The following is a 54,655-nucleotide window of genomic DNA, read 5'->3' as shown; positions in this document are numbered from 1 at the left end:
CGCCGACGACCATGTGGCATTCGAGAACCTCGGGCGCCTTGGTCACCGCCTCGGCGAAGCGTTCGAAAATATGCGGCGCCGTATGGTCGAGACGCACCTCGATGAAGACGAGCGTACCGCGCCCGATCTTTGCCGGATCGAGAACGGCCCTGACCGCGGTGATGTAGCCTTCGCGAAACAGCCGCTTCACCCGCAGGCTGGTGCCGGTCGGCGACAAGCCGACACGCGCCGCCAAATCGAGCGTGGTGCGTCGTCCATCCTCCTGCAGCAGCCGAAGAAGATTGCGGTCGATACTGTCGAGATCGTTCGCATTGGTATTCACGCTGAAACCACCTCTGATGTGTGAGTCTCCCTCCTATTTCAGGAAAAGAGCGTATTTCGCCGCAGGCCTTTCGGCAATAACCTGCGCTTGTCATCGCATCGGTGGAGGCGGTCTCCGGCGACGATGTCATGATGGCGGCAGAACATGGCAGACACACGAGACTCGGGAAACTCCAGGCTGGCGATCATCGCGGGCCTGACCATGATCGGCATCTACGCCGTGCAATTCGTCGCCGCGCGCTTCAGCCTCAGGGAGCATCTGACTGCGACGGATCTGGCCATATTGCGCTTTGGCGGCGCGGGAGCTGTGTTTCTGCCGATCGTCTGGCGCAGCCGCTTTGCAAGCATGACGGCGCTTGGCTGGCAACGGGCATTGGCCTTGGCGGCGCTGGCGGGATTGCCTTATCCCCTGATCATCAATTGGGGCCTGACCTATGCGCCCGCCGCCCATGCGGCGGCGCTCTGTCCAGCATCAATCGTCTTCTTTTCGTTCCTGCTGTCGCGCATCGTCTTCCATGACGGCGCTTCGCAGCAACGGACCATCGGCGTTCTCGCGATCATCGCCGGCCTGGTGCTGTTCATCGCGCCAACGGGTGGCGGAACAGGCGGCGTTCTCTTCGGCGATATGCTTTTCATCGGATCGGGTTTGATGTTCTCGACCTATGCGGTTCTTGTGAGACAGTGGCGGGCCGATCCGGTCACCGCGACAACCGCGGTGGTGCTTCTATCGTGCCTGCCGCTGCCGGTTCTCTATTTTGTCGCGCCAAGCCAAATCCATGCCGCGGCGGCCACGGAGATCGTCAGCCAGATTCTGATCCAGGGAATTTTGTCCGGCGCGGCGGCCATGTTCCTTTATACTTATATCGTCCGGCAATTGGGGCCGCAGACGGCATCGCTGTTTCTGCCGGGCATACCGATCGCCACCGTGGTTGTCGGCATGGCGGTGCTCGGCGAAACACCGATGACGATCCAGTTCGCCGCCATCGCGATCATGGCCGCCGGGATGGGCTTGTCAGCGATCGCAGAACGTATTGCCAGCAAACGTCTTGGTGCACCGGCGCCGGGAGGATCGTGAGCCTTCAGCGGCGCGACAAACACTTCAAGGGCCTGCAATTCGAGGCGTCGGCGCGAACAACTCGGCCAGCGTCTCGCGGCTGCCCTTCAGCACGTTGAGATCGACATCGCCTTTGATGCCGTCGACGCGGCCCATATTGTGGTACTGCCAATAGATCCAATCATTGTCGCTCGGCCTGACCGCCAATGAACGCAGCCAGCGCCGGCGCGCGATGATGCTGTCGGAATAGGCATCGGCCGCCTCATCGGTCAGATAGAAAATCGCCTGCTTGCCGAACGCCGTCTCGACCGGGCCGAGGAAAGCCGCCAATTCGGCGTTGAGTTGCTGCGGCGACGGGCGCTGCGGGCAGTTGCCGCCGAACTCGATATCGACCACCGGCGGCAAGAGTGCCTCGCCGCGCGGCACCGCGGCGATAAAATTCTTCGCCTGGTCGGCCCCCGGCCGGCAGAAGGTGAAGAAGTGATAGGCGCCGACCGCGAGGCCGGCCGCGCGGGCTTCGCGTAGATTCGTGGCGAACTCTGTATCGACATGGGTGCCGCCTTCAGTTGCCTTGATGATAGCGAAGGCGACATCATCGGCCGCGACGCGCTGCCAATCGATCTGTCCTTGATGATGGGAGACATCGATGCCCCGGATCGGGAATTCGGCGCGGTCCGGCGAAAAGCCACGGAACCAGTAGTACGCGCCCGCCGCCACGGCACAGGCGACAACCACGCCGGCAACGCCCCAGAAAACAATCCGCTTCCCCAAGACCGTCCCCCCGTCGGACATGCTTTTCGGCCCGAACCAAGAGAACGCGGCGGTGGCTTTTTTCAGGCGACCAAACGCATCCAGCCAGAGAAGCTCTTTGACACAATTCCGAACGGAAAACCCCTACGGACTTTTCCTGGAATTGCCTTAGCCGCGCTCCTTCAGCAGCCGGCCCTTCTCGCGCGACCAGTCGCGCTGCTTTTCGGTCTCGCGCTTGTCGTGCAGTTTCTTGCCGCGGGCAATCGCGAGCAGCAGCTTGGCGCGGCCGCGGTCGTTGAAATAGATTTTGAGCGGCACCAGCGTCATGCCCTCGCGCTCGACGCTTTGCGAGAGCTTGGCCATCTCGCGCTTCGAGACCAGCAATTTGCGGCGGCGGCGCGGCTCGTGGTTGAAGCGGTTGGCCTGCAGATATTCCGGCAGATAGGAATTGATCAGCCATATTTCGCCGCCCTCGGCGGAGGCGTAGCTCTCCTGGATGTTGGCTTGGCCCTGGCGCAGCGATTTGACCTCGGTGCCGGTCAGCACCAAGCCGGTCTCGATCGTGTCGAGCACCTCGTAGGAAAAGCGCGCCTTGCGGTTTTCGGCGACCGTCCTGTTGTTGGGGTCGGCTTTCTTGACTTGATTCATAATGCGGAGAGGTGGCGCCTCATCCCTAGTTTATCAAGCCGGCATGCTTCATCGCGGCGTCGATCTTCTCGGCGGTCGAGGCCTCGATCGTCACCAGCGGCGAGCGCACCACATTCTCGACCTTGCCGAGCTTCGACAGCGCGTATTTGGCGCCGCACAGGCCGGGCTCGATGAAGATCGCCTTGTGCAGCGGCAACAGCCGGTCCTGCAGGTCGAGCGCCTTGGCGCTGTCGCCGGAGAGCGTGGCTTCCTGGAATTCGGCGCAGAGGCGCGGCGCAACGTTAGACGTCACCGAAATGCAGCCGACGCCGCCATGGGCGTTGAAGCCGAGCGCGGAGGCATCCTCGCCGGAGAGCTGAATGAAATCCTTGCCGCAGGTCATGCGCTGCTCGGAGACACGTTCGACCTTGCCGGTCGCATCCTTGACGCCGACGATATTCTTGAAGTCATGCGCCAGGCGGCCCATCGTCTCCGGCATCATGTCGATCACCGAGCGCGGCGGGATGTTGTAGATGATGATCGGCAGCTTGGTTGCCCGGGCAACGGCGGCGAAATGCGCATAGAGGCCGCGCTGGGTCGGCTTGTTATAATAAGGCGTGACCACCAGCGCCGCGTCGGCGCCCGCATTCTCCGCATATTGCACCAGGCCGACCGCTTCCTCGGTGTTGTTGGAGCCGGCGCCGGCGACGACCGGCACGCGGCCCTTGGCCACCTCGATGCAGACCTTGACGACCTGGCGATGCTCGTCATGCGACAGCGTCGGCGACTCGCCTGTTGTGCCGACCGGGACAAGGCCGGTCGTGCCTTCGGCCAATTGCCATTCGATGAAAGCGCGAAAGGCTTTCTCGTCGAAACGCCCGCTCTTTTCGAACGGTGTGACGAGCGCGGTCAGCGAGCCTCTCAGCATATCTTCCAAACTCCTTGGAACTTCGTTGATCTGATACATGTCGTTGTCCCAAAACCGGTACCCATCTTTGGGCGACATGCATCGAAGTTTTATTTGCGCGCCTTCTAGCCGAAAGCGAAGCCGCGCACCATAGTCTCGACACGGTTCAGCGGCAAGCATCGCCATAGTGCGAGTGTCGTGGTTTTCGATGTTCGCCAGACGTCGATATCAGGCTCGGAGCGAACATCGAAAACCACGACACTGGATTCGACAGTTGGCTGGTGTCCTTGCGATTCTGAAATTCGCGCCGTGCCCGATATCAAGGTCATGCGAATTTCAGAATCGGGACACCAGCAAGCGCAATTCGAACGGCCTCGATAACCTTTTGTTTACGAGCCTTTCACGACCTAAGTTTAGGCTCCGCATCGGGTCTCGAGTACCCGCGCCTGCAGACGATGTGCTAGGATCGCAAAATGCCGACGAGGCGGCCTCAACTCTTCGCGCTTTTGGGCGCGATCGTCGCGCTGACGCCCACGATGGCGATCGGCGGCAGCGTCGACGCGCGCGTCACGGCTTCTATTCCCATGCCCGACGTGCCGCAGACGCCGGGCCAAACGTCGATCGCCCCGGACATCGCGCAACTGAAGAGCGGGCTCGACGCGCTTGCCGCCAACAACATCGCCGGCGCGCGCAATGCGCGCGACACGCTGCCCGCCACTTCGCTCGACCGGCACATCCTCGCCTGGGCGATCGCGCTCTATGGCGGCGACCAGGTGCCGAGCGGCGAGATTGCCGATGCGGCCAAGATGCTGCCCGGATGGCCGGGCACGATCGCGCTGCGCAAGAACAGCGAGCGCGCGCTCTATCGCGAGAATCCGCCGCCGCAAGTGGTGGTGCAGGCCTTCGGCCGCAGCCAGCCGCTGACGCCGGAGGGCGTGATCATCCTTGCCCGCTCGCAGGTGGCGCTGGGCAACCAGGCAGCGGCGCGGGCGGTTCTGGTGCCGTTCTGGCGCACGGAAAAGCTGGAATCCAAGGACGAGGCGACCATCATCGAGGAATTTGGCACGCTGATCCCGGCGGTCGACCACCGCTACCGCATGGAGCGGATGTTCTATGCCGACCGGCCGTCCTCGGCGCTGCGCGTCGCCGGTCTCGCCGGCGCGCAGCCGCTGGCGGACGCCTGGGCGGCGGCCGACAAGGGCGACAAGAACGCCGCCAAGCTCTTGAAGGCGGTGCCGGCGGCGCAGCGTTCGGCCGGCTATTTCTTCGCCGAGGCGGAATATCTGCGCAAGCAGCAGAAATTCGCCGACGCGGCTGCCGTCGTGATGAAAGCGCCGACGGATCGCGATTCGCTGGTCGACCCCGATGCCTGGTGGGTCGAGCGCCGCGTGCTGTCGCGCGAGCTGGTCGACCAGGGGGACATGAAGACCGCCTACAAGATCGTCTCCATGCATGCAGCCGAAAGTCCGCTGAACGCCGCCGAAGCTGAATTCCATGCCGGCTGGTATGCATTGCGCGGCCTCAACGACCCGGCGACCGCCGCCAGCCACTTCAAGCGCATCACCGAGTTCGCCCAGGGACCGGTGTCGCTGTCGCGCGCCTATTACTGGCTCGGCCGCGCGGCGGAAGTCGGCGGTCCAGGCAGCGCCAAGGACTATTTCACGCGCGCGGCCAGCTATGGGACGACCTTCTACGGCCAGCTCGCCGGCGAGCGCGTGGGGTTGAGGACACTCAACATCGTCTATCCGAAACCGAGCGCGGCCGATCGCCAGAGCTTTGACGGCCGTGAGGCGGTCAACGCGATCAAGCGGCTGCAGGAGGCGGGTTATGACCGCTATGCCGAAACGCTCTACCGCGACCTTGCCGGGCAATTGACCAGCCCCGGCGAGCTGGCGCTGCTTGCGGTGCTGGCCGAAAAGCAGGGCAATCATTTCATGGCGCTCAAGGTCGGCAAGATCGCCGCCCAGCGCGGCATCGATGTCGGCGCGCTGTCGCATCCGCTGGGTGTCATTCCCGATTCGGCCAATATTTCCGGATCCGGCAAGGCGCTCGCCTACGCCATTGCCCGCCAGGAAAGCGAGTTCAATGTCGGCGCCGTTTCCAGCGCCGGCGCGCGCGGCCTGCTGCAGTTGATGCCGGGTACGGCCAAGCAGTTGGCGAAGAAGGCCGGCATGAATTTCTCGCAGGCACGGCTGACGAGCGATGCCGGCTACAATGCGACGCTGGGTTCGGCCTTTCTCGGCGAGCAGCTCGACCGCTTCGGCGGCTCCTATGTGCTGACCTTCGCCGGCTACAATGCCGGCCCCAACCGCGCCGCCCAATGGGTGGCGAAATACGGCGACCCGCGCGGCAAGCAGGTCGACGAGGTGGTCGACTGGATCGAGCGGATTCCCTATACGGAAACAAGAAGTTACGTGCAGCGCGTGATGGAAAATTACGAGGTCTACAAGATGCGTATTTCGGGGAAATACGACATCGTGGGGGATCTCGTGAACGGGCGGAGCTGAGGGCGTTCTTCCCCTTCTCCCCTTGCGGGAGAAGGTGGATCGGCGCGCAGCGCCGAGCCGGTTGAGGGGTGTTCCAGCGAAGCGAGATGTTGGCGTTCCCTGGAACACCCCTCATCCGACCTCGCTTCGCGAGGCCACCTTCTCCCACAAGAGGAGAAGGGGAAGCACTCCTCATTTGACGATCCCTACCCTCGCCTGTAGCTGTCGACCGTCTCCAGTGAGGAAGAACTATACTCCTATGGCGAGCGAAGGTTTCTCCGACTTCTTCTATACCGCACCCGATGGCCTGAAACTCCATGCACGGGTTTACGGCGAGGCGAACACCGCCGGCTGGCCGGTGGTTTGCCTGCCCGGCCTGACCCGCAATGCCCGCGACTTCCATGAACTGGCGCTCTATCTTTCCGGCAAGGCGAAGAGCCCGCGCAAGGTGATTGCCTTCGACTACCGCGGGCGCGGGCTGTCCGATTACGATCCGGATATCAGCCACTATAACGTCGGGGCCGAAGCCGGCGACGTGCTTGCCGGGCTCTCAGCGCTCGGCATCGAGCAGGCCGCCTTCATCGGCACATCGCGCGGCGGGCTGATCATCCACGTGCTCGGCGTGTTGAAGCCGGCCGTGCTGAAGACCATCGTGCTCAACGACATCGGCCCGGTGATCGAGGCGGACGGGCTTGCCCATATCCGCTCCTATCTCGACCGCGCGCCGAAACCGAAGACACTCGCCGAGGCGGTCGACGCGCAGCGGCACGTGCACGGCGCCAGCTTCCCAGCGCTCGGCGACGCGGACTGGGCGCGCATGGTGGCGGCGATCTGCCGCGAGACCGAAGCGGGATTTGTGCCGGATTTCGATCCGGCGCTGGTCGACACGCTGGCCAGCGTCGATTTCAGTAAACCGCTGCCGGATCTGTGGCCGCAGTTCGATGCTTTAGCCGCCGTGCCGTTGCTTGTCATTCGCGGAGCCAACTCGAAACTGTTTTCCGGGGCGACGCTCGCGGAGATGCAGCGGCGGCATTCCGGGATGGAAACGATCGTCGTCGAAGGCCAGGGCCATGCGCCTTTTCTTGAGACCGACGAGCTGCCGGCAAGGATCGCAGCTTTCCTCGATCGGGTCGAAAATCAAGTCGAATATAAGTAAAGCCCGAGACTATATCAGCCCCGGGCTCTGCTACCGGAATATAGATTTGTGTCCGCCAGCGAGGCCGATCCGCTCGGCCTATTTGCCTTTTGAGCGCTTGTGAGCCGCCTTGGCCGGTTCCGGTCCTTGCTTTTTCCGGGACGACGGGACCGAGGTCGGCGTCGTGAGAGGTGACGCAAACGCGGAACTCTCGGCGGACCGTGACGAGGACTCGTCGCTGCGCGGCTTCTCGAGAACGGTGACACAGCCGTCGAGATCGTTGGTGGCCAGATGCGCGTAACGCATGGTCATCGACAGCGTCTGGTGGCCAAGCCACATCTGAACACGCCTGATATCGATACCTCCCTGAACGAGTCGGGAAGCGCAAGTGTGGCGCAGGATGTGCGGCACCACCTGCTCATCGGCGCCGAGACCGACCTCGGCCTTCGCCTCGTTCCAGATAGCGCGGTACTGCGCCTGGCTGAGCTTGGTGAACGGGCCTTTCGGCCGGCGGCCTTCGGTGGTCGGCGGCAGCTTGATCACCTCCTTGACCCGTTCGGTCATCGGAATGGTGCGGCTGCGGCCGGATTTAGTGATCCAGAAGGAGACGCGATGTTCCTGAATGTCGTTCCAGATCAGGCCGAGCGCCTCGCCGAGGCGGCAGCCGGTATCGACCAGGAAGACGGAAAGCCGGTAGGCATCTTCGCTGCGGCTCTTGATGGCGGCGAACAGCCTTGCCTCTTCGTCCCTCTCGAGGAAACGAATCCGCCCCGCCCGCTCCTTCTGGCGGCGGAACTCGGGCAGGCTGTGGATATCTCCCATCTTATGAGCCTTGCGCAGCAATTTGCTGAGGGCAGCCATCTTGCGATTGATGGTTGCGTTGCTGTTCCCGCGCTGGCGCAAGGTACCGATAAGATTGTCCAGGGTGTTCTGGTCAAAGGTGCTGAAACGTTCTCCCAGAAGGATCTCGTCTATTTCACCGATGAAAGAGCTGACATTGTATTTATGCCGCCCATCATCCCAGAGTATATCCCGGTATGCTGCAAAGAGTTCCCCGATCCTGTACGATTTTACTTCCCGGATCTTGTTGTAGGTGTACCTAAACTTCGAGTTCTGAGAAGAAAATACCGCAAAATGACCAGAGGACTCCCCCTCTTGAATCGCTTCGTTCGACATTTTTAGCCACACCCCCTGTGGTTAAGCTATCAGCCCTAACCGGTCGGAGATGTCCTTTCAAGAGTTTTCGAGTCTGGCACCCGACCACATCCGCCGGTGGCGGATCCCACAAAGTCGCTCCACAGACCCGATCAGCTTACCGTTTTCACCCCCATCCTTTCGTTTGCTTCGACCAATCGCGAAAACAAAACGGCCCGGGCGTGGAGACGCCCGGGCCGGATTCCAGTTGTAACAGTCCAGCCCTTAGAAGGAGCGCTGGAAGCGGAGCACGCCGCCGACGGCGTTCTTCTTGTCGCCACCGGTCCAAAGGTAGTTCCGGCGATCCGGATTCGCGTCGCCGAATCTGCCCGCATGCGAGTAGTCAACTTCGGCTGTGATCGTGAAGCCAGGAACGATGTCATAGGCAACGTTCGCAGCGACGCCGACATTCTTCCACTGATCGGCGGAAACCTGCGCGTTGAACGACATCTTCTCGTTGAACTTGTAGGTGCCGCCGCCCCACACTGCCCAGCTGCCGCCCCACGGCTTGTAGAAGCCGCGACCGCCTGCATAGCTGACGAAGCTCACATCCTCGAGGTGGCTCTTGGTGCCCCAGCCGCCCATGATGAACAGCGAGAACGCTTCGTTGATGTTCACATCCGCGCGGATCTTGCCGGAAACTTCCTGGTAGTTGCTGTCGTAAGCAACGACGCCGGTGATGGCGCCCCAGCCTTGCGTCCACTTCAAGCCGCCGACGACGTGCGGAACATAGGAGTCGATGGTACCAGCGCCGTAATAAGAGCCATTGTTGAGAACGGGGTTAAAGTGGGTGCCATCCTTGACGGTGCTGCCGCCCGAGCCTTCTTCAAGCGAGACTATGGCCGAGAAACCGTTGCCGGCATCGAAGGTGTACTGCACGACGTTGGTGTCGAAGCCGCCGTAGGGGACGAGCGTGTCCTGGATGACGCTGCCGGCGTAGCCGATGAACGTATCGAAGGCCGATTCGTCCTTACCGACGCGGAGACCACCGAGCTGGATCCAGGCGAAGTTCAGCGAAACACCACTATTGCCGGCGGCATTGACGTAAGGCGCAGTGTCGGCGTTGTGGTTCTGGAAGTTGAAGCGGGTCTCGGTGTAGGTCTTCAACGTGCCGAGCTCGGTTTCCTGGCCGGTCCAGGTCTTCAGCGAGAGACGGGCATGCTTTTGAAAGGTACCCTGGTCCTTGCCGGTCTTGACGTCACCGGAGCGGGCACCGTCGAACGAGCCGACGTCACCGACGCCGATGTCGTAACGGACATAGCCGCCGATGCGCAGGCAGGTCTCGGTGCCCGGGATGTAGAAGTAGCCAGCGCCGTACACGTCGCAGATCTTGACGTATTCAGCCGGTTCCGGCTCGGCGACGGTCACCGCGTCGGCGGCGCGAGCACCGGAAACTGCGATCAGGGCCGCAGCTGAGCCGAGAAGAAGGCTCTTGATGTTCATTTTCTGACCTCCAGTCAAAAGTTAAAAAACGGGTCTGGGTATTTTTTGCTGAAGGACAGCGTTCCCTGCCCCATCCCCACTACCGAAAAAGATGCGCACCGCGCCGCTCCTTCGAACATGACCTTTACCCAGGCGGCGGCGGCGTTCAACCATGATCGTATCGCCGAAAGCCCTATCCAGACGCTATCCCCGTACGTTGTTGCACAAATGACACGATTTGGCCTCACTCCGAAAGTTCTCATTAACCATTAAGGCCTTGCGGCCGGTCGAATCCGGCGATGGGCCGCCGAAATTGCGGCGCCAGCTGCCAGTCGTCGGGCAGGGAATCGCCATGGAATCGCCGCATGAGGTCATCCGTCTTGCCGCCCATGGCAAATTTTCCGCGATTCTGGCGCCGGCTTGTTGATTGTGCCGGCGCTTTTCTTTATCCAGCGGCGCGACGGAGAGGTGGCCGAGTGGTCGAAGGCGCTCCCCTGCTAAGGGAGTAGAGGTCAAAAGCTTCTCGTGGGTTCGAATCCCATCCTCTCCGCCACCCTACGCCCTGCGGGCTTCGGGTGGCAGGCCACCCGGAACCGCATTTGGGCGTGGGAGTGTCGCCCGAAGCTACGAAGTAGCGTAGGGGGACCATGTGGTACGTCTATTTTCTGCTGCTCCATAACGGCGATGTCTATGTCGGATCGACCAACGATCTACGACGCCGTTTCGAATCGCATCAATCAGGACAGGTGACCTCGACCAAGGCCTATTTGCCTGTCACCTTGAAGGCTTACGTCGGGGTCGAAACCGAGGCCAACGCGCGGCAACTCGAGCAGTATTTCAAGACCGGATCCGGCAAGGCCTTCGCCAGCAAGCGGTTTTGGCGGACAGAGCCTCGCTGACTGATCCAGGATTTATCCATCTGAAATGATAGGGAAAAACGGCCTACTCGACCGTGTCTCCTCGACTCTTCCGTTCGATTCTGACTGGAGGTCAGAAAATGAACATCAAGAGCCTTCTTCTCGGCTCAGCTGCGGCCCTGATCGCAGTTTCCGGCGCCCGCGCCGCCGACGCGGTAACCGTCGCCGAGCCGGAACCGGCTGAATACGTCAAGATCTGCGACGTGTACGGCTCGGGCTACTTCTACATCCCCGGCACCGAGACCTGCCTGCGCATCGGTGGCTATGTTCGTTACGACATCGGCGTCGGCGACGTCGGCTCGTTCGACGGCGCGAAGTCCTTCGACCACATGAAGAGCCCGTTGAAGGAGCAGGGCACCTTTTACAAGAACACCCGCTTCACGCTGAAGACATGGACCGGCCAGGAAACCGAGCTCGGCACCCTGAAGACCTACACCGAGACCCGCTTCAACTTCGGCAACCGCAACGGCTACGGTGCCTTCACCACCGGCGGCGACCCGATCGGCAATCCCGCCGGCAACAAGAATGTCTCGCTGAACTTCGCCTGGATCCAGCTTGGTGGCCTCCGCGTCGGCAAGGACGAATCGGCATTCGATACGTTCATCGGCTATGCCGGCAACGTCATCAACGACACGCTCGTTCCCTACGGCGATTTCGACACCAATGTCGTCCAGTACTACTTCGACGCCGGCAACGGCTTCTCGGCCGTGGTCTCTCTCGAAGAAGGCGAAGGCGCTGTCGGCACCATCGACAGCTACGTTCCGCATGTCGTCGGCGGCTTGAAGTGGACGCAGGGTTGGGGCGCGATCTCCGGTGTGGTTGCCTACGACAGCAACTACGAAGAAGTCGCCGGCAAGGTCCGCCTGGATGTGAACGTTTCCAACGAACTGTCGCTGTTCGGCATATTCGGCTATGGCAGCGACAATAACCTCAACGACCCGACCAACACTATCGACGCTCATGGCCGCGGCTTCTACAAAATCTGGGGTGGAAACTGGGCGTTCTGGGCTGGCGGCACCTACAAGTTCAACGAGAAGACCTCGTTCAACCTCCAGGTGTCGGGTGATCAGGACAAGAACTACGGCGTGGCGGCAAACGTCGCTTACGACATCGTTCCCGGCTTCACGGTCACCGCCGAAGTCGACTACGATCACTTTGGCAAGTTCGACGAGTGGAACGCGGATCACTCTTCGACCGTCAACTTCACCGGCGCCGACAAGAAGAACAGCGTCGGCGGTCTGCTCCGCTTCCAGCGCTCGTTCTAAGGCACTGCCTGATTGAATCGAAAACCCGGCGGGCAACCGCCGGGTTTTTCGTTGAACAGCTGTCGACGGAGATTTTGTTGCGCGCGCCCCCGAGAATCGCTTGGCAGCCCCGTCTGCTAGTTTTGAACTTGGCAGCCCCGTCTGCTAGTTTTGAAGTAGACCTCAAAAATCGCAGAGTTGCCGCACAGCGCTGGGTATCCATTCAGGCGCAGACAGCTGCGGCGCTCGATTGGAGCACGATTTTTTGTGAGATGGATATCAGTTAGGTTAGGCGCTGCCGATTGCCGCTTGCGAATCGGCTTCTTGGAATGGCAGCATTCTAAACGGCACGCCTTCAGGTCGTTGCTTCATGGATGCCCCATCTGCCTTGCGCTTGATGCAACTTCGCCCGAGATCAGATATCAGCCAGATCTCCCAAAGCTTCGATCAGGGGTTTGATCTCACCTTCAAAGTTCTTCCAACGCTTCACGGAGGATTTGTAGATCGGTTGACGAACCTGCCAACGGCTGGGTGTGGTGACCGCCCCTTCCTTGTCGAAGAAGCGCAGGCAGGCGTCATCCCACGGCAGCCCGAGATAGTCGATGAGCCGGCGCGACTGTGCCTCCTGGTCCTCCACAAGTGTCTCATAGCGATTTTCGAAAATACGGCCTGGAAAGACCTCGTTCCAGTGACGCATCAAGCGGTCGTACTCGCGATAGTAGAGGCCGAGCGCCTGCAGGTCCGTATTGTAGCTGTGTGCCGAGCTGAATGGCAGGACATAGCATGACACGCAATTGTCGATGGCATCGCGGCGACAATGAATGATGCGCGCATTTGGAAAAAGAAGCGTAAGCAGGCCGATCAATTCGAAATTATGCGGCATCTTGTCGATGATGCGCTGCGCGATCGGAGCACGCTCCCGCAGATAGGATAGATGCTCTTCGGCCAACGTCTTGGACAAGCTTTCGGTGATCGTCGTGATCGGCTTGTTGAAATCGTAGGCGGAAGGCTGCAGGCCGATTGCATTCGCCACCCGCCTCAGTTTGTTCAATTCTCCCGCCCCGTGAACCTCGGGATGACTAGCGCATATCTGCTCGGTAAGCGTTGTCCCAGAGCGCGGCATGCCCACCACGAACACAGGCGCTTCGGAAGGGTTGCCATAGCCAGACCTTGCGGCAAACAAGTCCGGCGTGAAGGTTTCAATCGTCAGGTCTACGAAACGACGATACTGGCCGATGTCGAATTTGTAACCTTCCGCTTGCTTCGCATTCATGAAGTGGCCGAAGGCTTCCGCATAGCGCTTGAGGTCGTTCTCCACTTTACCGGCGGCGTAGTTGAGACTCGCTTTGGCTTCCGGCTTAAGTCCCGGACTCTTCAGCTCGCGAAGGATCGACTGCAATTCGGGAGGCTCTTCAGCGAACTTTCGGGTTTGCACAAGGTCGTAGTAGGCGGTCGCCGCGTCGACGCGGCTTTCGATCGCCTCCTTGAGATAGGAAGCGGCCTCATCCATACGCCCAAGGCCGGTGAGCGCGGCCGCTATTCCGATCCGCGCCTTAGGATGATCGCGGTTGACCTTCAGCGCTTTTTCATAAAGTGGCAAGGCCAGATCAGGTTTGTCGAACTGGGTGTAAACTCGCCCCAGGGCGCAAAGGGCCTCCACGAGATCGGGCTGCACTTCTAGAGCATACTGGATGTGCTTTATCGCAGCTGAAAATTCACTGAGCTTCGCATACGCCTCGCCAAGGCTAAGATGGTAATAGGGGTTCCTGGGCTCCTCAGCGATCGCTCGCCCGAAATAGTGCAAGGCAGCCTCGTCGTCGTAGCCGAGACCAACGGTGCCCATGATGTAAAGGGCCAGCGGATGGTTTGGCGTTCGCGCCAGCACCTGGAAGCACAGGTCCTGCGCTTCACTGAGTCGTTTGGCTTGCTGATGCTCATAGGCTTTCATCAGCAACGCGTCGTCGGCCCGCGCGCTGGCAAGCGAATTCGCTTTCTGGAGGCTCGGCTGTGGCGGGCTTGCCTGTGGCCATCTGGGTTTCGGCGTAGGGCCGGACTTGAGGTGCTTGGACCAGGCAGGCGGCAAACGATTGTTCATGACGTCTGCTAGCAAAAAGTCCCGATGGAATCCAGTCGAACCTCGACGCGCAACCGATGCTTTCGGTCTCGCTTGCGCCATTCGCTCACCCGGCAAGAGCACGGCCAACAGTTTCAATCCAACTTGCACCCACCCCTCGCCCACGCTAGCAAGTAGACCCTTTCTCAAGCGAGCCCTTTGCCATGCTTCGTCGCCCCCCCCTTACGCCGATCATCGGCGCGCTTCCCACCACGGTGCCGTTCGTCGGGCCGGAGGCGCAGGAGCGCGAGCGCGGGCGGCCGTTTCGCGCCCGCATTGGCGCCAATGAAAGCAGTTTTGGGCCCTCGCCGCGCGTCATCGCGCGCATGGAGAGCGTCGCGCGCGACCAGTGGATGTATTGCGACCCCGACAATTACGATCTCAAGGTGGCGGCGGCCGCGCATCATGGCGTGGCCACTGAGAACGTGGTCGTCGGCGAAGGCATTGACGGCCTGCTCGGCCTGGTGGCGCGCATGTATGTTGCGCCGGGCGACGCCGTGGTGACCTCGCTCGGCGCCTATCCCACCTTCAACTTCCATATCGCCGGCGTCGGCGGCCGCCTGGTGACGGTGCCCTATGCCAATGACAAGGAGGACCTGGACGGGCTCCTGAGCAAAGTCGTCAGCGAAAAGGCGCCGCTGGTCTATCTCTCCAATCCCGACAATCCGATGGGAAGCTGGTGGGAGGCGCCCGATGTCATGCGCTTCATTGAGGCGCTGCCGGAAACCACCATGCTGGTGCTCGACGAAGCTTACGGTGAGCTGGGACCGGCCTCAGCTCTCCCGGCGATCGAAGTTGCGCGGCCGAACGTTATTCGCATGCGCACCTTCTCCAAAGCTTACGGTCTGGCCGGCATACGCTGCGGCTACGCGGTGGCCGAGACCGAGGTGATCCGCGACTTCGAGAAGATCCGCAACCATTACGGCGTCAGCCGCATGGCACAAATTGCCGGCCTCGAGGCGCTTGCCGATCAGGATTATCTGCGGTCCGTGGTGGCGCGCGTGGCCGCGGGCCGCGATCGCATTTCAGCCATCGCCAGGCAGAACGATCTCAAGCCGTTGCCGTCGGCGACCAATTTCGTCACCATCGACTGCGGCCGCGACGGCGCTTTCGCACTGAAAGTGATGCAGAATCTTCTGTCGCGCGACGTGTTCATCCGCAAGCCGATGGCGCCACGGCTCGACCGGTGCGTCCGGGTCAGCGTCGGCCTCAGCCATGAGCTCGACATCTTCGCCGAGGAATTGCCGGGCGCGCTGGCGGCCGCACGCGGGAACTGATCGGGCGGTTGCGGCTTAGGCCGCGGATGACCCGGCATGGCCGGATTTCTCCAGCAGCCGCGTCACGCGTTTCAGCAGATCCGAGAGCTCCAGGGCTTCCTCGTCGCCGAGCCTGGCGATCAGCCGGACAAGATCACGGTTCGTCCCGGTCTCCAGGGTGGCCAACGCCGCCTTACCCCGAACAGTCAGCGAAAGAACAGGCTGGCTGTTCACCGGGCCTTTTCGCATTTCGACCAATCCGATAGCGGCAAATTTGCGGACGACCCTCGTGACATGGGCCGGGACGATGCCCAGTTCACCGGCAAGTTCGGACGCCACAGGCGCGAGATCGAGATCAAACATGCGCGCCAGAAAGCCAGCCTCGCCGCTTGCCGTTCGAGGCTTGCGGTCAAGCTCGAACAGCACACGTGCCTCCGTCAGGGTGTACGGGCTCTGTATCAATGTCTCGTCGAGGAGCCCGACAAGCCCGGTATAGAATCGGTTGAAGCGACGAGTCTCATGGACCAGGGCGTCGTGCTGCATGCTGACCTCCTTAGAGACATTGCGTCCGATAATCCCCTCATTAGTTGACTGAGTCAATTATTTAATCCAGCGTGCCACCTATCCTTCGAACCGGTTGCATTTGACCTTTCGTGCTCCAGATTGATGGGGAAGATTCTGGAGCGGGCGATGCAAGGTGAGCAAAGAGCCGTTCGGGTGCGTGTTTCCGGTACGGTGCAAGGCGTGAGCTACCGTGTCTGGACGCGCGCCCAAGCCATGCGTCTCGGATTGACGGGTTGGGTGCGCAATGAGCGTGACGGCTCGGTCACCGCACTGATTGCTGGCGCCGATGCCGCTGTCACGGCGATGATCGAACGCCTGTGGCAAGGGCCGCGGGGCGCGCGCGTCTCGAAGGTCGAGATCGAGGAAGCGGCCGACGACGCGCCGGCGGATTTCAGGATCATCGTCTAACCTCATCTCGCCTCCGCGGCCAGCATGTGCATCTTGAATTAATTGAACGTTCGTTTTATTACTATGGCAAGAGGCGAATATGGCGCGCACAACCGGTTCAGACGGGGAAAAGACCGAAGCGGCCGTCCGCGAGGCGGCGGTCAGCCTGGTCGCGCGCCTCGGCTACGAGGCGATGTCGATGCGGCAGCTGGCGGCAGAGGTCGGCGTGCAGGCGGCGGCGCTCTACCGTTACTTCCCGACCAAGGAAGATCTGCTTTTCACCTTGATGAGAGAGCATATGGAAGGTCTGCTCAAGGCCTGGGACGCGACGCGGCCGGCGAGCGCCGATCCGGTCACCCGGCTTGCCGCATATGTCGAGAACCACATCGCTTTCCACATCATGCGGCGCCACGCCACCCATGTCTCCAACATGGAATTGCGCAGCCTTTCGCATGAGCGGCTGACCCAAATCCTCAAGATGCGCACGGCCTATGAGAAGGAGCTGCGCATGATCCTGCGCGACGGCGCCGAGGCCGGCGTCTTTGAGATCGACGACACCGGGCTGACCGCCATGGCGCTGATCCAGATGATGACCGGCGTCATCGTCTGGTTCCGGCCCGGCGAGCGGCTGTCCGTCGCCGAAGTCACGGCATCATATCTTTCGATGACAATGCGCCTGGTCGGCGCGACAATCAGCCATGGCACCGCGCGTCCCTCCGGGCGCGCCAGGGACGCCGTGGCACTCTGATACGGGCATGATCTCCGCGAAGACCGGGGCGTGCGCAGGGAGGAACGGCATGTACACGAATACGCTGAACTTTGGACTTGATAGCGATATAGAGGCCCTGCGCGACACCGTGCGGCGCTTCGCCCAGGACCGCATCGCGCCGATTGCCGCGGAGATCGACCGTTGCAACGAGTTCCCCGCGCATCTGTGGAGCGAGCTCGGCGCGCTTGGCCTGCTCGGCATCACCGCCGATCCGGATTTCGGCGGCAGCGGCATGGGCTATCTCGCGCATGTCGTGGCGATGGAAGAGATTTCGCGCGCATCAGCCTCGGTCGGCCTCTCCTACGGCGCGCATTCCAACCTCTGCGTCAACCAGATCAACCGCTGGGCTACCCAGGCGCAGAAGGAGAAGTACCTGCCCGCCCTCTGCTCGGGCGAAACCGTCGGCGCGCTGGCCATGTCGGAGCCCGGCGCCGGCTCCGACGTGGTGTCGCTTCGCCTGCGCGCTGAAAAGCGCAACGACCGCTATGTCCTCAACGGCTCGAAAATGTGGATCACCAACGGTCCCGATGCCGGGACGATGGTGGTCTATGCCAAGACCGATCCGGACCGCCATTCGCACGGCATCACCGCTTTCATCGTCGAAAGGACGATGGCAGGATTTTCGGTGGCGCAAAAGCTCGACAAGCTCGGCATGCGTGGCTCCAACACCGGCGAGCTGGTGTTCGAGAATGTCGAGGTGCCGTTCGAAAACGTGCTGCATGAGGAAGGGCGCGGGGTCGAGGTGCTGATGTCGGGGCTCGACTATGAGAGGGCGGTGCTTTCAGGCGGGCCGATCGGGCTGATGGCCGCCTGCCTGGACGTCGCTGTCCCTTACGTGCATGAGCGCAAGCAGTTCGGCCAGCCGATCGGTACGTTCCAGCTGGTGCAGGGCAAGCTGGCCGACATGTACACGACGATGAATGCCGCTCGCGCCTATGTCTACGCGGTGGCGGCCGCCTGCGACCGCGGCGAGACCACGCGCAAGGATGCCGCCGGCTGCGTGCTCTTCGCGGCCGAAAAGGCGACGCAGATGGCGCTCGACGCCATCCAGCTGCTCGGCGGCAACGGCTATATCAATGACTATCCGACCGGGCGGCTGTTGCGCGATGCCAAGCTCTACGAGATCGGCGCCGGCACCAGCGAGATCCGCCGCTGGCTGATCGGCCGCGAGATCATGGCGGATGGGGTCTAATGTCCCCGGCTCGTCACTTTCGTCGAGCCTTCGTCGATCCGCTTGCGCGCCGCTTCTGCGAGAGCGTCCGACACCCATTGATTTATGGACTTTCCGTCACTGGCAGCGGCCCGGCTGACAAGACGATGAACCTCCGGCGTGGTGCGCAGAGCGAGTTTGCCAGAAAAAGGCTTTTCCGGCTCTTTGTTCTGCTCAGCGCAAAATTCGAGGTAGTCGTCAACGCATTCATGAAAAGCCTTGAGCAATTCTTCTGCCGAATCGGCTTCGTACGTGAAGATGTCGCGAATACCTATGATACGACCGTGAAACACAACGTCGTTTTCATCGAACTCGATCGTTCCCAGATATCCCTTGTAGGGCTTCATAGCTCAACACCCGAATCTATCAGGAAAGTCCTGATCTCGCGGACCACGTATGCTTTCGTATCTGGCGATGGATGCGGTCGATGCACTCGAAGCGTCATCCCGTTCAAAGTGAAGCGCACCCGCGATCCACGACCTTCCGACACTTGCGCTCCAAGTGCTATCAGCAATGCCTCGACGTCGCGCCATTTGATTGAGGCACTGACCGGGTTCGCAAATATCTTGCCCAGTGTCTGCCGGTGCGCTGCTTTCACGGCTTTCGCCTTCCCCAGTCGAATACCTTTGTGGTCAAATCCTCTGGGGTTAGGGCGAGAGCCCGAAGTGATACTAAAATATGATATCATTTGAGGTTTGTCAATGCCCGCCTTGACCTCGCAGATCTCCCCCTCCTCCGAGACTTTCCGCGCCAATGCCGAGCGCATGCGGGCGCTGGTCGCCGACATTTCCGAGAAGGCGGCAAGCGTCGAACGGGGCGGCTCGGACGAGGCGCGTGAGCGCCACCAAGGCCGCGGCAAGCTGTTGCCGCGCGAGCGTCTGGCGCAATTGCTCGATACCGGCTCGCCCTTCCTCGAAGTCGGGCAGTTCGCGGCATGGTCGATGTATGGCGAGGATATTCCCGCCGCCGGCATCATCACCGGCATCGGTCGCGTTGAGGGCACGCAAGTGATGGTCGTCGTCAACGACGCAACGGTGAAGGGCGGCACCTATTATCCGCTGACGGTGAAGAAGCATCTCCGGGCACAAGAGATCGCGCTGCAGAACAATTTGCCTTGCGTCTATCTGGTCGACAGCGGCGGCGCCAATCTACCCAACCAGGACGAGGTGTTCCCCGACCGCGAGCATTTCGGCCGCATCTTCTACAACCAGGCCAATATGTCGGCGGCCGGCATCCCGCAGATCGCCTGCGTGATGGGTTCCTGCACGGCGGGCGGCGCCTATGTGCCGGCGATGTCGGACGAGACCATCATGGTGCGCAACCAGGCGACCATCTTCCTCGGCGGCCCGCCGCTGGTGAAGGCGGCCACCGGCGAGGATGTCAGCGCCGAGGAGCTCGGCGGCGCCGACGTCCACACCAGGCTTTCCGGGGTCGCGGACCACTATGCCATGGACGACGAGCATGCGCTGGCGATTTGCCGGCGCATCATCAGGAACCTCAACCGGAACAAGGCGGTAAGCCTCAATCTGCGGGAACCGATTCAACCGCTTCACGATCCGAATGAACTCTATGGCGTCGTGCCGACGGATCTGCGCCAGCCTTATGACGTGCGCGAGGTCATCGCCCGGCTCGTCGACGGCTCGGAGTTCGATGAATTCAAGCAGAACTACGGGACGACCTTGGTTACAGGCTTTGCGCATCTGCATGGCATGCCGGTCGGCATCATCGGCAACAATGGTGTCTTGTTTTCCGAAAGCGCGCTGAAGGGCGCGCATTTCATAGAGCTCTGCTGCCAGCGCGGCATTCCGCTGGTCTTCCTGCAGAACATCACCGGCTTCATGGTGGGCAGGAAATACGAGGCCGGCGGCATCGCCAAGGACGGCGCCAAGCTGGTCATGGCCGTCGCCACCGCCAAGGTGCCGAAGCTCACCGTCATCATCGGCGGCTCGTTCGGCGCCGGCAATTACGGCATGTGCGGCCGCGCCTATTCGCCCCGCTTCCTGTGGATGTGGCCGAACGCGCGCATCTCGGTGATGGGCGGCGAGCAGGCCGCGACCGTGCTTGCCATGGTCAAGCGCGAAGGCATCGAACGCAAGGGCGGCGAATGGAGCACCGAGGAGGAAACGAAGTTCCGGAAGCCGATCCTGATGAAATATGAGCATGAGGGCCATCCGCTCTACTCCTCGGCGCGGCTGTGGGACGACGGCATCATCGATCCGGCCAAGACCCGCGACGTGCTGGCGCTGAGCCTTTCCGCCGCGCTCAATGCCGGCATCGAGGAAACGAAATTCGGCGTGTTCAGGATGTGACGATGGGCGTTCTCGGCGACAGGATCCGCATCCACACCGGCGACATCACCAAGCTTGCGGTCGACGCCATCGTCAACGCCGCCAATACCTCGTTGCTGGGCGGCGGCGGCGTCGACGGCGCCATTCATCGCGCGGCGGGGCCTGACCTGGTCGCCGAATGCCGCATGCTCAATGGCTGCAAGACCGGCGACTCCAAGCTGACCAAGGGCTATAGGCTGCCGGCGCACTATGTCATCCACACGGTCGGGCCGGTCTGGCAGGGCGGCGGCAAAGGCGAAGCCGAGCTGCTCGCCTCCTGCTATAGGCGTTCGCTCGAAATCGCCCGCGACCATGACTGTCGCACCATCGCCTTTCCGGCGATCTCGACCGGCATCTACCGCTTTCCCAAGGACGAGGCGACCAGCATCGCCGTGGCCACGGCTGCCGACTTCCTGCGACAAAACACGGTGCCCGAGGTCGTTACTTTCTGCTGCTTCGACGACCAGACAGCGGAACTTTACCGGCAAACCGTTGCTGACACCGGGAAAGGCTGAACTTTATGGACCAAGCGATTCCCCAGTACAGGCAAGTGCGAATCTCCAGGCGCCCGCTGGCGCTGGCGAAAAATATTCGCTATTCTTCGTCTTGCATTGGGCGAATGGGGTTGGGTGAAAATGATCTTGAAATATTACCGGAAGCCGATTGTTTCGATACTTGCAGGGTTCCTAATATTTGTCGCATCAGCCGCCGAGGCAGCCGGATCGCTGTCGGGCAGTGTGGGCGACAAGCGCTTTTCGCCGACGCTGTCCGGCAGAGCCACGGATCCGTGCACCAAGGCCTACAAGGCTTATATCGCCGCAAGCGGCCATTCGGCATACGCGACGACATCGTTTGTGCGGGTCAGGGACGGCTACGTCCTGTGCGGCACTCACTACAACGCGCCGTCGCAAAAGGCGGCCGAGGATCTGGCGATGAAATCCTGCCAGTCCGCTCAGGCGCACTACAAGGTGGCAGCGGGCGGCTACTGCCAGATCGCGGCTTCGAAGTAGGCGGGCGAACGTCGAGTCCGGGCCGCCCGCATCACATCCGGGAGGCTCCATGTTCGGCAAGATCCTGATCGCCAATCGCGGCGAGATCGCCTGCCGCGTCATCCGCACCGCCCGCAAGCTCGGCGTGCGCACCGTGGCCGTCTATTCGGATGCGGATGCCCGCGCCCTGCATGTCGAAATGGCGGACGAGGCGGTGCATATCGGCGCCTCGCCTGTCGGCGAAAGCTATCTGCGCGGCGAAAGGATCGTCGCGGCAGCGCTCGCCACCGGCGCCGAAGCCATCCATCCCGGCTATGGCTTCCTGTCGGAAAACCCCGACTTCGTCGACCAGGTGACGGCGGCAGGGCTGGTCTTCATCGGCCCATCCGCCGGCTCGATCCGCGCCATGGGACTGAAGGACGCCGCCAAACGGCTGATGGAAACGGCTGGCGTGCCGGTGGTGCCCGGCTATCACGGCGAGGCGCAGGAGATCGTGCTGCTCGCTTCCAAGGCGCGCGAGATCGGCTATCCGGTGCTGATCAAGGCGCGCGCCGGCGGCGGCGGCAAGGGCATGCGGCGCGTCGACCATCCCGACGATTTCTCGGAAGCGCTGTCAGGCGCGCGGCGCGAAGCGAAAGCCGCGTTCGGAGACGATCGCGTGCTGGTCGAAAAATATGTCGACAAGCCGCGCCACATCGAAGTGCAGGTGTTCGGCGACAATTTCGGCGATGCGGTGCATCTTTTCGAACGCGACTGCTCGGCGCAGCGCCGCCACCAGAAGGTGATCGAGGAGGCCCCTGCTCCCGGCATGACGCCCGCGCTGCGCAAGGCGATGGCGGAAGCCGCGGTGAAGGCCGCCAAGGCGATCAACTATTCGGGCGCCGGCACCATCGAGTTCATCGTCGATGCCTCGCAGGGACTCAAGGCCGACCGCTTCTGGTTCATGGAGATGAACACGCGGCTGCAGGTCGAGCATCCCGTCACCGAGATGGTCACTGGCGTCGACCTCGTCGAATGGCAGCTTCGCGTCGCTTCCGGCGAGAAACTGCCGAAGCCGCAGGCTGAAATCGCTCTGTCGGGCCACGCCTTCGAGGCGCGCCTCTATGCCGAGGACGCCGCGAAAGGGTTCCTGCCGGCGACCGGTACGCTGCATCATCTTAAATTCCCCGACGCGGCGCCGCAAAGCGCTGCGATGCGCATCGAGACCGGCGTGCGCGCCGGCGACGCGATCTCGCCCTTCTACGATCCGATGATCGCCAAACTGGTGGTGCACGCCAAGGACCGGGCCACGGCGCTCGGCGCGCTGCGCGAGACGCTGGCGCTGACGGAAGTGGCCGGCTCGACCGTCAACACCGCCTTCCTGGCGGCGCTCGCCGCTGACGCCGATTTCGCGGCGGGCGATGTCGATACCGGGCTGATCGGCCGGCATCAGGGAGCGCTCACCGCCATTCCCGCGCCGAGCGACGAGACGATCGCCGCGGCGGCACTTGCCGCGACCGACGCCGGCGCGCCGGGTGCGGCCGCCGATCCGTGGTCCACGCTTTCAGGCTATGCGCATTTCCACCCGCTCGCGCGCCGCATTCGCCTGCGCCATGGCGAGGAGAACATCCTGGCCAGGGTTTCCGCACGGCCGGACGGCCGCTTCCAGGTGGTGCTGGAGGCGCCGCATGATGCGGTGAACACGCATGATCTGAGGACCATGCCACACACGGCCCGCTGGCCCGGCCACGTCACGGTCTTCGAGGGTGCGGTCAGCTATACGTTCACGGTTCCGGATCCGCTGGCCAAGGCCGACGAGGCGGGACCCGCCTCGGGCAGCCTGCGCGCGCCGATGCCGGGACTGGTCAAGCTGGTGCGGGCAGCGGCGGGCGATGCCGTGATCAAGGGTCAGCCGCTCCTGATCCTCGAGGCGATGAAGATGGAGCACGTGATCGCCGCGCCGCATGACAGCGTGATCGCCGAGATCGCGGCCGAAGGCGCGCAAGTCAGCGACGGCACGGTGCTGGTACGGTTCGCGGAAGATGGCCAGGGCTGAGGCGCCGAGTTGCTGAACGGCTAAAATAGCGATGTCGAGGGGACAGCGCGCCCCTCTGCTAAACTTGTGCCAAGCACGGCGACGAAAATGGCCGGGACGAGCCCGGCCATTTCCGTTTGAAAACATTGCTTTTTTTGTGGTTTTTTTGCATCTTTTGGCCGGTTATCATAACCGACACAAAAACCCGCCGAAGCGGGGTTTGCCTCACATGTTGGACGCGCCGCGGAACTGCGGCGGAGCCGGTCTGTTCTTGGCTGGCGGCTTGGGCCTCATGTGAACGATCGGCCTGGCCGCTGATATCGGTATCTGCGGCGCGATGGTGTGCATCGACGCGATCGTCCGCTGACGTCGCAACACGGCCTCGATGAATTTATTGATGTCCAATGACTTGGGCATGCGACTTCCTCCCGTCGTCTGCCCTCCCGCCGTGACAAGGCTACTCCGGCCTGGCGACGCGGGTAAAGAGAAAAGCCCGCCTCCCTTTCGGAAAGCGGGCCTCGCGCGGCAACCGGATGGTGCTGCTGAATTGTCTTATTCAGTCACAATGTCTCGAACGAACTGGTCAATCTTTTCGTACCTCTGACTAAACCCAATCGCAGTCATGATCTCGTCTGCCCTCTCGTCAGCTTCGTCACCTTCGTTCTGCATCGCTGTAAGCCGGTCCGAAAGTTCGGGGTCAATGTCACCCGCTTCAGCCTGAGCGGCCAGGCTTTCAAGCATTTCGGCCGCCTTGATGTTGCGAACGTCCTCTGGATGCCGCTTGGCTTTTTCCCGTCGCCAAGCTGCCTTTTTTTCCAGAGCGTGTGCAATTCCGGTAGCGTCAGTCATATGCTCACTCCTCAATGCGCAAAGCGCGAGTTGATGCCAGCCGCACCATTGCAGCCGACACAATCAGTCGTCCCCGCCTTCGCGGGCATACGTTTTAAGGTGAAGTCTCGCTCAAATGGGCTGGCCCGAAGGCTGCGCGTGCGAGACATTGCCAAGCCAGGCACCGGTCCAAAGACCGGCGCAGGACTTTATTAGGACCGCTCTACCAAATTAATGTCAAGTCCGACGGGCCGATCGCCAGCGAGCCCACACATATAGAGCTCGTCGGCATCCAGTTCCGCCGGCTCCAAATCCCTCTCGGCAACTATCGCAAACCGGCCATCGTCATCATAGATGTTTTCGACCGGCAAAAATCCGGCTGCGCATGCCGGCGCCAGGACGAATGCTTTCCATCCATCGCCGTACTGAACGACCTGGCCGGGCGTGAAGGTGCGTTGGGCTGCGTTAAGCATGTGGTGCGATCCTCGTTGCGTTTGTTCGACTCTGTGCTAAGTCTTGCGCACCATGCCCAACGTAGCGCGGCATGTCAACACCATGCACAAGGTTGGGCACCATGACAATTACAGCTGCGCAATGCAGAGCGGCTCGCGGTCTCATCGAAATGGATCAGGCTGTGCTTGCCCTAGCCGCAAACCTGTCACGCAATACCATTGTTGATTTCGAGAAGGGTCGCCGCACGCCGGGTACCAACAATCTCGCCGCCATCCGCGCCGCCCTCGAAGCCGCTGGCGTTGAATTCATCAACGGCACGGGCGTCAAACTGCGCACGTGACGCGGCAACGCCCACAAGTACGTTCGCCTACCAATTTACCAAATTAGTGAGCAATCTCAAAGGGTTGCTTGACAGGCCCACTTGTGGAATCCATACTCGCGAAGAACGATGGAGGCCTGCATCGTGGCCCTGAAACTTTTTCGCCGCGGCAAGATTTGGTACATCCGAGGAACGGTGCGCGGTATTCACGTTTACGAGTCCACCAAGGTTGCGGACAAGGCTAGTGCGCAGAGAATCATCAAGGCGGTCAAAAGTCGCCTGATAGAGGAAAGCATCTCCGGCCACGCCGCCGTTGTCACCTTTGGGGAAGCAGCGGACGCTTACCTCGACTGGCGTGGGTCTGATCGCTTTTTAGGCCCGTTGAGACATCGATTCGGTTCAACTGAACTTCGCGAGATAGATCAGCCTCAGCTAGACAGCCTGGCCAAGGAATTGCTGCCGAAGGCCCTGCCACAAACTCGAAACCGACAAGTTTACACGCCGTTTATCGCTGTGTGGAACCATGCCTGCAAGCTGCGGTGGGCCAGTGCGCAGCAGTGGATTCGTCCGCGAAATCCTAAAGGAACGAATGTTCCTCGCTGGGCATCCAAGCGCAGCGGTAACAAGCCAGTGGCCTATGACCGCGCAACGACCTTCCTGGCGTCTATGAGCCCTGCGCCAGCAATGCTCATGCTGACGCTGTTCTATACCGGCCTGCGACCTATCGAGGCATTTGCGCTCGCCGCCGATGATGTCGACGGGCCTGGCCGTTGGTTGGTCATTCGCACCAGTAAGACTGGCGAACCGCGCGGTGTGCCGATGCACGATGTCTTGGTGCCAATGTTCGAGTCGCTGCTTAAGCGCAAAAACCTGTCGATCGACAGGCGCATCTTCCGCACGCCCCGAGGCAAGCCATACGGCGAGGTGACAGACGGTGGCGGCGGCTTGAAGTCTGCAATCCAAGGCGCGCGCCGGCGGACCGGCATCAACGACATCAGCCCGTACACAGGGCGCTATTCTGTTTCGACCCAGCTCGTGGTCAATGGGGTGCACCCGTATATCAAGGACCAGATCCTTGGGCACGCTGCGGACAGCATGAGCCGCCACTACACCAACGTGCCGCAAGCGCCGCTTATTGCGGCCATCAATACGTTGCCGGTGCCCTCGGCTATCAGAGCGCTGCCGTGGTGGGAAAACCCGCTGGGATGGGCTGGCAGGCTCGCTGAGGGTACCGGCAGGCGAACGGATCTACTCCCGAGAACCTGATATGGCACGCAAAAAGGAGACCAAAGCCGAGATGGAGCAGCGCATCGAGAACCTCGATGCGAAATTGGCGCAAGCCTACCAGATCATTGGAGCTCTGCTCTCAGACTGTGGCCTGTTCGAGACAACCGAAGGCCAGCGCGTGCTCGACTACTTTTCGCGCGATGGCTACGACGAGCACTTCCTCCCCTGGCAGCGAAGCGGGAAGACGGGATGACCGGCTGCCCTCACTGCCTCGGCGCGGGCATCGTCTTTGTCTGTCCGGAATGGCAGCGAAAAATGATCGAAGATGAAATAGCTCCAACGAGAAAAGCGCGGATAACAGGCTGTTGACTGTGACGATTGTTCGATCGCAGCATCGCCCACTGGGTTGAGGGGGAAATCAATGAAATTCAGAACAGTTTCCGCGCTTGCGCTTTGCGCCACGTTTGCGGGATGTCAGACGACGCCACCGTCTATTCACCCGACCCAGGCAGGCGCTCAACCAACCGTCAAGCAGACAGTCAAAAGACAACTTTCCGCCGAGGAGGTTACGGTAATTCAGAAAGGCGTTCGGGAAAGCTTGAAGGATCCCGACAGCGCTAGGTTCGGCAACATGGTCGCGGCACAGGAAGACGCAAACAGTTCTTGGGTCTGCGGCACTGTCAATGCGAAAAATAGCTTTGGCGGCTATACCGGCGACAAGCCATTTATGGGAATGCTTACGCACCTTGCGGGTGGCAAGGGCAAGGTTCTTCGAACCTTCATGGTCAGCGCCATGGGCGGAACTGATACTGAAACTTACGTCGCGCTATCCATGTGCAAGCAATACGGCGTGCTTTAGGTGTGTCTTGACGTAGGGGCAATAATCTAAATCCGTTGGCGAGTCAGCAAACTTGCACTACAAAGCGTAGCGTGGCGGGCTTACGAGATATTTTAGGAGGTAGTAAATTGACCGAACACAACGAGGCGGGAAACATCGACCTTGTGGAACTCACCGCCGATATCGTTTCCGCCTATGTAAGCCACAATCCCCTCCCTGTCGCCGGATTGGCCGACCTCATTGCCTCGATACATTCGTCGTTGTCAGGTGTGGGACAACCGACCGCGGCAGAGGCGCCGAAACAGGAACCGGCGGTCAACCCGAAACGGTCAGTGTTTCCCGACTATATCGTCTGCATCGAGGACGGTAAGAAGTTCAAATCGCTAAAGCGGCACCTCAGCGTGCACTACGGCCTAACCCCAGAAGAGTATCGCGAGAAATGGGGCCTGGCGCGCGACTATCCGATGACGGCGCCAAACTATGCGGCGACGCGCTCGGCACTGGCGAAGTCCAGTGGGCTCGGGCGGAAGGCGGCGGCTAAGCCGGCGCGGATCGCTGGCAAAAATCGGTGACCGCCGACATGAGGCTCATGCAACTTGCTGCCATCATATCCATCGTCACCACCCTGGGCTCTGCTGCCGCCGCATACGCCGGAAGTTCTCTTCCAGCGAACGTCAGGATTTTGCTTAAGTCCGAAACGGCCCTGAACGACTTATGTCGGGGCGGTCCGGGAGACGATCCAAAGACGATGCAAGCGTGCGATGATCGCAATGCTGTTGAACAGAGGCTGTATGCTGCAGGCTGGTGTTATGGGAAGCGCGGCCAAGCTGGCTACCAGATGAAATGGCATAAGTGCACCAAGGATTCGCTTCACCAAGGTGACTGAAAAGCGCTGGCGCTCAAGGTGCCGCCGGCCCGCCTATTCATCGCGCCAAATCACTTGTTGATCGACGCAGCCCAACAAAAAACCCGCCAACCTTTCGGATGGCGGGTCGTGTTTTTAGCTGGCGCGGCGCGTTTGGCGAGCGGCGGACGCTAGTCCTCTAGCGGCACCACAAACTCGGCGAACATTTCCTCAAAGTCGCCGGCCGTGGCCCCTCCAGTTATGACCTTCTTGAAGTCGATGGCGATCTTAGTGTCGTCAACGGCTGTATAGTCGAAGCCGTTTTCGTAAAGAAAAGCCAGACCGGAGGTGAAGCCGGTGCGCTTGTTTCCCTGCTCGAAAGCGTGAGCCTCCGCGATACCAAACATAAGGGAGACCGACAGTGTCACGATGTCGTATACACCCTCGTAGTAAAAAAGATTTTGAGGGCGAATAATTGCGGACTCGAGCTTTTCGGGGAACAGGAGAGCGTGATTCTCCCCTGCCTCCTCAACGTGCGCACGATTGATGTCTAGGACAGCCTGGTAACCAAGCCAGCGCGGCTCATTTGGCAAGTTCGGCGATTACCTTAGGGAAGCGCTTGATCACATGGCCCGTAAAAGCGGTGTAGTCGGTCGGGCCAGAGCGGGGACGCGCAGCCAACACGGTGCGGGGCTCCTGGCGCTTTGGAGCCGGCTTTTTCGTGATGATCTTACCAGTACGCATGTTCGCGATCCCGTCCAACGCCCGATATAGCGCGCAACCCAACCCGTTTCAACGTTTTCGTGAAACTACCCGTAGAGCGATGAATTTGGCCCTAATGGGCATTTTTGAATACATCTCCTCCCTACCCGGCGCGGCGCGTTGGCCGCTCGAATGCGCGATCGAGACGCTCATGCAAGCCGTCAATGCGGTTGCCGACGCCCTCAATGGCCCGAAGCAGTTGCGCCGTTTGCTCTTGCATGCCGGCCTTCGTTGCGAATGTTTCCGCAGCGTGAAGTTTGTGCGCGGCGAGATCCTGCTGCGCCTTGAGGCCTTTGTCGCCGGCGTCTTTGATCAAGCCCCACATTTTCCAAAATGCGCCAAAGATGGCACCAATCACGGTGATGCCAAAGGCAACCGCTGCCATGATTTGATCGGCAGTCACTGGCTTGCCTTCCCGCCGAGGATGGCGGCGTCACGGTCATGATAGAAGTCGAGCAACGCTTTCTTGCTGCTCCCGCAATCGATGAGCGCCTTACGGTCCGAAATCCACAGCCGCTCGACGGTGCGCTGGGTAAGGATGCCATCAGGCGTCAGGCGCACCGGACGGGGGCATGCCGCTGCCAACTTGCTGTCTGGTTGTGCCAGGACAGGCGGCGGCACAGCCACCTTAATGGACTGAGTCGATACGCATCCGGCTGCTGTTAGACAAAGCAGGCCGATCGCGATCAGGGTCAGCGTCCGCTTCATCTGATAGTCCCTTGATTTGTAGTTCGAGTGCGGCGTTGTCCGCCGCGAGTTGCTCGAGGCGCTTGGCCTCTGTGGCCTTGGCCTGCGCGTTGGCCTGGTCGATGCGCGAGATTTCGGCGGCGGTCGCCTTGGCGATTTCGGCTTCCCGGTGCTCGTATTTGGCGGACCAAACGGCAGCGGTGTTGGCTGAGCCGAGGTGATAGGTGTAGCCAAAGGCGCCGATGATCACTGCGGCGATGAGGCCGTACTTAATGAGCGAGGCATACCCGCCCGTCACTGTGTCGAGCCAGTTCATAGCAGGAGCCCCAGCGCGAACCCGATGGCGGCACCAATGGCGAACGGATAGCCGTAATTGCGGATTAGCTTCTCAACGACGTTGGAAAGACCGTCCATCAGTTCACCAACCCCGAGACGCAAAGCTCGGCCTCCCCGATACGATCGATGTCACCGTTCTCACGACGCTTCACCAAACCGGGCAGTACGCGGCCACCTGCCTTGTTGAATGCGGTCTGGGCAAGGCAGGCGTCGTGGTAGCGGCGCTCGCCCACACGGTCTGCAGTGGTGGAATCGATTTGACGCTGGACGCCGTAGTTATAGGCGCCCGAGATCATCGACGCCTGAAGCGAGATCGGCGCATCGATGTAACCATCAACGCCGTCGATCAGCGGGAGGTAATAGTCGAAGATCACGCGCTGAATCAGCTTGTCTTCGCACTGCTCTTTGGTGGCGTGCATGCCCTTGTGGACGCCGAGCGTCTCGCCGTAGCAGATCGTCCAAACCTTGACCGAGTCCTGGTATGCGGTCAGGCGCAAGCCCTCCCACGGTCGGATAAGGTAGTCGACGGCAAGCTTGACCGCGGGCGGCACGTAGCCCTTGTCAATCGCCGCGCGAATTTCCATCGCTGGCGTAATGACGGTTCGGTGGATAGCCGCAGGTGCAGGTGCTGGCTGGTGGCTGTAGCCGCCCCAACCACCAGCACCGATGCCGGCCGCTACAACAACAGCGGCAATAGCCTGCTTTGCCCGCCTCGTCGGCAGGATCTTATTGATTGGCATTGTTAATCCTTCTCGGCAGGATCGGGCTGCCAGATGAGGCGTGCCGTCCACGCACCGCCAAGCAACAGCAGCGTTAGCCACCACGGCAGGAAGTCCATGGACGGGACGGTGTTCAGGATGATGTCTACAGCCGCGGCGAGTTCGATGAACCGCAGTGACCAGGCGCGCTTAAGCACCCGCTCAACGTCGGGGATGAGCCGCGCGCGGACGCACGACCAGGCGCGCGCGAGTGCGCGGCGCCAATCTGGTAAGAGGCGCATAGATTTTCCTAATGTTGGGGAGTTGCCCGCGACTGTGCGATCGCCGGGATTTGGTCCAGCACGTGCGCTGGATTTCTGTCCCTGGCGATCAGTAGTCTTGTTCTGATTCAGGGATCGATCTTAAATCGGCTTTGAAAAAGTCGCGCTATCTCAGTTTTTGTTGAGATAACTCTTGCCGCCGCTATCTGTGATGCAGAAGCGTCCGCCGCGAGGACCGGTGCAGTAGTGGCCGTCCCGGCAATTGCATTCGCCCCGTTCAATGGTTGGGGCCATCTCAGCAGAGCCATCCATGAGACCAAGCGGGTCCGACGCCCCGCCCGTGTAGACCGAGCAATTCTTTCTGCTGGCACTGACTGAGCCGTCATTGCAAATGAAGGTTCTGCCCTGGCAGTTTGAAATTCCGCCCTTGTCCCCACTGCATGGGGTGTTCTGAGCGAAAGTCGGCTGAACACCAAACATCGTCAAGGCCAAGGCAATAAGACAAAACTTGAACATCGCAAGAACGGCCTCCCCGAGAGACTCGGGGAGGATGTGTAGCAAAGCGATCGGTCACACGGTAGTGCGCGTCCAAGCGTCGAGCCACGCATCAGGGAAAGGAAAGGCCGCGATAAAGAACCTTAGTTCACAGCCGACGCGCCGCCGGGGGCGATCAGAGAGGCCGGTACGCCGCGAACGCTATACGGGGACACACTGTCGATCTCCATGGATACCGAGGAACACATAACCGTCGCTGCACCATAATTCGGGATGGTCTGGTTTGCGTATCCAGACAGTTTTAGCGTGTATACGTTGCCGGTGCGGGAAACGGTGAGCGCAGGAGAGGTGAAGAACGCCTTGGTTGAACTGCCGAACGCCGCTTCGATCGCCAAGCTTGCAGGGATTTGCACGAAGCTCCGAAGAGTGAACGCAATGTAGCAGTCATCAGTTGGCGTCTGCGCGTCGTTCACACCGTTGGAACTGCTCATGGCGACAAAATCGATCACCGCCAAAGCCGCTCCGAACTCGACACCACCGACCGCAGTCAACATTCCCATGCGAACCAGGATGGTTCCGCTAGCATCACGACGGCCTGTTGCTCTGTCTGCATAATCGAGCACGTCCTGTACCTTGATATCTGCGATGCTGAACACACCGCTAACATTGTTGTCAGATACGAGGCGCTGATCGAGCGAGGCATTATAAGTGCGTCGGATTGCTGCCGGAGATGTTGGAGCCGGGCTGAACTGGCGACCACCTGTCAGGGCCGCTCCGATTGTATTACCAGACTGCACCAGGACTGCCGCATATCCCCACAGGCGCACGCCGCTTGTCCAGCAATTGCGAACCTCGAGGGCACCGATGTTAGCATTGGTACCGGTGGAACGTGTCTTGATGCAAGCGTAGTTAACGTCGGCTCTCTGATCGGAAGTCGTACCGAAACTGCATCCATCGACCAGCACGCTACCCGAACTGGCCTGAGTAGTATCCCCTACGAGTATTTCGCATTTCTCGGTGGCTACGTCTCCGAGCGTGTTCGATTCGAAGTACATGTTTCGAATACCAACACCGTATGACTTCCCAAGTTTAACGGATAGACCGCCGCCCTCGAAACTGCCACCCATCATGGAGAAGCCGATTACAGCGGCGTCATCGGGTCCATCGACGTAGACACCCGCAGTGCAAGCTTCCGCCCGGTTGTTTACCCACCTAAAATTGTAGCAGCGCTTTGCGTCTACGATCTTGGTGACGTTAGCGAAATCATTGTCAGATAACGAAACTGACTGCAGATAGCCATTGGTGTTGCCAAGTCGTGATCGAAAGCTCTTGATCACGCTGGTGATGCCAGCGCAGTTGTTCCCGACGAAGGACACGTTGTATATGCGGTCCCCGTTTATGATCACAGAGGAAGATACTTGTTTCCAGTTAATGCCGGAAATCTGGACTTTCGCTGTGTACAAATCGGATGTGCTGTTGGGAGTGGCCTTTGCGGACGCGCTGGTCAGAAACTCAGCACCGGCGGCCACGCCGTCCATTACGACAGTCGCGCCTTGACCGCTGAGTACATAGTGGTCGAGTGCGTACAGCGTCTGGTTCGGGATGCCTATGACGCTCTTCCAGAGATATGAGACGCCGGCACCAAGTTTGACGTGCTTGGAGAGCAACCAAGCCGCTTCGACAAAGGGCGCGTCATCATTTATGCCATTCGCAGGGGCGCCGAGTTGACGAGGGTCAAGACCCGCAACGGGGATGATCGCATACAGCTTCACGCCGCCGGCAGTGATCAGATTATGGTCACTGGCACCCGAGGCCGCTACCTGGTAGCGGAAACCCTGCGCCTGGATGATATCGCCCGAACCAACCACCACATGGCCACCGCCGGCCGTATACGAGAGAACCGTATCCGCCAGCAAAGATGCAACAGTCGCAAAAGTCAGCGGAGCCAGCGCGGCACCGGCCAAGGCGGCGTAGCCTTGCGAACGAGTCGCGGCGGCGTCAGAAGCGGTAGCGCTCGCGTCAGCGGCATTGGCCCAAACCTCAGCCGCAGCAACAATCGCCGCGCTGGCCTGATCAGACAAAAGCCTGAACGTGCCGCCAGAGATGGTGCCCAGCACAGCACCAGGCACCAGCCCGCCCGGCACCGGATCACTGCCTGAGGCCGTCTTAATGGGCATGGGTGTCGCGCCATTGAAGGCAACCGAAACCGGGCCAGTATTCGTCTCAAAGACATCGAGGCGTACAAGTTGCGAGCCGGATGGCGACAGGCTGATGGAGCTCGTAGCTATGATGGCATTCGGCGTGCCAGCCCCGGCATCAACAGCATGAACAATCTGCGTGCCTGGCACGAAGTCGACAAGACGGGTCCACGAACCCGCCATGGTGGCGCCGACCTTCATATAAAGGCCGTCGTTGGCTCCGTCGCCAATTACCAATGCCGGCGTATTGGCGGCAGGCGCAAGGTCGGCGTCCAATGCCGCCTTGGTCGGATACACCTTGCCATTGGTGTAGGAAAGCGTGGCAAGGGATTCGAGATAGGCGCCCCATTGACGGACGTCGCTCTTGCGCGTCTTGTTTGCACCGGACGACGGCACGCCATCGGTAACGAAATCTCTGAATACGGTATTCGCCAGGTCTACCATCAAGATATCCTCAAAATTAGTTCTGCAGTGCTATCGGCGTGGCGTGGTGCAGCAGACCGATCATTTAATCGGCCTCAGTAACTACTTCATCCGCGGCGGGCGGTTCCCAGTTCGGCGTGCCGACATAACTGAAGGCGCCATCCTTGAAATGCGCCGCAGCCAGATCGCGCGTGAAGCCGTCATCACCGGGCTTAAGCCTCTCGCCATCGTCCCATTGCTCGCCAGTGTTATCGTTCATCCAAAGTGCCATGGGAGGGGTGTCCTTACGAATAGAGGAGGTTGAGACCGGTGATCGCGCCAGCAGCTACAGCGGTTGTGTCCGCGTCGGCTGCGGCGCCCGTCAGCGCGTAACTGATGCCGGTCGAGAAATAGTAGGGAGCGGTATTGAGGCTGATCGAGAAAAAGCCAGATGCCGGAATCGGGATCGTCAGGACTGGCGTGTCCGTGCCGACAGTCGGCGATGTCGCCTTGTTGTAGAGCTTCAGGTAGATCGCCGAGCCGGTCGTGTTCAGGCCCACGATGCTGGACAGCCAGCCAGCCGAGGCCTTGGCTACTGTGGCGTTGGTCGTGTTGGCGCTCGACACAATGCGCGAACTGGACGACGGAATGCGCTGGCGGTCCCACGTCGAGCCGTTGAAATAGAAGCCCGCCGCGGCAGGAAGTCGGGCAGTTACAGAATTCGAGGCGCGCTCAAACGGAAACAACAATGAGCTATTTGCAATGCCGTCGGATCCCGCACCTCCAGCCATAACCGAGAGCGCGCGCACATTGCTATTTACATCAAGCTGAGCATCGCCACGCTGCCCGGTAGTCAGCGTCGGTAAGGTCGAATTATAGACGCCGCCGATCTTGACCGGATTGCCACTATCCGCCGCTCCCGAAGCAACATTGCCGGCAGCAGTGACTGGAACGGACGACTGGTCACTTGCCAGAACGACACGCAGTGACTGCGCCATGGTGCCCTGCCCAAGCGCGGCAGGGATTAGCGCAATAAGGGAAGTAAGCCGCTGCGCAATGCGCTGTAGGCGCCCGTTAAGGCCGCTAGAGGCCGTATCCGAGGCTGGCGCCGTCTCTGCAACATCACCAATAAGAACCGCCTCAGCGGCAAGGTCCGTGTGTACGGTGTCCAGCTTGGTATTGGCTGATGTCTGCAGCGCGGACGTCGCCACAGCAACCTCGGCGCCCGTGCCATCCACGGCGATGCGCCTTGGATATTGCACCCCACCAACGTCTTTCGACGCGAGCACAACGGTAGCGCCTGCACTATCCTTGATGCTGATATTATCGGCCATAAGGCCTCCTTTTTATGGAAGTAGTTTATGCCGCCAGCGCGGCTAGGTATTGGCTGTTGGCCTGGAAGCGGAAGTCCGCGGACAGGGTTGCAACCACATGGATGGAAGGGGCCAGCCATGCGCCCTGGCGACCGGTCATCGTCACGTAGCGGAGTTGGAATTCGTACTCACCGACATCGTCGATGATGAATCCGGTCGCTGAACTTGCGCCATGATCAACAGCGATAGTCACCCATGAGGTATCTGCTACCCCCCTGCCGCGAGCCTCGATAATCAAGGCGTCTGTCGGGGAAGGGTCAAAAACAAGCATCGCCCTCGATGCCGTAACACCGCCGATCGATACCGGCTGTATGGTGACCGCTAACCCAGTGGGAACCGGTATCGAGCGGTCGACCGTCGTCTGCTCAGAGATCGGCGCTGTACCCTCTTCGGTAGCAGCATTCCAACTGTAAGCGTCAGACGGCATGGATTGGACTTGGAGCGAAACGCCAGTCAGGATTCCCCCTTCGCCAATGACGAATTTGAAGTCCTGAATTTCGAACACCTCGTCGATGCTAAACAGCGGATAGGTGATGCGAACGAACCGCTTGCCGAAGACAGCCATGGCGCGCAGATTGCACTGAAACACCCCTACCCACGAAGGATTGGCGCGGTAAGCCTCAAGCTTCATCAGCCTGCGCGCCTGACCGTGCGACGGCGCCATATTGAACTGTTTGTCGGACGCAATTTCGCCGCGGAGAGCGACGTCATCATCGTCAATCCACTGATCTGCGTCGGTGGATTGGTAATCGTGGAACGGCGACAAATAGGTCGCACGAATGATGTTTGCCGTGGTCAAGACATCTCGGCCTCGAGCCACCTCCGAAAACCCGGTGATGGCATCGGCGTCGAGCGTTACAGTCGGCTCGGTCCACGTACCGACGTCCAGCGTAAGTCCACCATCGGATGTCGGAACAAGCCGCCCATCGCATGCCGCAGTCATGCGTGCCAGGACATCGGCTGGCCGCTCGTCAAGCTGATAGGATCCCCAAATGCGATAACGCTTTTCGGTACCGCCAGCCTTGACCGGGACCGCCTCGTTGCAGCGATTGTAGGCGGCAAGCCAGCCAGCAGCCGCAAGCGGCGTATTCACGATGCTTGCTGGCAAGCGCATGCCATCCGCGTGCGTGATATAATCGCGGATGATATCAGCGGCGTTCTCAGACCAGATATTGGTCGACGTCCCAAGGCTGTAGACGATCGATCCGCGCGCCACCACGCGATAGAGCGTGTTGAGGATGTTAGGGAAGATAGTCGTGATCTTATCAGATCCAACCGCCTTCTGAATCGCAAAAAGCGAGGATACGCCGTCGCCGCGGTGGGCAATGTCCCACTCCGGGAACTGTGCCGTAAGTTGGGTGTACGATGTCTCCGTCGAGAGGCCGATTCGAGTGCGAATTTCCGCCTTCGAATTGTAAGGCGCGGACGTTACAACGCCACTCCCATTGACGGTCGCCAGATTGTCGTCAATCCAGCATTCCTCGATTGCATCGAGTTGCCCGGTGCCGAGCGCAATGACCTTGTAAAGGTTGCCGTTCTTGCTCTCGATAAATGCCCACGGGCCAGAAGCCTTAACGCGGCCATAGTGCCTGATGCGTGCCGCCACCGGATTCTTGACTGAGGTCTGCACGTCCTGAGGCTTCGGCGCGTCTGGACGAAACAACGAGCTCGCCAAGTAAGAAAGGCCAACCGATATGCCGATCTGAATTACGCCAACGATGGCTGGCACGAGAATGCCAAGAGCGGCACCGCTGGCGCCGATCGATGTAAGTGCAAGCAGGACGAGGCTTTCAAGGCCCATCTTCGCACGGGCAAAGATAGACCTGCTATCCTCCTGGTTTAGCGTGTTCGGTATATAGGATGTTCTCATACCGACCGCCTCATACCGACCACGCCTTCCAAAACTTGTCGATTGGCACGGCAAGCGCACCAGTCTCATGGCGCGAAAACCAGCAATCGCCGGCGTGAATGGCGGGAGCCATCACGCCTTTTTCGTTGATGATCAGACCGACATCACCAGGAATGGGGTTGGCTGTCTTCTTGAAGCCACCGGCCCTGGCCGCACGATTGACCAGCACGGCGAACATCTGCGGCACGACCGTCCATTCGGATGCGTCTTCCGCGTTACGAAGTTGTCTGCCAAATGCGGACACTGGCGACACGCCTGCCATCTTCTGGACCCAGCGATCGATTGTACCGCCGCAGTCGGTGACGCCCTTCTCGTAAGGGCGCCCCATCTCAATGGCGATATAGTCCCGCACCGCGGCCAGACGATCGGCTTCGGTCATGTCGCCTCGCTATGATGTTGTGAGAACTAGGCGGCGAGCTTGGCCGTGTAATCAGCAAGCAGGCGCAATTCATCTGGCGTCGCATCGTTCTTAATGCGATTGGCGCGCGTGCTTATCACTTGGATATTGCCAGGCACATATCCGAGTTCCGGCTTGATGCGGTCGAGTGACGGGGAGTTGTTTCGGTCACCGCCATCTTTAAGCTCAAATCCAAAGACTGGGCAATGCGTTGGGATAAAAATATCGTCCTTTGTCAGACTGTACGGTACGCCTGCCTTCGCTGCGCGCGCTTTTGCCGATGCCAACATTCTGGTCTTGGGATTTGCGGCGTAAGATACGATCTTGGCCTCCCTATTCTTCTCTGGGTTGGCCTTTCGCCATTTGCCCACGCTTTTGCGCGCGGCTGCCCTTGACCGTTCTGGATTTGCTGCGCGCCACTTGGCCATTCTCTGCGTATGATATTCGCGCCATTCTTCCGGTGTCCGGTTGCTTTTTGGCATCGGCATTAAGCAATCAACCCCATCGCTCGCAGAGCAAACATCGCCGCCGACCCGGCGGTCGCTAGCAAAACATAATCCGGGTAAGTCACCGTCTTAACCAGGATCGAAGCTACAAACCCGAAGAACTTGTCGCCAGGCGAGCGCGCTTGCTGGTCGCGGTCTGTGTAGCGGCCATAAGGCGGCCTAGACCGATTGAAGAATGCATTCTCCGCCGTGATGGCGATAGATTGAACGGCTCCGTCAGTGCCCTGCATTTCGGTGCGGCTAACCTTGGGAGGCTGCATGAAGCCCCAAAAGATCGGTATGGGATTACCGACCGTTTGCCACTCGGAGTCGAACAGTTGTAGATAAACCGTTAGTAACTGCTGATCGACGGACGGAGTATTCGCGAGCGCCTTTGCCAGGAAACCAAGAGCCTGATCGGGAAGCCCATCGACAGAAATAGTTACGCTATCGCTGGCGCCGTTCCCTGATAGCCCGAGGCCGTCTATTTGACCGGCACCATGCATCGGCAGATATGTGTTGCCGCCTGCAACCAGCGGCGTATTGCCGTTCCACGCCCTCTCGATTCCTGACGAGAAAGAAAAATCCACCAATAGGCTTACATATACCCTGCTTGACGCAAGTAGCGCCAACTGATCGGTTGTGAAGAAATCCGACAATAGACCACCTATGCGGCGATCTTGTCGCCGATATCATTGGGAAAATTGAGAAAGCAACCTAGACCAAGAGCGTCAAAAGCGGCGCGATCATATGCTTTGGCTGCATCTATGGCGGAATCAAATACCCCGAGATGCTTTCTTGTGCCGTTCAATGCAAACCTTGCAACCCACTTGCCGTCTCGGATTTCACGCACGCCCTTAAATCCGGACTTCGGCGGAGATAGGCGTTTGGCTGCGGCGGAATTGGCTGTATGTTCAAGTGTGTGCGGAACGCCCTTCGTGGCTTCGCTCAACCTTGCGCGAGTTTCATCGCTGGTTTTTCTTCCGCGTTGCGCAGCGCTCATTTTGGCGCGCGACTCCGGAGATCTCTTCTGCCCTCGGTTAGCAGACGCGGTTCGCTCAATTTCTTCCAGGCTTTTTACGCGCCCCAGTCCATATGTGTTGCCGATGCTTCTTGCGCCAATCTTGGCTCGCGTTTCTGCACTAACTGGCCTTCCCGTTAGGCGCTCGCTAATCTTAGCCCTATGGTCATCGCTGCGCGGCGGCATCTTTTTGCCCATATGGGCAGCAGATATTTTTGCACGGGTTTCGGCAGTGTGCCTTGGTCCGGGCTTACCCCTCTTAGCGGCGCTCATATTTGCGCGAGATTCGGCACTTCGCTTTTTGCCGCGCATTAACGCGCTTCGTTTAGCAAGAGTTTCGGCGGACGGCGTCCACCCGCTTAATCCTTCGCCGCCATCTGTCTTGTTAACAAGAATTCCAGTTCCGACATCGCGCCTACCAAACTGCGCAATCAACTCGACCTCATGCGCGTGAGCCTGCGATTCATGGATGAAATAATCCACGATTTCGACCGTGCAGCCGCCTTGCGCGTAAATGGCTTTGAATTCCGGCTGGCGATTGTAGGTTGCGTAAGCACGCTTCCCCTTACCCTTGCCAATATAGAAAGGCACACCAGCGCTATCGCGCCAGACGTAAGTGTAAAATTCCATAAGCAAGCCACCAGTCTTGCGTTTGTTCACCATTGGGATTTGGCGCTTGGCAGGCACGTGGTGAGCGCGCTTTTCGGGAGCTACCCTAGCCAAGCAATTAATACCCTTGCCGCTTTACCAAATTAGTGTCAAGGCTCACACGTCCTCGATGAACTGCACTGTAGGGTTCCCGAAGCGCCTCAACGCAAGCTGCAGGTCCATCCCGTCATCATTCATCAGCCTCATACGGCAGCACGGGTCATCAAAATTCAAGATGTCGCCAGCCGTGACGGCTTCCCGCAACGGCGGCCTGATCGTCATGGCGCCAGTCGTCGCGTCGTATGTACGAATTCTGTAAAGCCTCTCCCCAAGGCTGAAATGCATGCCGGGCTGTATGTCGTCAGCGGCATAGTTCACAGTGACGTGGAGCGTTGTTGCACGTACTGCGGCATCCGCTGCCAGCACCACATTCGTAAGCGACCCGACGTATCCCGTGCCGTCGTCAAAGAACGAATGGTCGCCGTGCGGAACCTGCGCAAACAGAGCTTTCTCGTCTTCCGACAGCACGGCACCGGACGACGGCCCGTAGCCGCGGCATAGCGGAATAAGGATAGACCCCAGCCGACCCTCGAGTAGCGCCGCTATTGCGCGGTGCGCTAGGACGGCTTGCCGGCTCTTCACGATCACGCCGCCGAACGTCGCCTTCCATAATCCCGAATCTGAACTAATTACTTGGGTCGCGCCGCTAACAGACGCCGGCCCCGCAAGGGACCGGCTGTCGAGATCGAACGAAATGTTCTGACTTCGCAGAACGTCATCGGGCCAACGGATGGTGGTCATTCGTCTTCCTTTGGCTTTACTAGAGATTCCGCGCCTGCGCGTTGGCGATGTAGGCTGGCATGTTTCGCTGCGTGGCTTTTTGGCTCTGCTGCACGGACGCCTGCACGATTTGAGGCGATGCGCGCCGGATGTTGTCCTGCGTGACGGACTCGATAAACGGCTTAAGGTTGCCGTTGTTGTCCGCCGAGACGCCAACCGTGATGTGCGTATTGCCTCTACCCGTCGAGCCAGCAATGCTGGCACCCACAGCCCGCGGAACAACCGTGGGCGGCATGCCAACTATACCGCCATCCGCATACCCTCGCTTGCGCATGGCATCAACGCGTCTAGGCCCGCCCCATCGCTTGACGTCATCCTGGCTCCAGACCACCTCGCCCTTGTGGACGATGCCGGCGGGGTCGTTCTTGCCGCCTGCGCCGGTATAGCCGCCATCCGCAAACAGGAAGCTGAACAGCCCGCCGAGAATGCCTCCGCCCGGCTTCCCGCCCATCGGGCCGTCGAACAAGTTGTTGAGCGCTATTTCAATCAGCTTGTCCGCGACTTTTCCGAGCGCGTTTGACAGCGCCTCGGCACCCGACTTGCCGTCCCGGAGATCCTGAATAAACCCGCCAAGAACGCTCTTGCCGAGTTCGGACGACGCGGCCATCTTCTCGCTCAAGACTTCGACGCCGTGCTGCATCTTGTTGCGAGCCGCGTCGGCCTGCGCGTATTTCTCGGCCAGGGCATCAATTTTCGCGGAGTATTCTGGCGTAATTTCCACGCCAGCCTGCACCGCATCGTTCAGGAGCTTCTGCTTGATCTCTGCCTTGGACTGAGCATAACCGAAGTCATTAATCAGTGGGTTGACCAAACCGAGGGCCGCGGCCTCCTTGTTCAGGAGGTCGATTTGCGACTGCGTTTCGGTCAGGTTCCTGTTGAACCTGTCATCGCTCTGAACTGCCTTTTTAACGCCCGATGGGGCGCCGCCAAGAAAGATATCCGCTTCCGTATTGCGCCGGTCTTTGTTGATGCCGCCGTTGTCAGTGCCTAACCCGCGAATTGCCTTAACAATGGTCGCCTGGTTGCCAGACTTAATCGCCTCAACAATGCGATCCGGCAGGCTTCCGTAATTATACGCAATACTTAGCAGAGACGACTGTTGCTTCTCATCGAAACTGGCAAAGGTGTCGGCGCCAATTTTGCTTTTGATGCCCTCTTGGAATTTGCCGATCCTACTAATCAGGTCGCGGTTGGCGTCTGCGACGGAAACCGTCATACCCTTCGTGATGGCTTGAACACTGCCATCGGCAAGGGTTACTGTGTCCGACCCATATCCAGCCCGGTAGTGGTTAACGTCCCAATATGCCGTTCCACGAAATTGCTCAAAGCCTTTGATAAGATCGGCCGCATTCTCTACCGACTTGCTGGCCGACTTGGCGATTTCTTCGGCCGCAATCTCTTTTGCCGCCTGTATTTTGGCCGCAGCAGAGGTTATCGCGATGGCAACCTTGCCTGTAGATTCATCGATCTTGGCGGCATCGGCAATGATGGCCTTTGCCCGTTCATCGATCTCTTTTTGCAGGTCTGAGCGACTAGCATTGGCGTTGCGCTGATCGAAGTACTTCTGCGTTGCATCGTTTTGATGCTGCATGGCCCATCCGGCGTTCTCCGGATCCGGCGCGCCAACGCTAATATCAACCCCGGCTTTCGATGCCTTGGCTAGCGCCTCGACCTTCTGAAGCTTGTCTAAAAGCGCGTCGAACGTCTTGAGAAGCTCCCCGTACATCGGATCGCTGCCAAACATGTCGTGAAGCGCTTCTTTGGCCTTCTTGGCGCTTATGGTGCCGTCGTCCAGTTGCTTTTGCAGAGCGTCAAACGTTGACGCGACGGCCGGCTTCAGTTCGACCACCCATTCCTTGAAATTCGCGAATTGCTCGTTGAGCGCAGCGATCTCCTTGTGGGCAGGAGCGAACTGATCCTCCATGTCACGGGTCATCTTGCCGAACGTGTCAGGAAAGCCGAGGAGCAGGTTCGGATCGACGTTCGCATTGAAGGCAGCGCGTCCAGCCGCGTGGCCACCGTTGGGCAACAAGTCGCCAATCTTTTGCAGGTGCTCGACAATTGCCTCAAGCGACTTAACGCCCTGACTATTCGCGATCTGGTCAAGAGCCGTGGACAGGCCGTTAATTGCGCCGACAAGATCCTTGCCGAGGAAATCCTTAACCGCCCCGCCGGCGCCGGTCACATCGGACAGCTTACCAACAAACGCCTCAAGCGCATTGCCGACAAGGCCGACGTTGTCGCCAATTGTCGACTGCGTAGCGTTGAAGGCTTTGTCGATAAGCGGCTTCGAATCAAGGATCGCCTTGAATACGCGATCGACAGTCAACTTGCCGTCTGCGCCAAGCTGCTTCAGTCCGCCAATGGTAGTCTTGAATTCGTTCGCGATGGCCTGCGCGATAATCGGCGCGTTCTCGCGGATCGACCGCAACTCGTCGCCCTGTAAGATGCCGCTCGATAGTGCCTGGCTAAGCTGCAGAATGCCAGCCGCCTGCTCGCTAGCTTCTGCGCCGCCCGCCTTGAATGCCTTATTGACAATCTCGGTTGCGTCAGCGACTTGCTGCTCATTTTTGGCAACGCCAGCCGTGGCGCGCAGGAGCTTCGCATAAAGGTCAACCGTCTCGGTCAGGCCCGAGCGCGTGTCGGTCGCAATCTTGTTCAGATCATCAAGCGAACGGGCCGACCGGCCGCTGACAACGGCAGAGGCAGCAATCTTGTTGCCAGCCTCAGTCCACGCGTCCGCGTAATCCTTGATCTTATCGACGGCGAAGGCGCCAGCAAATCCCGCGGCGCCGGCCTTCAGGCTGTCAATTCCACCCTGTAAGCCGCCAACCGAAAAGCCGCCAAAGGATAATCCCTGATCAAGCTTCTTGTTCGTCTCTACGAATTTCGTCTGGATATCCGTAAGTTGCTTTTTGGCCGTGGCATTGGCTTTTGTAAGCGCGTTATTGAATTGGGTCGTTCTAGCTTCCAGCGCCACGACAAGGCGCTCCAGATCCGTCGCCATTTATGCGCATCCGTATTATGTAAGGCGGAAACTCAACGGGGAGCATCGTTGTGGATACGCGCACCGCGGGGTTTTGAATTGGTTGCCTGGCTTTTGCCGGAAAGGTTGTTGGGACTACCAACAGCGGCACGCCGATCCTTTGAGACAACGCCTTGGAGACAAGGCCTTGGAGGCTCACGCGTTGGGCAGATTTACGGACCTAAAACCCAACGATACCCATTTCCTCGAGCCTGCCTTCAGCGATCGTGCCGCCTTTCGGTTTGGCGCCATTGGCCTCGGCGTAACCGCGCGTGGCATCAACGAACTCAAGCAGCGTCATTGCGCCGATGGGCTGGTGAAGAACACCGGCCCATTTGTAAATTTCCGACCATCTAAGTTTGCCCCGCGGCAGCGGCTTTAGTCCTCCGCTGCCGCCTTCCGTTCCCCCGCGTCACTCTCCCCCTCGTCACTGAAGAGCGTATGGGAAAGGATGGCGCGCGCCAGAAGAACATGCTTTACACCGAAATCTTCCTCGATATGGCGACGGACAAGTTTTCGAGCATCTTCCTTTTCCATCCCGCCACCCTCGAGCGCGAGCCGGATGGTGGAAATGATGTCATCCACTCGCCATTCGCCGTTCGTGAGCCTTTCAAGAATGAACGCCGGACCCGCGTCACAGCGATCCTGTAGAGCTCGCAAAAGATCGATCGTGAGCAGGAAGGTCGACTCCCCTCCTGCCCACGTTACGTCCACCCCTCTCGCCATTTACGGCTCCCTATTACGGCTTGTCAGTGCGGGCCGGGCTACCGTCGAACACCAATTCAATGTTTGACGTGACCTTCTTGCCCTTGGTCCTGGTGTTGTCGAGCTTGGAAAGCAGCGCTGGGCCGGATTCGGTCTCGATGTCGCCAGAAGCCGCAGCGGTGTCGCGCAGACGGACGTTCTTGGTTACGGCGCTGTAGAACCACTGCTTGAGTGCATCCTGGCTGGTCTTTGCCCACACGCCGGTAGCCGAGACGGAGACCTCAATGGACCGCACCTGCTTCTCGATGGAAAGCGGCAGCGACTCGTCGTCGCAGTCGGGGATCTCGGAACTGTCGACGGTGGCCTGTCGGGTGATCGTCACGTCCGTCATGCCGCAGATGGGGGTATAGATGCCAGAACCCGCAACGAGCTCGACATCCAGAATCATTTCTTCGTATTTTTCAGTCTGCGCAGCAGCCATGTGCTTGCCTTTCGCTCAAAAGAAAGGCCGCTCACTGGCGGCCATTTGACTTCGTTTCGGTGGTTTTGGGCCGCCTGCCCGGCGGCTTCGTTTCTCGCGCCTTACCGGCTGCTACAGCGGCATTGACAAGATCGCGGGGACGGTTCTGCGGGTCCGGACTAGCCTCAACCACAAATGCTATGGCTTGCCGCGGGCGTCTGTCGTAGTGGAAGCGCTCGGCAAAGATTGCCCACGCCATTTACGGCTCCTCGATTAGCGCCGTAACCGTGATGATCCCGTGCGATGTGGTCCCGTCTGGATCTCGCATATACCGCACAGACGGTACGCGAATTTCGACCAGTGCATTCTCAGTTGACAGGCTTAGATTGGCTTCGTGCAAGATAGCCTTTGCCCTATCGCCAATCTGCTTGCATGCAGGGAAACCTACCGTCCTACTCCAGACATCCAGTTGGAATGTGTGAATTCCCGACACGATGCCCTCGTCGTCATCCTCGGCGTAGTCGTGCGGGCCGAAGCTGATGTAAGCCGCCTTGGGATCTGCAAAGGACGTTGCGGCTGCCGGTGGCTGGTCCCACACGCCGTTAATCATCGTCATGAGCGCGGCGTCTGCCGTAAGCGTGTTTAGGATAAGGTCTTGAAGGTCTAGCGCAGCACTCATGCCCCAGCCCCATCCTTAACGCCCTTGGTAATGGCTCGCGTAACGGCAGACTTGGCGCTACGCTTGTTGGCTCGCCAGATCGGAAAGAAGAATGGCTCAGCCGCCATGTGCTGCGTGCCGAATTCAACGAACCAGGCATGAACGGCATCGCCGCCGCCAGCATAGATGGAGATGCGAAGGCCGTTTTTGTCCTTGCCCTGCTTGAACGTTCTTCCGCCTTTGCCCGTACCGACCGTGCCTAAGGTCATTGTCCCCTTTGGCGCATTTCCCCAACACCAACCGATGCTCATCTGCAGGTCGCCACTGTCTACCGGCGCATGGCGCTTCATCTGCGCAACGATCTTGTCGGCTTGCGCCGCTAACACCGCACGCACTTGATTGTAGACCTTTTCCGGAATCGCCTTGGTAAGCTTGCGGTTTAGGTTGGCGAGGCCTTGTGTAATGTTGTTGTTGGCCAATGCGCACTCCTAAGCCGCGACGCCGCTTTCGCAAAGGAACTCGAGATAGCTGCGATTGTCGCTCAGGCGCGGAACTTCGCGGATGGCGAATTCCTGTCCATCGCGTTCATTGACGACGCGCCAGTCACTAGCGATCTGCTTAGCCTGTTCGCTCTTCCGGATCATGAATGTCACGTACTTGTGCCCCGTGAGCCGGCCAGCCATCACGGACTCGCCGGCGCCACGCAGAATCCACTGATGATTGCCTGCCTGCGAAAACTGAAACTGCCAGTCGGCCACGGTATTCCCGTGGCGGTCATCGACGTCGACGCGCCTATAGAAGGAAAGGCGCTGATCTAACTTCCCAGCGCCTCCAGCCATTACGCCAGCGGGACGCCAGGATATTCGATATCGAGGTTGAGCACCGTCGTGCTGGCGCCAATGCCGAGCAGCAGCGTGTAATCGCCGCTGACATTGTCCGCCACGGGGCGAATGCCGCCAGGCGTACCGCTCGCGTAATAGGCGACGCCGGTCAAAATGGTCGCGCCGATCGTAATCGGGCCTTTTGTACAGACCGCAATCGGCTGATTTGCCGATGCGCTGTTGAGCGCAATGCCAACTGCGTTGCGAACTGCGGCGGTGGCGCTGTTCACGTCAGCAAGGCCATACTTGCCCGTGGTTGGATCCAGATAGACAACCTGGCCGGCAGTGATGGTGGCGCCCGCGATGCCGCGAGCAATAGTGGCGGTATTCCCGGCCAGAACTGAACTGGCGGTGATGGTCAAATCGGCCAATGCGGCCTCCTTTTTATGATGCGCGTTTTATGCCGCTAGAGCGGCTAGGTATTGGCTGTTTGCTGCCTTGGAAAAATCCATGGTGGAGGGCTGGTTGAGGCTGATGCTCCGACTTGTTCCAGCCAAAAGCTTCTCAAGCGGGCGGCTAAACAACGATGTAAAGGGCGAGCTACCAAACCTAGGCACTGAACACCCCACAAGCGCTGCCAGATACGCGAGAGAATCGATATGTGCCAGGAGCGGAAATAAGCGTAGATGGCGCGGTCGATGTCAGCGAGCCCACAACGTTATAGTCGCTCGCGTCGTCCTTCAGCTTGATAATAACAAGTGCGTTGCCGTCCGTTACGCCCTTGAGATTTACTGCGAGAGGTGTACCCGCAACAACGGTTACATCGTTCGAGTCGGCCGCCGTAGAGGCGGTCGAGAGAATTTGAGTTGCCATTATTGTCCCCAGCCGTCAGCTCGGCCAAATTTTCAGCGGCGTTAGCAGCGCAGAAACGCCATTTGGTATCTCGGTCAGCGCGATCTCTGACGCATTTTCTCGGTTTTCATACCATTGGCCAACAAGCAGCAGAATCGCGTGCTTGACCGCGGGCGGAACGCTTGCAAAACCTGCCGTGAACGTGATTTTCACCGCTTCAGGTTCGCTTCGCGTGTCGGGCCATGTCGAACCGAATGCAGGAAGCAAAAAACCCGTAGAATTGGTCGATTGGACACCAAATTCTCGGAAGTCAGCGATGGTCTGCGCGGTTCCGTCTATGTCGACATACTCAACCGTGTCGACGGAACGCAGAGGCGGCAACGGCAGAGCAATGCGGCTGCACTTGTCGGCCGGGAATCCATCTAAAATGAGTTGCCATTGCCGCTCAGCCAAGCTTCTGCCAAGCCAAGCAGGCTCAGGGCCGTCAACATGGTTTGCGGCAACGCCAGCCAGCGCCTGCAAATAGTCGTCGTCATCGCTGAAGTCGACTGCTCGAATGTGCCGCTTTATCTCGGCAGCCGTGACGAGTGGCCCCGAAGCATCAGTGATCAGCTTAAGCGCCATTCATTCCTACTTCCTGCGCCTGCGCGGCTCGGGGATATCTTCCGGAGTTGCCACGTTAGCGTCGCCTTCATGCCATCGCTCAACAGCATCGCCGTCTACCAATTCGATGTACTTTTCGAGGACAAGCCCAGCAGTGGACGAGCCAAAATCCTCACGCTCGTCGCCGATAACCAGATCAACGGCGTGGATGCCGTCCGCCCCATAGGCGAACGGCCGAACCACTTTATATGCCATTACGCGGGCGGATTAGCCGAAGGCTTGCTGCGCGCATTGCCAAGCAGCCAAACGCCAGCGACACACGCGTTGCCGGTATTGTTGGCCGGAGTGATCGTCACGCGGACGTACCGCTTGCTGCCGACATACCCGATCTTGAACACCTTGTCGTCGTCAGCGAAAGTGAAGCTGGCAAGGGCCTCTGTGCCGAGCAGGGAAGTATCGGCAACAGCCGCAGCGTCGGAAAGGTTGGCCGCGTCGCCGTCTTCAACCAGAACTGTGAAGGTAGCGTCAGCATCAGCGAGCGAACCGGTCAGGATAAGAAACTCAACCGAACCGTAGCCAGCGGTGTCGACGATCTGCGAAACAATCGCAGTGTTGTCAGTCTGCGCAGCCGCGACGGGCGAAATGCCACGCTTCGGCGCAATGTTATTGTGAAGGTCTTTCGTAGCCATTTAGGCATACTCCTTTTCAGAATGGGGATGGGCGGCCACAAAGGACCGCCCGCCAATGGCCAAGGTTAGACCGAGCACTTCAGCTTGCGGATGGCTTCCGCCAGAGTGACCTGGCCGCCAATACGCTTGCGGAAGATGAAGCGGACGTTGCCGCCAGTTGCCTGCGTGTACGGGTCGCGGAGCATCGACATCTGGATACGGTCAACCAGCGTGTACGCCTTGGAGAAGTCGCCATAGGCAACCGGGTAAAGGCCCGCGCCTTCGGACGGCATGTCCGGCACCTCAACGTAAGGGTCGCCGTCGATGGTGTTCGGCTTTCCGAGCGCAATACCAGGCATCCAGATGTAGTTTTTCTGACCATCCTTCAAGCGGCGAACTGAGCCGAGCGTATTGCGGTTCAGAGCCCATGTCGCGTTGCGGGTGTAAGCGGTCTTGACGCCAAACTTGAGCGACAGCAGGCCGTTGGCCTGGCCATCAGCATCAGCGATCGTCGCGGCGGTACCAGAGTTGGTTTCAGCAACGCCCGCAGCGGTCATCCAGCCTTCCGGCTTGCCAATGCTGCTGCCCGAAACAACCGCGGCGCCCTCAGCAACCGCAAACTGCTCGGTCGCTTCGGAGCTGATTTCGGCTTCCATGCTGAACGCCGAATCCTCGAGGTTCTGCTCACTGATATCGATCAGGGCATACATCTCATGGGTCGGGATTTCCCACATGCCATAGCGCAGGCCGTCCGTTTCAGATCGGCCACCCTGCTCCGCAACCCATACGGCGGAGAACTGACCAGTGCGCTTCGGGATCTGGATGGCTTTGGCAGCGGTCGAGCGCACACGGACCAGCGAGCGAACCGGGCTGATTTCCGTCACACTCTTGATGATCTCGCGAACGTACTCCATCGGGGCCAGATAGCCGCCGGTCGTATCGTTACCGACCGACAGCGCCTTGTATTCGGCCTCCACCTCCCTGAACAGCTTCTGCTGCTCGGCGGTCAAGGAAACACCCTGCGTGTGAGCGAACACAACGCCGCGCGCCCACGACTCGTGGCGCTTCTTCATCTCAGCGACCTTGTCGACCGAGGCACCACCACGAAGCTCAAGTTTGGCGAGCTTCTCTTCGATCTCGTCAACGTGCTTCTTTTCGTTGTCGGCTGCCTTCTTGGCCTCCAGAAGAGCGGCGGTCGCCTTCTGGTTTTCGCCTTCGAACTTGTCGAGGGCGGCGTTAATGCGGTCCAGTTTGTCGGTCAGAACGACGTCGGCCGTTCCAAGCTTCTTGATCTCAGCCTGGATATTGTCGTTGGCGGCCTTGAATTCCTCAAAAGCCTCCATCACCTGCTCTGCAGCGGGTTTGGTCATGTTTGCATTCCTTTTCGGGATATTTAGCTAGACGGCCTTAGCCATCGCGCGGAGTTTTGCGGCGAGGTCGCTCAGCGCCCTCTCTGTCCGCACTTCGGCCGCGGCTTCATCGTCCCGATGATCCGAATTCGGCTCTACTTCGTCGCGAAGCAGCATGCTTTTGAAGACCGCAACAGCCCTCACACTGTCGGCCCGCGACAAGCCTGCCTCTCGCAGACCGTCTTCGATAGCTCGCGGGTTGAATTCATTCTTGACGCTCATAACGCGCGCCTTGCTGTTGGCCGGGAATGTCACCAGGCTAACCTCTAGCAAGTCGACAGCGGTCAGCGTGCGGCGCGGTTCTTCCGGCTTGCTGCGCATCGTCCATTCGGTGGCGCGAAAGCCGATCGACAGGCCGCTATAAGCTGGCCGCGGCGTCATCTTGAGGAGTTGGTATGCCTCCTTGCCCCTTTCCGTGTTGGCAAGCTTGCCTTCGACGTAGAGGCCGATGTCGTCCTCGCGCATCTCAGTCCAGACGCCTATAGGAGTTGCGTCCTCGCCAAACATGCCGCCGTGCTGCGACAGCATCGCAGGCCAAACGCTGCTCTTTTTTGCGTCGGCAAGCGTCTTTTTGAACGCGCCCTTAGCAATCACGTCGCCGTAAGAGTCGACATTGCCAAACACCGCTCCGTAGCCGGAAAAAGTCATATCGCCATCGGCGCCATCGAGTTTAACCTCGCCTAGCGACACAGCCATGTGTTCAATCATCATTGATTGTTGTCCTTCGTCGGCTTCCCGCCATTGTCGCCACCTACGGGCGCCACATTGGTTGGCTTCGGCAGGTTTGCCGCATCACCGCCCTTGGGGTTTAATCCCTCCTTGGCGCGCACTTCGTCTTGCGTCATCCATGCTGGCGTTCCGCCAGCACCAAGGGCCTTAGTGAAGTACTCAGAGCGGTCCTTTGTTGCTCCGCGCTCGAGCGCCCACAGGTCGAATTTGGCGCAGTAGCCTTCCTGGGTGTCGTCGCCGAGCAAATCGCAGTCGATGGACGCCTCAATTCTCTCGCACCACGGCAAAAGCGTATGCTTTATGTGCGCATCGAAGAACGCTTCGGCGCTCGCGAACGTCGCCGTTTTGTCAGAGTATCCGACCATCTGCGGAAACACCTTGAACGCGCGGCAAATCTCTTCGATTTGGAACTTTCGCGTCTCAAGATGCTGCGCATCGACGCCGGTCATTGACCGCGGCGACCACTCAAGGCCGGAATCGATGACGAGCGGCTTGTGCTTGTTGGCTCCGCCTACTTGTGCGGCAATCCACGCCTGAAGCTGCTTGTATTTCTCTGGATCAATCTTCTGATCGCTGGAGAGAACTCCCGACATTTGCATGCCGTTGGCGTGAAGTTCGCCCTGCGTGCTCTCGGTCGCCATCGCAAGGCCAATCGCCTCACGGGCACGCTTTGTGGCATCCATTCCGAGCCACGTATTCCACGACGGGCCGCGAACATGCCACACAAGCTGTTGCGGAACGGTCATTGTCTGACCGTTCGCGCCCGTAATCGTGTAAGTCAGCGAGTAATCGCCATTTCTGACGATCGAGACGTTTCCCGGCTCAAGGGGGATAAGCCCTTTTACCTTGCCGCGGACTAGGATCTTGAAGAAAAAAGCATTGCCGGTCAGCATGAGATGAAAAATCATCGTCTCACGCATGCCAAAACTTGTCTGCCAGTCGTTCGGCTTACGGAAAAGTACCTGGTAAAGCGGATGATCAGGCGCTGCAACGCTACCGTTGCCGTCATTTGTCTGGCGCATAACGTGCAACGGCACCTGCGCGATACCGTCAGATACCGCACGGACGCACGCAAGCACGGTCGTAACGTCTAAAGCAGTGTCCCAATTTACCGTAGTGCCGGCTTTGGAAACTCTGCTCGCAAACCAGGTATCAAATTCCTCAGAATATGACACCTTCTTGGCCTCTCGACCGAAAAGCCTAGCCCAAATGCCCATGCGGCAATTCTCGCTTCTAAGAAAATCGCCGCGGTATCGGCTTAGATTGGTGGCGGTTCGGCCGCGTAGTCGACGTTAGGATCCAAAGTCTCCCAGAACGACGGACCGCTATCGGCTTCGACGTGCGTGCCAGCCATGGCGGTCGCCATCGCGAGCGCCACAGCGCCGTCAATGCGGCCTCGAGACTTCTGTTTGTCGAGTTTTCTATTGCCGGAAGGATCCGGGCGCACAGTCGCATTCATCATGCACATTGTCAGAACCGGATGCCCGCCGTGTGCCATCTTCCTGTTGAGCAAAATGCTCTCAAGATCGCGCAAGGCCGGCGACATCGACGCATAGCCCTGGCCGAACGGTTCAAAAACCGCGTTGTCGCCCTCAAGATGCTCTTCCGCAAAGCCAGCAGCCAAGAGCCAAGGCTTTAGGTGCCGCCAGTTCCAGCGGTCGAAGGCAATCTTGCGGACGTCCAGTGCATCGAACAGGTCGCGGAGATGCGCAGCCACGAACTCATAGTCGACGGTAGGGCCTGGCGTCGCCTCGAGAAACTCGCCCTGCCAAACGTCGTACGGCACTCGATCGGCCTTGGCGCGCTCACGCAGGCTATCGCTCGGCAGCCAAAATGTCGGCTTCACGTGCCAAATGCCGTCATGTGGAGCCATCAGCACCAGCGCCGTCAAGTCCGACACTTCCGACAAGTCCAGCCCGCCAAACACCGGCAAGCCTTTGAAGTCGTCAACAACCGGAGAATCGCATGCGCGCCAAATAGCTGGCGTCACAAACGGCGCAGAGGCATCAATGCGCTGATTCAGGAATAGCCAACGAAAGCTAGCTTCCTTCGTCGGCATGCGGGACGCGAGGAGCGAAAAGTCCTCGACATCCTTGACTGAGCGGAACACGCCCAACGCGGGATTGGCCGCGGCCCACGCTTCACGATCCGTAAGTTCGCAGTCCGCCGGCGCCGTGTAGATGTGCGAGACAATTCGCGGATCCTTCGACGTCGCCGCGTCGTCAATCCATCGGCTGAAAAGGTCGTTGTCCGTTGCCGCCTGCGTCGAAATCGCAAACAACATCGCGCGGCCTTCGTAGGCACCCTGCGACGTTTCAATCGCCTCAACGAAATCGTCGGTCGGCCCTTTGATCTGACCAACTTCGTCCAGAATTGCCAAGATTGGCGAGCCGCCGTGCGCGCTCTTCGCCTCTGCCGAACTAGCTTGGTATTCGACGTTCCGCGCCAGTCCTACAATCATCTTGCTGGACGGAACGATGCGCGCGAGCTTCGAAAGCTCGGGCGACATTATGATCATTTTTGCAGCGTAGTTGAAAACTTCAGCCGCCTGTTTGCGCGACCGTGCGCCGGAAACAATGCGACCGTTCTGGTAAGCCTCAGGCCCCACGATATGTGCCAGGAGAAGGCAGGCAATCAAGCCAGTTTTGCCGTTCTTTCTGGCGATTGACAGGTAGGCGCGAGACGTGCCGTGCGGATTGTCGTAGACGTCCAGAATGAACTTGCGCTGGAACGGAAGCAGGTTGACCGGCTTGCCGAGTAGCGTTCCCTCTGGCACGAGGCAGAATCGCTGAATGAAGGCAATAACCCGCTCGCCGCGCGTTAGCGCTTTGCCCTTCTTTGGATTCTTGGCCATGCGCTTTCGATGCTATTCTGGCCGCGCCAGAAGATCGTCCTCTAGAGGGTTGTTGCCCTCGATTTCCTTCGTGGCTGCGCGCCGCTTGGCGACGTCTCTAGCCTCGCCCGCTTGCGCGCGCGCGTGAAGCGACAGCGATCTACGGAACGACAGGATCGAGCTCGCGTGCATTTGTACGATCGACTTGCGCGGGTTGGCTACCGGCGTGCCCTTCTCGGAGTGCGCCACGCCACCTTCGTCGCGCAGGAGCTTTTGTTCGCGCGTCAGGTCGGCCATTGTCCTGGCCAGCATCGCTGCAATTTCAAGCTGGTGCGCCGACCACTCCGACCTTGCGTACTCGGCGATCACGTTGTAGAAAAATGGCATGTCTTCCGCGTCTAGCGGAACGTTTGCAGGCGGCTTTACCTTCGAAGCAGCCTTGCCCATAACGCGCACAGCCTCAGCCGCGCTATCAATTCGCGCTTTGCGCTTCGCCATGCCACTACCCTATGGAAAAACCTGTATTAGCACTAACGCTAGCGGGGCACGCCGGTAGGCGGCAGAATCGCCCCAAAGGCGCGCATACCCCCTGCCAGTGATGTCTGATGCATCATGATTGATGTCTAGCACATCAATATTGATGTTTTGTACATCATCGCTCAATGGGATAGCCATCGACGCCGTAGGTGACCACGGTCTTGCCGTGGTCCTCCATCTGCCCGCGGCTCGAATGGCACGGCTTGCAGGTTGAAACGAATGGACCGGCAAAGAACTTAACGACGTCGCCTTTGTGACCGCCGTCTGCGTGGTGCACCTCGGTCGCCGGCTCAACTATCTCCTGCTCTAGGCACCACTCGCACAGCGGCTGCTGTGCGAGCTTGACCTCACGAAGGCGTTTCCATCTGGCCGTTGAATAAAGCTTCCTGTATTCGGTGGCCTCAGCCGATCGGCTATCGCGCCGCAATGCGTCGTGCGTCGTAGGCATTGAGGTGATACCAAACCCACGCACGCATCACCCAGTCATCAAACCACTGCCGAACCTTGTCGAGGAGCCTCCCGATCCGATCAGGCAGCATAGGCTAGCGCTTCCTCTGGAAACACGTCGCTCATCACGTCGCCGTCGATCTTGATCCAGTGCACCGTTATGTCGCCGCACTCATCGCAG

The 54,655-nt window shown here is 59.7% G+C and carries 66 protein-coding genes and 1 tRNA gene (2 of these 67 cut by a window edge); 20 read left to right on the top strand and 47 right to left on the bottom strand.

Annotation, left to right across the window (positions count from 1 at the left end):
• Positions 1-322 carry the 5' portion of an Lrp/AsnC ligand binding domain-containing protein gene (locus EN869_RS03355; protein ID WP_127228531.1) on the bottom strand. 152 nt of this gene lie to the left of the window's left edge, so 322 of the gene's 474 nt are visible here — the first part of the coding sequence; the start codon lies at positions 320-322; its stop codon lies off the left edge, out of view.
• A 144-nt stretch (positions 323-466) separates the two neighbouring features.
• Between EN869_RS03355 and EN869_RS03350 the strand changes: the two genes are divergently transcribed.
• Complete coding sequence (locus tag EN869_RS03350) at positions 467-1,396, top strand: DMT family transporter (RefSeq protein WP_127228532.1); 930 nt, start codon at positions 467-469, stop codon at positions 1,394-1,396.
• Positions 1,397-1,420: 24 nt separating this feature from the next.
• On the opposite strand, the gene EN869_RS03345 is transcribed toward EN869_RS03350, so the two are convergent.
• The 3 genes from EN869_RS03345 to dapA all read right to left on the bottom strand — a co-directional run bounded on the left by EN869_RS03345 (position 1,421) and on the right by dapA (position 3,680).
• Positions 1,421-2,146: a glycoside hydrolase family 25 protein gene (locus EN869_RS03345; protein WP_245489529.1), complete on the bottom strand. Its 726-nt coding sequence runs from the start codon at positions 2,144-2,146 to the stop codon at positions 1,421-1,423.
• A 147-nt stretch (positions 2,147-2,293) separates the two neighbouring features.
• Positions 2,294-2,773: an SsrA-binding protein SmpB gene (gene smpB, locus EN869_RS03340; RefSeq protein ID WP_041002108.1), complete on the bottom strand. Its 480-nt coding sequence runs from the start codon at positions 2,771-2,773 to the stop codon at positions 2,294-2,296.
• Positions 2,774-2,798: 25 nt separating this feature from the next.
• Positions 2,799-3,680, bottom strand: a complete 882-nt coding sequence (gene dapA, locus EN869_RS03335; protein WP_127228698.1) for a 4-hydroxy-tetrahydrodipicolinate synthase — start codon at positions 3,678-3,680, stop codon at positions 2,799-2,801.
• A 452-nt stretch (positions 3,681-4,132) separates the two neighbouring features.
• On the opposite strand from dapA, the gene EN869_RS03330 reads away from it, so the two are divergent.
• Together EN869_RS03330 and EN869_RS03325 are read left to right on the top strand one after the other, a co-directional pair.
• Positions 4,133-6,166 carry a lytic transglycosylase domain-containing protein gene (locus tag EN869_RS03330; protein WP_127228534.1) on the top strand — a complete coding sequence of 678 codons (2,034 nt, stop codon included), beginning with the start codon at positions 4,133-4,135 and terminating at the stop codon, positions 6,164-6,166.
• Between the two features lie 238 nt (positions 6,167-6,404).
• Complete coding sequence (locus tag EN869_RS03325; RefSeq protein WP_127228535.1) at positions 6,405-7,301, top strand: alpha/beta hydrolase; 897 nt, start codon at positions 6,405-6,407, stop codon at positions 7,299-7,301.
• Between the two features lie 78 nt (positions 7,302-7,379).
• Here the strand turns inward: EN869_RS03325 and EN869_RS03320 are convergent, their stop codons facing one another.
• The 3 genes from EN869_RS03320 to EN869_RS35455 all read right to left on the bottom strand — a co-directional run bounded on the left by EN869_RS03320 (position 7,380) and on the right by EN869_RS35455 (position 10,287).
• Positions 7,380-8,456 (bottom strand): site-specific integrase, encoded by a 1,077-nt coding sequence (locus EN869_RS03320; protein ID WP_127228536.1) that lies wholly within the window; start codon positions 8,454-8,456, stop codon positions 7,380-7,382.
• Between the two features lie 243 nt (positions 8,457-8,699).
• Positions 8,700-9,917 carry a porin gene (locus EN869_RS03315; RefSeq protein ID WP_127228537.1) on the bottom strand — a complete coding sequence of 406 codons (1,218 nt, stop codon included), beginning with the start codon at positions 9,915-9,917 and terminating at the stop codon, positions 8,700-8,702.
• Between the two features lie 241 nt (positions 9,918-10,158).
• Entirely contained in the window at positions 10,159-10,287 is a 129-nt protein-coding gene (locus EN869_RS35455; protein ID WP_281015728.1) for a hypothetical protein, read from the bottom strand.
• Between the two features lie 71 nt (positions 10,288-10,358).
• Between EN869_RS35455 and EN869_RS03310 the strand changes: the two genes are divergently transcribed.
• The 3 genes from EN869_RS03310 to EN869_RS03300 all read left to right on the top strand — a co-directional run bounded on the left by EN869_RS03310 (position 10,359) and on the right by EN869_RS03300 (position 12,078).
• A tRNA-Ser gene (locus EN869_RS03310) sits at positions 10,359-10,449 on the top strand.
• A 94-nt stretch (positions 10,450-10,543) separates the two neighbouring features.
• Positions 10,544-10,795 carry a GIY-YIG nuclease family protein gene (locus tag EN869_RS03305; protein ID WP_127228538.1) on the top strand — a complete coding sequence of 84 codons (252 nt, stop codon included), beginning with the start codon at positions 10,544-10,546 and terminating at the stop codon, positions 10,793-10,795.
• Positions 10,796-10,893: 98 nt separating this feature from the next.
• Positions 10,894-12,078, top strand: coding sequence for a porin (locus tag EN869_RS03300; RefSeq protein ID WP_127228539.1), 1,185 nt, complete (start codon positions 10,894-10,896; stop codon positions 12,076-12,078).
• A gap of 394 nt (positions 12,079-12,472) precedes the next feature.
• Here EN869_RS03300 and EN869_RS03295 read toward each other — a convergent pair whose 3' ends face one another.
• Positions 12,473-14,152, bottom strand: coding sequence for a tetratricopeptide repeat-containing sulfotransferase family protein (locus EN869_RS03295; protein ID WP_127228540.1), 1,680 nt, complete (start codon positions 14,150-14,152; stop codon positions 12,473-12,475).
• A gap of 182 nt (positions 14,153-14,334) precedes the next feature.
• Between EN869_RS03295 and EN869_RS03290 the strand changes: the two genes are divergently transcribed.
• A complete protein-coding gene (locus EN869_RS03290) occupies positions 14,335-15,447 on the top strand; it encodes a pyridoxal phosphate-dependent aminotransferase (protein WP_127228541.1) in 1,113 nt (370 codons plus the stop codon).
• A 15-nt stretch (positions 15,448-15,462) separates the two neighbouring features.
• Here the strand turns inward: EN869_RS03290 and EN869_RS03285 are convergent, their stop codons facing one another.
• Entirely contained in the window at positions 15,463-15,969 is a 507-nt protein-coding gene (locus EN869_RS03285; protein ID WP_127228542.1) for a MarR family winged helix-turn-helix transcriptional regulator, read from the bottom strand.
• Positions 15,970-16,116: 147 nt separating this feature from the next.
• On the opposite strand from EN869_RS03285, the gene EN869_RS03280 reads away from it, so the two are divergent.
• From EN869_RS03280 to EN869_RS03270, 3 genes are all read left to right on the top strand, one after another.
• Positions 16,117-16,398: an acylphosphatase gene (locus tag EN869_RS03280; protein WP_127228543.1), complete on the top strand. Its 282-nt coding sequence runs from the start codon at positions 16,117-16,119 to the stop codon at positions 16,396-16,398.
• Between the two features lie 79 nt (positions 16,399-16,477).
• On the top strand, positions 16,478-17,125 hold the full coding sequence (locus EN869_RS03275) for a TetR/AcrR family transcriptional regulator (protein WP_127228544.1): 648 nt from the start codon (positions 16,478-16,480) through the stop codon (positions 17,123-17,125).
• A gap of 49 nt (positions 17,126-17,174) precedes the next feature.
• Complete coding sequence (locus tag EN869_RS03270) at positions 17,175-18,338, top strand: isovaleryl-CoA dehydrogenase (RefSeq protein ID WP_127228545.1); 1,164 nt, start codon at positions 17,175-17,177, stop codon at positions 18,336-18,338.
• Here the strand turns inward: EN869_RS03270 and EN869_RS03265 are convergent.
• Entirely contained in the window at positions 18,335-18,703 is a 369-nt protein-coding gene (locus EN869_RS03265; RefSeq protein ID WP_127228546.1) for a type II toxin-antitoxin system HicB family antitoxin, read from the bottom strand. The two genes, EN869_RS03270 and EN869_RS03265, sit on opposite strands and share 4 nt — an antisense overlap.
• Positions 18,700-19,044, bottom strand: coding sequence for a type II toxin-antitoxin system HicA family toxin (locus EN869_RS03260; protein WP_245489530.1), 345 nt, complete (start codon positions 19,042-19,044; stop codon positions 18,700-18,702). Before EN869_RS03260 ends, EN869_RS03265 begins: the two co-directional genes overlap by 4 nt.
• A gap of 13 nt (positions 19,045-19,057) precedes the next feature.
• On the opposite strand from EN869_RS03260, the gene EN869_RS03255 reads away from it, so the two are divergent.
• The 4 genes from EN869_RS03255 to EN869_RS03240 all read left to right on the top strand — a co-directional run bounded on the left by EN869_RS03255 (position 19,058) and on the right by EN869_RS03240 (position 23,707).
• Entirely contained in the window at positions 19,058-20,665 is a 1,608-nt protein-coding gene (locus EN869_RS03255) for a carboxyl transferase domain-containing protein (RefSeq protein WP_127228548.1), read from the top strand.
• Positions 20,666-20,667: 2 nt separating this feature from the next.
• Positions 20,668-21,198, top strand: a complete 531-nt coding sequence (locus EN869_RS03250; RefSeq protein ID WP_127228549.1) for an O-acetyl-ADP-ribose deacetylase — start codon at positions 20,668-20,670, stop codon at positions 21,196-21,198.
• Positions 21,199-21,318: 120 nt separating this feature from the next.
• Positions 21,319-21,693, top strand: a complete 375-nt coding sequence (locus EN869_RS03245) for a hypothetical protein (protein WP_127228550.1) — start codon at positions 21,319-21,321, stop codon at positions 21,691-21,693.
• A gap of 49 nt (positions 21,694-21,742) precedes the next feature.
• Positions 21,743-23,707, top strand: coding sequence for an acetyl/propionyl/methylcrotonyl-CoA carboxylase subunit alpha (locus EN869_RS03240; RefSeq protein ID WP_127228551.1), 1,965 nt, complete (start codon positions 21,743-21,745; stop codon positions 23,705-23,707).
• A 204-nt stretch (positions 23,708-23,911) separates the two neighbouring features.
• On the opposite strand, the gene EN869_RS03235 is transcribed toward EN869_RS03240, so the two are convergent.
• The 3 genes from EN869_RS03235 to EN869_RS03225 all read right to left on the bottom strand — a co-directional run bounded on the left by EN869_RS03235 (position 23,912) and on the right by EN869_RS03225 (position 24,987).
• Positions 23,912-24,103 (bottom strand): hypothetical protein, encoded by a 192-nt coding sequence (locus EN869_RS03235; protein WP_128334342.1) that lies wholly within the window; start codon positions 24,101-24,103, stop codon positions 23,912-23,914.
• 135 nt (positions 24,104-24,238) lie between these two features.
• Positions 24,239-24,535: a hypothetical protein gene (locus tag EN869_RS03230; RefSeq protein WP_128334343.1), complete on the bottom strand. Its 297-nt coding sequence runs from the start codon at positions 24,533-24,535 to the stop codon at positions 24,239-24,241.
• Positions 24,536-24,726: 191 nt separating this feature from the next.
• Positions 24,727-24,987 (bottom strand): hypothetical protein, encoded by a 261-nt coding sequence (locus EN869_RS03225; protein ID WP_128334344.1) that lies wholly within the window; start codon positions 24,985-24,987, stop codon positions 24,727-24,729.
• A 71-nt stretch (positions 24,988-25,058) separates the two neighbouring features.
• Between EN869_RS03225 and EN869_RS03220 the strand changes: the two genes are divergently transcribed.
• The 6 genes from EN869_RS03220 (at position 25,059) to EN869_RS03195 (ending at position 28,237) form a co-directional block, all read left to right on the top strand.
• Complete coding sequence (locus EN869_RS03220) at positions 25,059-25,307, top strand: helix-turn-helix transcriptional regulator (RefSeq protein ID WP_348632359.1); 249 nt, start codon at positions 25,059-25,061, stop codon at positions 25,305-25,307.
• A gap of 123 nt (positions 25,308-25,430) precedes the next feature.
• Complete coding sequence (locus tag EN869_RS03215; protein ID WP_245517759.1) at positions 25,431-26,552, top strand: tyrosine-type recombinase/integrase; 1,122 nt, start codon at positions 25,431-25,433, stop codon at positions 26,550-26,552.
• Position 26,553: 1 nt separating this feature from the next.
• A complete protein-coding gene (locus tag EN869_RS03210) occupies positions 26,554-26,766 on the top strand; it encodes a hypothetical protein (protein WP_128334346.1) in 213 nt (70 codons plus the stop codon).
• Between the two features lie 168 nt (positions 26,767-26,934).
• On the top strand, positions 26,935-27,372 hold the full coding sequence (locus EN869_RS03205) for a hypothetical protein (protein WP_128334347.1): 438 nt from the start codon (positions 26,935-26,937) through the stop codon (positions 27,370-27,372).
• Positions 27,373-27,479: 107 nt separating this feature from the next.
• Complete coding sequence (locus EN869_RS03200; protein ID WP_128334348.1) at positions 27,480-27,923, top strand: MucR family transcriptional regulator; 444 nt, start codon at positions 27,480-27,482, stop codon at positions 27,921-27,923.
• A complete protein-coding gene (locus tag EN869_RS03195; RefSeq protein ID WP_128334349.1) occupies positions 27,920-28,237 on the top strand; it encodes a hypothetical protein in 318 nt (105 codons plus the stop codon). Before EN869_RS03200 ends, EN869_RS03195 begins: the two co-directional genes overlap by 4 nt.
• 149 nt (positions 28,238-28,386) lie before the next feature.
• On the opposite strand, the gene EN869_RS03190 is transcribed toward EN869_RS03195, so the two are convergent.
• From EN869_RS03190 to EN869_RS03025, 33 genes are all read right to left on the bottom strand, one after another.
• Entirely contained in the window at positions 28,387-28,788 is a 402-nt protein-coding gene (locus EN869_RS03190; RefSeq protein ID WP_128334350.1) for a type II toxin-antitoxin system death-on-curing family toxin, read from the bottom strand.
• Entirely contained in the window at positions 28,778-28,939 is a 162-nt protein-coding gene (locus EN869_RS34285; protein ID WP_189384622.1) for a hypothetical protein, read from the bottom strand. Before EN869_RS34285 ends, EN869_RS03190 begins: the two co-directional genes overlap by 11 nt.
• A 121-nt stretch (positions 28,940-29,060) precedes the next feature.
• The gene (locus EN869_RS03185) at positions 29,061-29,360 is read right to left on the bottom strand and encodes a hypothetical protein (protein WP_128334351.1); all 300 of its coding nucleotides are present in this window, start codon (positions 29,358-29,360) and stop codon (positions 29,061-29,063) included.
• Entirely contained in the window at positions 29,357-29,542 is a 186-nt protein-coding gene (locus tag EN869_RS03180) for an anaerobic dehydrogenase (protein WP_245517758.1), read from the bottom strand. The genes EN869_RS03185 and EN869_RS03180 overlap by 4 nt, the downstream gene beginning before the upstream one ends.
• A gap of 43 nt (positions 29,543-29,585) precedes the next feature.
• Positions 29,586-29,960: a hypothetical protein gene (locus EN869_RS03175; RefSeq protein ID WP_128334352.1), complete on the bottom strand. Its 375-nt coding sequence runs from the start codon at positions 29,958-29,960 to the stop codon at positions 29,586-29,588.
• 97 nt (positions 29,961-30,057) lie between these two features.
• Positions 30,058-30,720 carry a lysozyme gene (locus tag EN869_RS03170; protein WP_128334353.1) on the bottom strand — a complete coding sequence of 221 codons (663 nt, stop codon included), beginning with the start codon at positions 30,718-30,720 and terminating at the stop codon, positions 30,058-30,060.
• Positions 30,721-30,722: 2 nt separating this feature from the next.
• Entirely contained in the window at positions 30,723-30,980 is a 258-nt protein-coding gene (locus EN869_RS03165) for a hypothetical protein (protein WP_128334354.1), read from the bottom strand.
• A gap of 617 nt (positions 30,981-31,597) precedes the next feature.
• Positions 31,598-34,099 carry a hypothetical protein gene (locus tag EN869_RS03155; protein ID WP_128334356.1) on the bottom strand — a complete coding sequence of 834 codons (2,502 nt, stop codon included), beginning with the start codon at positions 34,097-34,099 and terminating at the stop codon, positions 31,598-31,600.
• Between the two features lie 61 nt (positions 34,100-34,160).
• Positions 34,161-34,346 carry a hypothetical protein gene (locus tag EN869_RS03150; protein WP_128334357.1) on the bottom strand — a complete coding sequence of 62 codons (186 nt, stop codon included), beginning with the start codon at positions 34,344-34,346 and terminating at the stop codon, positions 34,161-34,163.
• Between the two features lie 13 nt (positions 34,347-34,359).
• Positions 34,360-35,388 carry a hypothetical protein gene (locus EN869_RS03145; protein ID WP_128334358.1) on the bottom strand — a complete coding sequence of 343 codons (1,029 nt, stop codon included), beginning with the start codon at positions 35,386-35,388 and terminating at the stop codon, positions 34,360-34,362.
• A 25-nt stretch (positions 35,389-35,413) separates the two neighbouring features.
• Entirely contained in the window at positions 35,414-37,297 is a 1,884-nt protein-coding gene (locus EN869_RS03140) for a fibronectin type III domain-containing protein (protein WP_189384620.1), read from the bottom strand.
• A gap of 10 nt (positions 37,298-37,307) precedes the next feature.
• On the bottom strand, positions 37,308-37,715 hold the full coding sequence (locus EN869_RS03135; protein ID WP_128334359.1) for a hypothetical protein: 408 nt from the start codon (positions 37,713-37,715) through the stop codon (positions 37,308-37,310).
• 26 nt (positions 37,716-37,741) lie between these two features.
• Complete coding sequence (locus EN869_RS03130; RefSeq protein ID WP_128334360.1) at positions 37,742-38,221, bottom strand: hypothetical protein; 480 nt, start codon at positions 38,219-38,221, stop codon at positions 37,742-37,744.
• The gene (locus tag EN869_RS03125; protein WP_245517757.1) at positions 38,221-38,877 is read right to left on the bottom strand and encodes a hypothetical protein; all 657 of its coding nucleotides are present in this window, start codon (positions 38,875-38,877) and stop codon (positions 38,221-38,223) included. The genes EN869_RS03130 and EN869_RS03125 overlap by 1 nt, the downstream gene beginning before the upstream one ends.
• An 8-nt stretch (positions 38,878-38,885) precedes the next feature.
• On the bottom strand, positions 38,886-39,902 hold the full coding sequence (locus EN869_RS03120) for an NUMOD3 domain-containing DNA-binding protein (protein ID WP_128334361.1): 1,017 nt from the start codon (positions 39,900-39,902) through the stop codon (positions 38,886-38,888).
• A 102-nt stretch (positions 39,903-40,004) separates the two neighbouring features.
• Complete coding sequence (locus EN869_RS03115; RefSeq protein ID WP_128334362.1) at positions 40,005-40,688, bottom strand: hypothetical protein; 684 nt, start codon at positions 40,686-40,688, stop codon at positions 40,005-40,007.
• A gap of 19 nt (positions 40,689-40,707) precedes the next feature.
• Positions 40,708-43,734: a tape measure protein gene (locus tag EN869_RS03110; protein WP_128334363.1), complete on the bottom strand. Its 3,027-nt coding sequence runs from the start codon at positions 43,732-43,734 to the stop codon at positions 40,708-40,710.
• 396 nt (positions 43,735-44,130) lie between these two features.
• A complete protein-coding gene (locus EN869_RS03105) occupies positions 44,131-44,478 on the bottom strand; it encodes a gene transfer agent family protein (protein ID WP_128334364.1) in 348 nt (115 codons plus the stop codon).
• 13 nt (positions 44,479-44,491) lie between these two features.
• Complete coding sequence (locus EN869_RS03100; RefSeq protein ID WP_128334365.1) at positions 44,492-44,938, bottom strand: phage tail tube protein; 447 nt, start codon at positions 44,936-44,938, stop codon at positions 44,492-44,494.
• A 238-nt stretch (positions 44,939-45,176) separates the two neighbouring features.
• Entirely contained in the window at positions 45,177-45,596 is a 420-nt protein-coding gene (locus EN869_RS03090) for a DUF3168 domain-containing protein (protein WP_128334367.1), read from the bottom strand.
• Positions 45,593-46,054, bottom strand: coding sequence for an HK97-gp10 family putative phage morphogenesis protein (locus EN869_RS03085; protein WP_245517756.1), 462 nt, complete (start codon positions 46,052-46,054; stop codon positions 45,593-45,595). The genes EN869_RS03090 and EN869_RS03085 overlap by 4 nt, the downstream gene beginning before the upstream one ends.
• 9 nt (positions 46,055-46,063) lie before the next feature.
• Complete coding sequence (locus EN869_RS03080) at positions 46,064-46,414, bottom strand: head-tail adaptor protein (protein WP_128334368.1); 351 nt, start codon at positions 46,412-46,414, stop codon at positions 46,064-46,066.
• Positions 46,414-46,827 carry a hypothetical protein gene (locus EN869_RS03075; protein WP_128334369.1) on the bottom strand — a complete coding sequence of 138 codons (414 nt, stop codon included), beginning with the start codon at positions 46,825-46,827 and terminating at the stop codon, positions 46,414-46,416. The genes EN869_RS03080 and EN869_RS03075 overlap by 1 nt, the downstream gene beginning before the upstream one ends.
• A gap of 457 nt (positions 46,828-47,284) precedes the next feature.
• Complete coding sequence (locus EN869_RS03070) at positions 47,285-47,872, bottom strand: head-tail connector protein (RefSeq protein WP_128334370.1); 588 nt, start codon at positions 47,870-47,872, stop codon at positions 47,285-47,287.
• Positions 47,873-47,878: 6 nt separating this feature from the next.
• Positions 47,879-48,106: a hypothetical protein gene (locus EN869_RS03065; RefSeq protein ID WP_128334371.1), complete on the bottom strand. Its 228-nt coding sequence runs from the start codon at positions 48,104-48,106 to the stop codon at positions 47,879-47,881.
• The gene (locus EN869_RS03060; protein WP_128334372.1) at positions 48,106-48,540 is read right to left on the bottom strand and encodes a hypothetical protein; all 435 of its coding nucleotides are present in this window, start codon (positions 48,538-48,540) and stop codon (positions 48,106-48,108) included. Before EN869_RS03060 ends, EN869_RS03065 begins: the two co-directional genes overlap by 1 nt.
• 65 nt (positions 48,541-48,605) lie before the next feature.
• Positions 48,606-49,889 (bottom strand): phage major capsid protein, encoded by a 1,284-nt coding sequence (locus tag EN869_RS03055; RefSeq protein WP_128334373.1) that lies wholly within the window; start codon positions 49,887-49,889, stop codon positions 48,606-48,608.
• Positions 49,890-49,916: 27 nt separating this feature from the next.
• Positions 49,917-50,639, bottom strand: coding sequence for an HK97 family phage prohead protease (locus EN869_RS03050; RefSeq protein ID WP_128334374.1), 723 nt, complete (start codon positions 50,637-50,639; stop codon positions 49,917-49,919).
• Complete coding sequence (locus EN869_RS03045) at positions 50,636-51,874, bottom strand: phage portal protein (protein ID WP_128334375.1); 1,239 nt, start codon at positions 51,872-51,874, stop codon at positions 50,636-50,638. Before EN869_RS03045 ends, EN869_RS03050 begins: the two co-directional genes overlap by 4 nt.
• Before the next feature lie 41 nt (positions 51,875-51,915).
• Positions 51,916-53,511, bottom strand: coding sequence for a terminase TerL endonuclease subunit (locus EN869_RS03040; RefSeq protein ID WP_128334376.1), 1,596 nt, complete (start codon positions 53,509-53,511; stop codon positions 51,916-51,918).
• Between the two features lie 12 nt (positions 53,512-53,523).
• Positions 53,524-53,988, bottom strand: a complete 465-nt coding sequence (locus EN869_RS03035; protein WP_128334377.1) for a terminase small subunit — start codon at positions 53,986-53,988, stop codon at positions 53,524-53,526.
• Between the two features lie 154 nt (positions 53,989-54,142).
• Positions 54,143-54,475 (bottom strand): HNH endonuclease, encoded by a 333-nt coding sequence (locus EN869_RS03030; RefSeq protein WP_128334378.1) that lies wholly within the window; start codon positions 54,473-54,475, stop codon positions 54,143-54,145.
• Positions 54,476-54,555: 80 nt separating this feature from the next.
• Positions 54,556-54,655: the end of a DUF2158 domain-containing protein gene (locus EN869_RS03025; protein ID WP_128334379.1), read on the bottom strand. The gene runs 119 nt beyond the window's last position; 100 of the gene's 219 nt are visible here — the last part of the coding sequence; the start codon falls outside the window, past its right edge; it ends in the stop codon at positions 54,556-54,558.

Source organism: Mesorhizobium sp. M2D.F.Ca.ET.226.01.1.1 (assembly GCF_004022705.2).
GTDB lineage: Bacteria > Pseudomonadota > Alphaproteobacteria > Rhizobiales > Rhizobiaceae > Mesorhizobium.
Note: the sequence above shows the minus strand (reverse complement) of the source record. Positions and strands in the feature narration are given on the sequence as shown.

Bases quoted from the DNA above. Each gene is read 5' to 3' on its own strand.
- EN869_RS03350 (WP_127228532.1), top strand. From the start codon at position 467: ATGGCAGACACACGAGACTCGGGAAACTCCAGGCTGGCGATCATCGCG.
- smpB (WP_041002108.1), bottom strand. From the start codon at position 2,773: ATGAATCAAGTCAAGAAAGCCGACCCCAACAACAGGACGGTCGCCGAA.
- dapA (WP_127228698.1), bottom strand. From the start codon at position 3,680: ATGCTGAGAGGCTCGCTGACCGCGCTCGTCACACCGTTCGAAAAGAGC.
- EN869_RS03330 (WP_127228534.1), top strand. From the start codon at position 4,133: ATGCCGACGAGGCGGCCTCAACTCTTCGCGCTTTTGGGCGCGATCGTC.
- EN869_RS03325 (WP_127228535.1), top strand. From the start codon at position 6,405: ATGGCGAGCGAAGGTTTCTCCGACTTCTTCTATACCGCACCCGATGGC.
- EN869_RS03320 (WP_127228536.1), bottom strand. From the start codon at position 8,456: ATGTCGAACGAAGCGATTCAAGAGGGGGAGTCCTCTGGTCATTTTGCG.
- EN869_RS03315 (WP_127228537.1), bottom strand. From the start codon at position 9,917: ATGAACATCAAGAGCCTTCTTCTCGGCTCAGCTGCGGCCCTGATCGCA.
- EN869_RS35455 (WP_281015728.1), bottom strand. From the start codon at position 10,287: ATGGGCGGCAAGACGGATGACCTCATGCGGCGATTCCATGGCGATTCC.
- EN869_RS03305 (WP_127228538.1), top strand. From the start codon at position 10,544: ATGTGGTACGTCTATTTTCTGCTGCTCCATAACGGCGATGTCTATGTC.
- EN869_RS03300 (WP_127228539.1), top strand. From the start codon at position 10,894: ATGAACATCAAGAGCCTTCTTCTCGGCTCAGCTGCGGCCCTGATCGCA.
- EN869_RS03295 (WP_127228540.1), bottom strand. From the start codon at position 14,152: ATGAACAATCGTTTGCCGCCTGCCTGGTCCAAGCACCTCAAGTCCGGC.
- EN869_RS03290 (WP_127228541.1), top strand. From the start codon at position 14,335: ATGCTTCGTCGCCCCCCCCTTACGCCGATCATCGGCGCGCTTCCCACC.
- EN869_RS03285 (WP_127228542.1), bottom strand. From the start codon at position 15,969: ATGCAGCACGACGCCCTGGTCCATGAGACTCGTCGCTTCAACCGATTC.
- EN869_RS03280 (WP_127228543.1), top strand. From the start codon at position 16,117: ATGCAAGGTGAGCAAAGAGCCGTTCGGGTGCGTGTTTCCGGTACGGTG.
- EN869_RS03275 (WP_127228544.1), top strand. From the start codon at position 16,478: ATGGCGCGCACAACCGGTTCAGACGGGGAAAAGACCGAAGCGGCCGTC.
- EN869_RS03270 (WP_127228545.1), top strand. From the start codon at position 17,175: ATGTACACGAATACGCTGAACTTTGGACTTGATAGCGATATAGAGGCC.
- EN869_RS03265 (WP_127228546.1), bottom strand. From the start codon at position 18,703: ATGAAGCCCTACAAGGGATATCTGGGAACGATCGAGTTCGATGAAAAC.
- EN869_RS03260 (WP_245489530.1), bottom strand. From the start codon at position 19,044: ATGATATCATATTTTAGTATCACTTCGGGCTCTCGCCCTAACCCCAGA.
- EN869_RS03255 (WP_127228548.1), top strand. From the start codon at position 19,058: ATGCCCGCCTTGACCTCGCAGATCTCCCCCTCCTCCGAGACTTTCCGC.
- EN869_RS03250 (WP_127228549.1), top strand. From the start codon at position 20,668: ATGGGCGTTCTCGGCGACAGGATCCGCATCCACACCGGCGACATCACC.
- EN869_RS03245 (WP_127228550.1), top strand. From the start codon at position 21,319: ATGATCTTGAAATATTACCGGAAGCCGATTGTTTCGATACTTGCAGGG.
- EN869_RS03240 (WP_127228551.1), top strand. From the start codon at position 21,743: ATGTTCGGCAAGATCCTGATCGCCAATCGCGGCGAGATCGCCTGCCGC.
- EN869_RS03235 (WP_128334342.1), bottom strand. From the start codon at position 24,103: ATGCCCAAGTCATTGGACATCAATAAATTCATCGAGGCCGTGTTGCGA.
- EN869_RS03230 (WP_128334343.1), bottom strand. From the start codon at position 24,535: ATGACTGACGCTACCGGAATTGCACACGCTCTGGAAAAAAAGGCAGCT.
- EN869_RS03225 (WP_128334344.1), bottom strand. From the start codon at position 24,987: ATGCTTAACGCAGCCCAACGCACCTTCACGCCCGGCCAGGTCGTTCAG.
- EN869_RS03220 (WP_348632359.1), top strand. From the start codon at position 25,059: ATGTCAACACCATGCACAAGGTTGGGCACCATGACAATTACAGCTGCG.
- EN869_RS03210 (WP_128334346.1), top strand. From the start codon at position 26,554: ATGGCACGCAAAAAGGAGACCAAAGCCGAGATGGAGCAGCGCATCGAG.
- EN869_RS03205 (WP_128334347.1), top strand. From the start codon at position 26,935: ATGAAATTCAGAACAGTTTCCGCGCTTGCGCTTTGCGCCACGTTTGCG.
- EN869_RS34285 (WP_189384622.1), bottom strand. From the start codon at position 28,939: ATGCGTACTGGTAAGATCATCACGAAAAAGCCGGCTCCAAAGCGCCAG.
- EN869_RS03175 (WP_128334352.1), bottom strand. From the start codon at position 29,960: ATGAACTGGCTCGACACAGTGACGGGCGGGTATGCCTCGCTCATTAAG.
- EN869_RS03170 (WP_128334353.1), bottom strand. From the start codon at position 30,720: ATGCCAATCAATAAGATCCTGCCGACGAGGCGGGCAAAGCAGGCTATT.
- EN869_RS03165 (WP_128334354.1), bottom strand. From the start codon at position 30,980: ATGCGCCTCTTACCAGATTGGCGCCGCGCACTCGCGCGCGCCTGGTCG.
- EN869_RS03150 (WP_128334357.1), bottom strand. From the start codon at position 34,346: ATGGCACTTTGGATGAACGATAACACTGGCGAGCAATGGGACGATGGC.
- EN869_RS03145 (WP_128334358.1), bottom strand. From the start codon at position 35,388: ATGGCCGATAATATCAGCATCAAGGATAGTGCAGGCGCTACCGTTGTG.
- EN869_RS03140 (WP_189384620.1), bottom strand. From the start codon at position 37,297: ATGAGAACATCCTATATACCGAACACGCTAAACCAGGAGGATAGCAGG.
- EN869_RS03135 (WP_128334359.1), bottom strand. From the start codon at position 37,715: ATGACCGAAGCCGATCGTCTGGCCGCGGTGCGGGACTATATCGCCATT.
- EN869_RS03130 (WP_128334360.1), bottom strand. From the start codon at position 38,221: ATGCCGATGCCAAAAAGCAACCGGACACCGGAAGAATGGCGCGAATAT.
- EN869_RS03120 (WP_128334361.1), bottom strand. From the start codon at position 39,902: ATGGTGAACAAACGCAAGACTGGTGGCTTGCTTATGGAATTTTACACT.
- EN869_RS03115 (WP_128334362.1), bottom strand. From the start codon at position 40,688: ATGACCACCATCCGTTGGCCCGATGACGTTCTGCGAAGTCAGAACATT.
- EN869_RS03110 (WP_128334363.1), bottom strand. From the start codon at position 43,734: ATGGCGACGGATCTGGAGCGCCTTGTCGTGGCGCTGGAAGCTAGAACG.
- EN869_RS03105 (WP_128334364.1), bottom strand. From the start codon at position 44,478: ATGGCGAGAGGGGTGGACGTAACGTGGGCAGGAGGGGAGTCGACCTTC.
- EN869_RS03100 (WP_128334365.1), bottom strand. From the start codon at position 44,938: ATGGCTGCTGCGCAGACTGAAAAATACGAAGAAATGATTCTGGATGTC.
- EN869_RS03090 (WP_128334367.1), bottom strand. From the start codon at position 45,596: ATGAGTGCTGCGCTAGACCTTCAAGACCTTATCCTAAACACGCTTACG.
- EN869_RS03080 (WP_128334368.1), bottom strand. From the start codon at position 46,414: ATGGCTGGAGGCGCTGGGAAGTTAGATCAGCGCCTTTCCTTCTATAGG.
- EN869_RS03070 (WP_128334370.1), bottom strand. From the start codon at position 47,872: ATGGCGCTTAAGCTGATCACTGATGCTTCGGGGCCACTCGTCACGGCT.
- EN869_RS03065 (WP_128334371.1), bottom strand. From the start codon at position 48,106: ATGGCATATAAAGTGGTTCGGCCGTTCGCCTATGGGGCGGACGGCATC.
- EN869_RS03060 (WP_128334372.1), bottom strand. From the start codon at position 48,540: ATGGCTACGAAAGACCTTCACAATAACATTGCGCCGAAGCGTGGCATT.
- EN869_RS03055 (WP_128334373.1), bottom strand. From the start codon at position 49,889: ATGACCAAACCCGCTGCAGAGCAGGTGATGGAGGCTTTTGAGGAATTC.
- EN869_RS03050 (WP_128334374.1), bottom strand. From the start codon at position 50,639: ATGATGATTGAACACATGGCTGTGTCGCTAGGCGAGGTTAAACTCGAT.
- EN869_RS03045 (WP_128334375.1), bottom strand. From the start codon at position 51,874: ATGGGCATTTGGGCTAGGCTTTTCGGTCGAGAGGCCAAGAAGGTGTCA.
- EN869_RS03040 (WP_128334376.1), bottom strand. From the start codon at position 53,511: ATGGCCAAGAATCCAAAGAAGGGCAAAGCGCTAACGCGCGGCGAGCGG.
- EN869_RS03035 (WP_128334377.1), bottom strand. From the start codon at position 53,988: ATGGCGAAGCGCAAAGCGCGAATTGATAGCGCGGCTGAGGCTGTGCGC.
- EN869_RS03030 (WP_128334378.1), bottom strand. From the start codon at position 54,475: ATGCCTACGACGCACGACGCATTGCGGCGCGATAGCCGATCGGCTGAG.